The sequence below is a fragment of the Haemophilus pittmaniae genome (genome assembly GCF_900186995.1).
GTDB classification, from domain to species: domain Bacteria; phylum Pseudomonadota; class Gammaproteobacteria; order Enterobacterales; family Pasteurellaceae; genus Haemophilus_D; species Haemophilus_D pittmaniae.
Genome location: NZ_LT906463.1, coordinates 1,150,344 through 1,208,014 on the forward strand (window position 1 = coordinate 1,150,344; position 57,671 = coordinate 1,208,014).

At 41.6% G+C, this 57,671-nt stretch carries 56 protein-coding genes (2 of these 56 cut by a window edge); 43 read left to right on the forward strand and 13 right to left on the reverse strand.

Features of this window, described 5'->3' with window-relative positions; translation table 11 throughout:
• The 4 genes from CKV74_RS05750 to hda form a co-directional block, all read left to right on the forward strand.
• A protein-coding gene (locus tag CKV74_RS05750) for a PM0253 family protein (RefSeq protein ID WP_007243047.1) crosses the window boundary here: on the forward strand, positions 1 to 254 show its 3' portion. Its footprint begins 85 nt before the window's first position; 254 of the gene's 339 nt are visible here — the last part of the coding sequence; the start codon falls outside the window, past its left edge; the stop codon is at positions 252 to 254.
• A gap of 94 nt (positions 255 to 348) precedes the next feature.
• Positions 349 to 975, forward strand: a complete 627-nt coding sequence (gene upp, locus CKV74_RS05755; RefSeq protein WP_095176857.1) for a uracil phosphoribosyltransferase — start codon at positions 349 to 351, stop codon at positions 973 to 975.
• 102 nt (positions 976 to 1,077) lie between these two features.
• On the forward strand, positions 1,078 to 2,322 hold the full coding sequence (locus CKV74_RS05760; protein ID WP_007242859.1) for a nucleobase:cation symporter-2 family protein: 1,245 nt from the start codon (positions 1,078 to 1,080) through the stop codon (positions 2,320 to 2,322).
• A 70-nt stretch (positions 2,323 to 2,392) separates the two neighbouring features.
• Complete coding sequence (gene hda, locus CKV74_RS05765; RefSeq protein WP_302621406.1) at positions 2,393 to 3,082, forward strand: DnaA regulatory inactivator Hda; 690 nt, start codon at positions 2,393 to 2,395, stop codon at positions 3,080 to 3,082.
• Between the two features lie 75 nt (positions 3,083 to 3,157).
• Here hda and CKV74_RS05770 read toward each other — a convergent pair whose 3' ends face one another.
• Positions 3,158 to 3,850, reverse strand: coding sequence for a 7-cyano-7-deazaguanine/7-aminomethyl-7-deazaguanine transporter (locus CKV74_RS05770; protein WP_007242992.1), 693 nt, complete (start codon positions 3,848 to 3,850; stop codon positions 3,158 to 3,160).
• A 202-nt stretch (positions 3,851 to 4,052) separates the two neighbouring features.
• Here CKV74_RS05770 and CKV74_RS05775 point away from each other — a divergent pair, with 202 nt between their 5' ends.
• Together CKV74_RS05775 and gorA are read left to right on the forward strand one after the other, a co-directional pair.
• Complete coding sequence (locus CKV74_RS05775; RefSeq protein WP_007242909.1) at positions 4,053 to 6,047, forward strand: TonB-dependent receptor, heme/hemoglobin family; 1,995 nt, start codon at positions 4,053 to 4,055, stop codon at positions 6,045 to 6,047.
• A gap of 147 nt (positions 6,048 to 6,194) precedes the next feature.
• Complete coding sequence (gorA, locus tag CKV74_RS05780) at positions 6,195 to 7,565, forward strand: glutathione-disulfide reductase (protein WP_007243060.1); 1,371 nt, start codon at positions 6,195 to 6,197, stop codon at positions 7,563 to 7,565.
• A gap of 144 nt (positions 7,566 to 7,709) precedes the next feature.
• Here the strand turns inward: gorA and tesB are convergent, their stop codons facing one another.
• Genes tesB through pth form a run of 4 tightly spaced genes read right to left on the reverse strand, consistent with a single transcriptional unit; the run spans position 7,710 to position 10,922 of the window.
• Positions 7,710 to 8,570, reverse strand: a complete 861-nt coding sequence (gene tesB, locus CKV74_RS05785) for an acyl-CoA thioesterase II (RefSeq protein ID WP_007243041.1) — start codon at positions 8,568 to 8,570, stop codon at positions 7,710 to 7,712.
• A 57-nt stretch (positions 8,571 to 8,627) separates the two neighbouring features.
• On the reverse strand, positions 8,628 to 9,719 hold the full coding sequence (gene ychF / locus CKV74_RS05790; protein ID WP_007242919.1) for a redox-regulated ATPase YchF: 1,092 nt from the start codon (positions 9,717 to 9,719) through the stop codon (positions 8,628 to 8,630).
• Between the two features lie 21 nt (positions 9,720 to 9,740).
• Positions 9,741 to 10,328 (reverse strand): hypothetical protein, encoded by a 588-nt coding sequence (locus tag CKV74_RS05795; protein WP_095176858.1) that lies wholly within the window; start codon positions 10,326 to 10,328, stop codon positions 9,741 to 9,743.
• Between the two features lie 9 nt (positions 10,329 to 10,337).
• Complete coding sequence (gene pth / locus CKV74_RS05800) at positions 10,338 to 10,922, reverse strand: aminoacyl-tRNA hydrolase (RefSeq protein ID WP_039847875.1); 585 nt, start codon at positions 10,920 to 10,922, stop codon at positions 10,338 to 10,340.
• Positions 10,923 to 11,316: 394 nt separating this feature from the next.
• Here pth and CKV74_RS05805 point away from each other — a divergent pair, with 394 nt between their 5' ends.
• Both CKV74_RS05805 and ddc read left to right on the forward strand, forming a co-directional pair.
• A complete protein-coding gene (locus CKV74_RS05805; RefSeq protein WP_095176859.1) occupies positions 11,317 to 12,681 on the forward strand; it encodes a diaminobutyrate--2-oxoglutarate transaminase in 1,365 nt (454 codons plus the stop codon).
• A 98-nt stretch (positions 12,682 to 12,779) separates the two neighbouring features.
• Entirely contained in the window at positions 12,780 to 14,315 is a 1,536-nt protein-coding gene (ddc, locus tag CKV74_RS05810) for an L-2,4-diaminobutyrate decarboxylase (RefSeq protein ID WP_039847889.1), read from the forward strand.
• A gap of 45 nt (positions 14,316 to 14,360) precedes the next feature.
• Here the strand turns inward: ddc and CKV74_RS05815 are convergent, their stop codons facing one another.
• Entirely contained in the window at positions 14,361 to 14,777 is a 417-nt protein-coding gene (locus CKV74_RS05815; protein ID WP_007242978.1) for an EamA family transporter, read from the reverse strand.
• A 64-nt stretch (positions 14,778 to 14,841) separates the two neighbouring features.
• Here CKV74_RS05815 and CKV74_RS05820 point away from each other — a divergent pair, with 64 nt between their 5' ends.
• The 5 genes from CKV74_RS05820 (at position 14,842) to cpdA (ending at position 19,413) form a co-directional block, all read left to right on the forward strand.
• Complete coding sequence (locus CKV74_RS05820) at positions 14,842 to 15,147, forward strand: RnfH family protein (RefSeq protein WP_007243015.1); 306 nt, start codon at positions 14,842 to 14,844, stop codon at positions 15,145 to 15,147.
• A 117-nt stretch (positions 15,148 to 15,264) separates the two neighbouring features.
• Positions 15,265 to 16,464 (forward strand): ribosomal protein uL16 3-hydroxylase, encoded by a 1,200-nt coding sequence (locus tag CKV74_RS05825; RefSeq protein WP_007242812.1) that lies wholly within the window; start codon positions 15,265 to 15,267, stop codon positions 16,462 to 16,464.
• The gene (gene xseA / locus CKV74_RS05830) at positions 16,464 to 17,789 is read left to right on the forward strand and encodes an exodeoxyribonuclease VII large subunit (protein ID WP_007243021.1); all 1,326 of its coding nucleotides are present in this window, start codon (positions 16,464 to 16,466) and stop codon (positions 17,787 to 17,789) included. The genes CKV74_RS05825 and xseA overlap by 1 nt, the downstream gene beginning before the upstream one ends.
• Before the next feature lie 159 nt (positions 17,790 to 17,948).
• Positions 17,949 to 18,572, forward strand: a complete 624-nt coding sequence (gene nudF, locus CKV74_RS05835) for an ADP-ribose diphosphatase (RefSeq protein ID WP_039847876.1) — start codon at positions 17,949 to 17,951, stop codon at positions 18,570 to 18,572.
• A 13-nt stretch (positions 18,573 to 18,585) separates the two neighbouring features.
• Positions 18,586 to 19,413, forward strand: a complete 828-nt coding sequence (gene cpdA, locus CKV74_RS05840) for a 3',5'-cyclic-AMP phosphodiesterase (protein ID WP_007242833.1) — start codon at positions 18,586 to 18,588, stop codon at positions 19,411 to 19,413.
• Between the two features lie 45 nt (positions 19,414 to 19,458).
• Here the strand turns inward: cpdA and CKV74_RS05845 are convergent, their stop codons facing one another.
• The gene (locus CKV74_RS05845; protein ID WP_007243082.1) at positions 19,459 to 20,277 is read right to left on the reverse strand and encodes a DNA ligase; all 819 of its coding nucleotides are present in this window, start codon (positions 20,275 to 20,277) and stop codon (positions 19,459 to 19,461) included.
• 172 nt (positions 20,278 to 20,449) lie between these two features.
• On the opposite strand from CKV74_RS05845, the gene lpcA reads away from it, so the two are divergent.
• From lpcA to CKV74_RS05880, 7 genes are all read left to right on the forward strand, one after another.
• Positions 20,450 to 21,034, forward strand: a complete 585-nt coding sequence (gene lpcA / locus CKV74_RS05850) for a D-sedoheptulose 7-phosphate isomerase (protein WP_007242866.1) — start codon at positions 20,450 to 20,452, stop codon at positions 21,032 to 21,034.
• A 127-nt stretch (positions 21,035 to 21,161) separates the two neighbouring features.
• Positions 21,162 to 21,893, forward strand: a complete 732-nt coding sequence (gene artP, locus CKV74_RS05855) for an arginine ABC transporter ATP-binding protein ArtP (protein WP_007242880.1) — start codon at positions 21,162 to 21,164, stop codon at positions 21,891 to 21,893.
• 31 nt (positions 21,894 to 21,924) lie between these two features.
• Entirely contained in the window at positions 21,925 to 22,647 is a 723-nt protein-coding gene (locus CKV74_RS05860; protein ID WP_007242970.1) for a transporter substrate-binding domain-containing protein, read from the forward strand.
• 46 nt (positions 22,648 to 22,693) lie between these two features.
• On the forward strand, positions 22,694 to 23,413 hold the full coding sequence (locus CKV74_RS05865; protein WP_007243057.1) for a lysine/arginine/ornithine ABC transporter substrate-binding protein: 720 nt from the start codon (positions 22,694 to 22,696) through the stop codon (positions 23,411 to 23,413).
• Between the two features lie 3 nt (positions 23,414 to 23,416).
• Positions 23,417 to 24,088, forward strand: a complete 672-nt coding sequence (gene artQ, locus CKV74_RS05870; protein WP_039847877.1) for an arginine ABC transporter permease ArtQ — start codon at positions 23,417 to 23,419, stop codon at positions 24,086 to 24,088.
• Positions 24,088 to 24,771 carry an arginine ABC transporter permease ArtM gene (artM, locus tag CKV74_RS05875; protein WP_007243026.1) on the forward strand — a complete coding sequence of 228 codons (684 nt, stop codon included), beginning with the start codon at positions 24,088 to 24,090 and terminating at the stop codon, positions 24,769 to 24,771. The genes artQ and artM overlap by 1 nt, the downstream gene beginning before the upstream one ends.
• A 118-nt stretch (positions 24,772 to 24,889) precedes the next feature.
• Positions 24,890 to 25,600, forward strand: a complete 711-nt coding sequence (locus tag CKV74_RS05880; protein WP_095176860.1) for an SIR2 family NAD-dependent protein deacylase — start codon at positions 24,890 to 24,892, stop codon at positions 25,598 to 25,600.
• Between the two features lie 93 nt (positions 25,601 to 25,693).
• Here the strand turns inward: CKV74_RS05880 and CKV74_RS05885 are convergent, their stop codons facing one another.
• On the reverse strand, positions 25,694 to 25,927 hold the full coding sequence (locus tag CKV74_RS05885; protein ID WP_007242982.1) for a zinc ribbon domain-containing protein: 234 nt from the start codon (positions 25,925 to 25,927) through the stop codon (positions 25,694 to 25,696).
• Between the two features lie 188 nt (positions 25,928 to 26,115).
• Here CKV74_RS05885 and CKV74_RS05890 point away from each other — a divergent pair, with 188 nt between their 5' ends.
• The 19 genes from CKV74_RS05890 (at position 26,116) to CKV74_RS05980 (ending at position 49,076) form a co-directional block, all read left to right on the forward strand.
• Positions 26,116 to 27,714: a carbon starvation CstA family protein gene (locus tag CKV74_RS05890; RefSeq protein WP_095176861.1), complete on the forward strand. Its 1,599-nt coding sequence runs from the start codon at positions 26,116 to 26,118 to the stop codon at positions 27,712 to 27,714.
• Between the two features lie 200 nt (positions 27,715 to 27,914).
• Positions 27,915 to 28,373 carry a division/cell wall cluster transcriptional repressor MraZ gene (gene mraZ / locus CKV74_RS05895; protein WP_095176862.1) on the forward strand — a complete coding sequence of 153 codons (459 nt, stop codon included), beginning with the start codon at positions 27,915 to 27,917 and terminating at the stop codon, positions 28,371 to 28,373.
• 85 nt (positions 28,374 to 28,458) lie between these two features.
• Positions 28,459 to 29,412: a 16S rRNA (cytosine(1402)-N(4))-methyltransferase RsmH gene (gene rsmH, locus CKV74_RS05900; RefSeq protein WP_007242920.1), complete on the forward strand. Its 954-nt coding sequence runs from the start codon at positions 28,459 to 28,461 to the stop codon at positions 29,410 to 29,412.
• Positions 29,413 to 29,414: 2 nt separating this feature from the next.
• Complete coding sequence (ftsL, locus tag CKV74_RS05905; RefSeq protein WP_007242865.1) at positions 29,415 to 29,732, forward strand: cell division protein FtsL; 318 nt, start codon at positions 29,415 to 29,417, stop codon at positions 29,730 to 29,732.
• A gap of 12 nt (positions 29,733 to 29,744) precedes the next feature.
• Positions 29,745 to 31,565 (forward strand): penicillin-binding transpeptidase domain-containing protein, encoded by a 1,821-nt coding sequence (locus CKV74_RS05910; protein WP_095176863.1) that lies wholly within the window; start codon positions 29,745 to 29,747, stop codon positions 31,563 to 31,565.
• A gap of 29 nt (positions 31,566 to 31,594) precedes the next feature.
• A complete protein-coding gene (gene murE / locus CKV74_RS05915) occupies positions 31,595 to 33,082 on the forward strand; it encodes a UDP-N-acetylmuramoyl-L-alanyl-D-glutamate--2,6-diaminopimelate ligase (RefSeq protein WP_007242961.1) in 1,488 nt (495 codons plus the stop codon).
• Positions 33,075 to 34,448 (forward strand): UDP-N-acetylmuramoyl-tripeptide--D-alanyl-D-alanine ligase, encoded by a 1,374-nt coding sequence (gene murF, locus CKV74_RS05920; RefSeq protein ID WP_007243001.1) that lies wholly within the window; start codon positions 33,075 to 33,077, stop codon positions 34,446 to 34,448. The genes murE and murF overlap by 8 nt, the downstream gene beginning before the upstream one ends.
• Positions 34,442 to 35,524, forward strand: a complete 1,083-nt coding sequence (gene mraY, locus CKV74_RS05925; RefSeq protein WP_007242891.1) for a phospho-N-acetylmuramoyl-pentapeptide-transferase — start codon at positions 34,442 to 34,444, stop codon at positions 35,522 to 35,524. The genes murF and mraY overlap by 7 nt, the downstream gene beginning before the upstream one ends.
• 109 nt (positions 35,525 to 35,633) lie before the next feature.
• Positions 35,634 to 36,956 carry a UDP-N-acetylmuramoyl-L-alanine--D-glutamate ligase gene (murD, locus tag CKV74_RS05930; protein ID WP_007242879.1) on the forward strand — a complete coding sequence of 441 codons (1,323 nt, stop codon included), beginning with the start codon at positions 35,634 to 35,636 and terminating at the stop codon, positions 36,954 to 36,956.
• A 13-nt stretch (positions 36,957 to 36,969) separates the two neighbouring features.
• The gene (gene ftsW, locus CKV74_RS05935) at positions 36,970 to 38,154 is read left to right on the forward strand and encodes a putative lipid II flippase FtsW (RefSeq protein ID WP_039847891.1); all 1,185 of its coding nucleotides are present in this window, start codon (positions 36,970 to 36,972) and stop codon (positions 38,152 to 38,154) included.
• Positions 38,155 to 39,207: an undecaprenyldiphospho-muramoylpentapeptide beta-N-acetylglucosaminyltransferase gene (gene murG / locus CKV74_RS05940; RefSeq protein ID WP_007242988.1), complete on the forward strand. Its 1,053-nt coding sequence runs from the start codon at positions 38,155 to 38,157 to the stop codon at positions 39,205 to 39,207.
• 156 nt (positions 39,208 to 39,363) lie between these two features.
• Positions 39,364 to 40,791: a UDP-N-acetylmuramate--L-alanine ligase gene (gene murC / locus CKV74_RS05945; RefSeq protein WP_007242933.1), complete on the forward strand. Its 1,428-nt coding sequence runs from the start codon at positions 39,364 to 39,366 to the stop codon at positions 40,789 to 40,791.
• 17 nt (positions 40,792 to 40,808) lie between these two features.
• Positions 40,809 to 41,729, forward strand: a complete 921-nt coding sequence (locus CKV74_RS05950) for a D-alanine--D-alanine ligase (protein WP_007242849.1) — start codon at positions 40,809 to 40,811, stop codon at positions 41,727 to 41,729.
• Complete coding sequence (locus CKV74_RS05955; protein WP_007243065.1) at positions 41,729 to 42,508, forward strand: cell division protein FtsQ/DivIB; 780 nt, start codon at positions 41,729 to 41,731, stop codon at positions 42,506 to 42,508. Before CKV74_RS05950 ends, CKV74_RS05955 begins: the two co-directional genes overlap by 1 nt.
• A gap of 11 nt (positions 42,509 to 42,519) precedes the next feature.
• Positions 42,520 to 43,794: a cell division protein FtsA gene (gene ftsA, locus CKV74_RS05960; RefSeq protein WP_007242867.1), complete on the forward strand. Its 1,275-nt coding sequence runs from the start codon at positions 42,520 to 42,522 to the stop codon at positions 43,792 to 43,794.
• Between the two features lie 86 nt (positions 43,795 to 43,880).
• Positions 43,881 to 45,227, forward strand: a complete 1,347-nt coding sequence (gene ftsZ / locus CKV74_RS05965; RefSeq protein WP_007243061.1) for a cell division protein FtsZ — start codon at positions 43,881 to 43,883, stop codon at positions 45,225 to 45,227.
• A gap of 33 nt (positions 45,228 to 45,260) precedes the next feature.
• Positions 45,261 to 46,178, forward strand: coding sequence for a UDP-3-O-acyl-N-acetylglucosamine deacetylase (gene lpxC, locus CKV74_RS05970; RefSeq protein ID WP_095176864.1), 918 nt, complete (start codon positions 45,261 to 45,263; stop codon positions 46,176 to 46,178).
• An 87-nt stretch (positions 46,179 to 46,265) separates the two neighbouring features.
• Positions 46,266 to 47,909 (forward strand): bifunctional UDP-sugar hydrolase/5'-nucleotidase UshA, encoded by a 1,644-nt coding sequence (ushA, locus tag CKV74_RS05975; RefSeq protein WP_095176865.1) that lies wholly within the window; start codon positions 46,266 to 46,268, stop codon positions 47,907 to 47,909.
• 9 nt (positions 47,910 to 47,918) lie between these two features.
• Positions 47,919 to 49,076 (forward strand): chorismate mutase, encoded by a 1,158-nt coding sequence (locus CKV74_RS05980; RefSeq protein WP_007242821.1) that lies wholly within the window; start codon positions 47,919 to 47,921, stop codon positions 49,074 to 49,076.
• A 127-nt stretch (positions 49,077 to 49,203) separates the two neighbouring features.
• On the opposite strand, the gene cmoB is transcribed toward CKV74_RS05980, so the two are convergent.
• Positions 49,204 to 50,169, reverse strand: a complete 966-nt coding sequence (gene cmoB, locus CKV74_RS05985) for a tRNA 5-methoxyuridine(34)/uridine 5-oxyacetic acid(34) synthase CmoB (RefSeq protein ID WP_007243049.1) — start codon at positions 50,167 to 50,169, stop codon at positions 49,204 to 49,206.
• Positions 50,170 to 50,285: 116 nt separating this feature from the next.
• On the opposite strand from cmoB, the gene rng reads away from it, so the two are divergent.
• Positions 50,286 to 51,761 carry a ribonuclease G gene (gene rng, locus CKV74_RS05990; RefSeq protein ID WP_007243042.1) on the forward strand — a complete coding sequence of 492 codons (1,476 nt, stop codon included), beginning with the start codon at positions 50,286 to 50,288 and terminating at the stop codon, positions 51,759 to 51,761.
• A 111-nt stretch (positions 51,762 to 51,872) separates the two neighbouring features.
• Here rng and CKV74_RS05995 read toward each other — a convergent pair whose 3' ends face one another.
• The 3 genes from CKV74_RS05995 to CKV74_RS06005 all read right to left on the reverse strand — a co-directional run bounded on the left by CKV74_RS05995 (position 51,873) and on the right by CKV74_RS06005 (position 54,282).
• A complete protein-coding gene (locus CKV74_RS05995) occupies positions 51,873 to 53,252 on the reverse strand; it encodes a DegQ family serine endoprotease (protein WP_007242811.1) in 1,380 nt (459 codons plus the stop codon).
• 169 nt (positions 53,253 to 53,421) lie between these two features.
• On the reverse strand, positions 53,422 to 53,835 hold the full coding sequence (locus CKV74_RS06000) for a Z-ring associated ZapG family protein (RefSeq protein ID WP_007243011.1): 414 nt from the start codon (positions 53,833 to 53,835) through the stop codon (positions 53,422 to 53,424).
• A 96-nt stretch (positions 53,836 to 53,931) separates the two neighbouring features.
• Positions 53,932 to 54,282 (reverse strand): RidA family protein, encoded by a 351-nt coding sequence (locus tag CKV74_RS06005; protein WP_007242917.1) that lies wholly within the window; start codon positions 54,280 to 54,282, stop codon positions 53,932 to 53,934.
• A 103-nt stretch (positions 54,283 to 54,385) separates the two neighbouring features.
• On the opposite strand from CKV74_RS06005, the gene CKV74_RS06010 reads away from it, so the two are divergent.
• Positions 54,386 to 55,102, forward strand: coding sequence for a YwiC-like family protein (locus CKV74_RS06010; protein WP_095176866.1), 717 nt, complete (start codon positions 54,386 to 54,388; stop codon positions 55,100 to 55,102).
• A gap of 10 nt (positions 55,103 to 55,112) precedes the next feature.
• Complete coding sequence (locus CKV74_RS06015; protein ID WP_007242831.1) at positions 55,113 to 55,787, forward strand: tetratricopeptide repeat protein; 675 nt, start codon at positions 55,113 to 55,115, stop codon at positions 55,785 to 55,787.
• Between the two features lie 78 nt (positions 55,788 to 55,865).
• Here the strand turns inward: CKV74_RS06015 and cysS are convergent, their stop codons facing one another.
• Positions 55,866 to 57,245 (reverse strand): cysteine--tRNA ligase, encoded by a 1,380-nt coding sequence (gene cysS, locus CKV74_RS06020; protein ID WP_095176867.1) that lies wholly within the window; start codon positions 57,243 to 57,245, stop codon positions 55,866 to 55,868.
• A 95-nt stretch (positions 57,246 to 57,340) separates the two neighbouring features.
• Between cysS and CKV74_RS06025 the strand changes: the two genes are divergently transcribed.
• Positions 57,341 to 57,671 carry the 5' portion of a peptidylprolyl isomerase gene (locus CKV74_RS06025; protein WP_007243033.1) on the forward strand. 179 nt of this gene lie beyond the right edge of the window, so the window shows 331 of its 510 coding nt (coding positions 1-331); it begins with the start codon at positions 57,341 to 57,343; its stop codon lies beyond the right edge, outside the window.

Sequence of the window (57,671 nt, forward strand, 5' to 3'; positions counted from 1 at the left end):
TACCACTCACCCTTCCGCTAGAGCGTAGTGAAAAAGATATGGGCACCAATAATATTTATAATTTTATGGATCCTGAAGATGAGCTTTATCGCGAAGGCTTAGAAGAAGACGACTGGATTGTCGAAAATATTGATTGGCTTTCCGATGTATTTATTACCCATGATATTCCCTTAGAAGAAATGCTCTTTCGCGCCTTTTATCAAGCGGTAAATAAAGAAGACTGGCGCTGTGGCAGTTGTGGTGGTTGTATCTAATTGCCAATATTTATTTTTTTCTACTCTATATTTTTCATGCATTCTAGGCTAGAATTCGCCGATTTGTTTTTTGAACGGTAAAAAGGAGCAGAACATGAAATTAGTCGAAGTCAAACATCCCCTCGTTAAACATAAAATCGGCGTAATGCGTGAAGCCGATATCGACACGAAAAAATTCCGTGAGCTGGCAACCGAAGTCGGCAGTCTCCTCACCTACGAAGCGACTGCCGATTTGGAAACGGAAAAAGTGACCATTGAAGGCTGGAACGGCCCGGTTGAAGTGGACCGTATCAAAGGCAAAAAAGTGACCGTAGTACCAATTTTACGGGCCGGTCTCGGTATGATGGATGGTGTATTGGAGCATATTCCAAGCGCTCGTATCAGTGTTGTGGGGATTTATCGTAATGAAGAAACCTTAGAACCAGTGCCTTATTTCCAAAAACTAGCGAGTGATTTGGAAGAACGTTTGGCTATCGTGGTTGACCCAATGTTGGCCACCGGCGGTTCAATGATTTCTACCATTGATTTATTAAAAGCCAAAGGCTGCCAACATATCAAAGTATTGGTATTGGTTGCTGCGCCTGAAGGTATTAAGGCTCTGGAAAAAGCCCATCCGGATATCGAACTGTATTGCGCTGCAATCGATGATCATTTAAATGAACACGGCTACATCATTCCTGGTTTGGGGGATGCGGGCGATAAGATTTTCGGGACGAAATAATTTCCCTTAACCTAAGACGGCATTGATTGCCGTCTTTTTTCGGTGCGTGAAAACATTAACCGACCGCACTTTTAGTTAATTCAAACAGAGAGTTGAAACTTCATGACTACAAATCAACAAAACGCACCTGAAGTGCAAAGTGTCGGTAAGCAGGCTTTTGTCGGCTTACAAATGTTATTCGTGGCCTTTGGCGCCTTGGTTCTTGTGCCGTTAATTACCGGCTTGGATTCCAATACCGCCTTACTGACCGCCGGTATCGGCACCCTCTTATTCCAATTGTGTACCGGTAAACAGGTACCCATTTTCTTGGCATCTTCCTTTGCCTTTATTGCTCCAATTCAATATGGCGTACAAACCTGGGGGATTCCAACCACAATGGGGGGCTTGGCTTGCGCGGGTATCGTCTACTTAGGTTTGTCCACCTTAGTCAAATTGCGGGGTAGTGCGGCCTTAGAACGTCTATTCCCACCGGTAGTAGTTGGACCGGTGATCATTATTATCGGGATGGGCTTAGCGCCGGTCGCGGTAGATATGGCCTTGGGTAAAAATAGTGCCTACGCTTATAACGATGCGGTGCTGGTATCTATGGTTACTTTAATCACCACTTTATCGGTGGCAGTATTTGCTAAAGGCATGATGAAACTAATTCCAATTATGTTCGGGATTGCCGTTGGCTATATTCTTTGCCTATGCTTAGGGTTGATTAATTTCCAACCTCTCTATGATGCACCTTGGTTCGCCTTACCGAAATTAACCAAACCGGAATTTAATTTGGAAGCCATCCTCTATATGTTACCGATTGCCATTGCACCGGCGGTAGAGCACGTTGGCGGAATCATGGCGATTAGTTCGGTGACGGGTAAAGATTTCCTTAAAAAACCGGGATTACATCGCACCTTATTAGGGGATGGTGTGGCTACTGCGGCGGCATCCTTAGTTGGTGGTCCTCCAAACACCACCTATGCAGAGGTGACAGGGGCGGTTATGCTAACCCGTAACTTTAATCCGAACATTATGACTTGGGCGGCCGTTTGGGCGATTGCGATTTCTTTCTGCGGTAAAGTTGGTGCCTTTTTAAGTACTATTCCAACCATTGTGATGGGGGGGATTATGATGTTGGTATTCGGCTCAATTGCGGTAGTCGGGATGAGTACCTTAATTAAGGGCAAAGTAGATGTGACCGAACCACGCAATCTATGCATTATCTCCGTTGTAATGACCTTCGGAATCGGTAACATGTTCGTAAACGTTGGAGATGCGGTTTCACTTAAGGGCATTAGCCTATGTGCGATTGTTGCCATCGTATTGAACCTGATTTTGCCAAAAGCTAAAAATCAAGTAGAATAAGCGCCGCTTAAAGGAGAGGGTTAAATGCCGATTTAACCCTTTTTTATTTCACTCAGAGATGAAGTTTATTGTGCCTCAACAGCTTTCCCTGCCCATTCAACAAATTGACAGCGACACTTTGGCGAATTTTGATGGAGCCAATAATGCGCTATTGCTTAATTCCTTACAGCAAAAAGCATCAGACCAGCACTTTTTCTACTTGTGGGGCGCAGCCGGTACCGGAAAAACCCATTTATTACGTGGGCTCAGCAACGATTATTTAAATCAGGGGCTGTCTGCAATTTATGTGCCCTTGAGTAAATCGCGTTATTTTTCGCCGGCGGTATTGGATAATTTAGAAAACCAACAGCTGGTTTGTTTGGATGATGTACAGCAGGTAGTTGGGCAGAGTGATTGGGAAATTGCGCTCTTTGATCTATTTAACCGTATCAAAGCTAATCAGCAAACCCGTTTATTGGTAGCAGCCGATTGTTCGCCAAATGCCTTGCCGGTGCAATTGCCGGATTTAGCATCCAGACTGAAATGGGGCGAGGCTTACCAATTAATCCCGCTCAGCGATGCACAAAAACTGGCTTGGCTACAGCAAAATGCCCACCAACGCGGCATTGTATTGCCGGAAGAAACCGCCCATTTTCTATTTAATCGCCTGGATCGCGATATGGCCACACTCAAAGCGACACTCGAGCAACTTGATCAAGCCTCTTTGCAGGCCAAACGCAATCTCACCATTCCCTTCGTGAAGTCTATTTTGGCGCTTTAAACGCCCCTTCAAAATCAAGAGTTTTATCAAAAATCAACTGTAAGTTATTGATTTTATTGGTATTCACCTAAAAATCTATTTCCCGGCCAATTTTTGCAAACGCACCAGTAAAACATTCAATAAAACGCCATAAGCAGGCACGAATAGCAACATACCAATTAATAATTTAAACAAATAATCGACAAACCCCAATTGCATCCAATTTTCAGCCATAAAAGGATCGCTACTTTGATAGAAGGCAACGCCAAAGAACATAAGCGTATCGGCAGCTGAACCAAAAATCATCGAACAACTCGGTGCTACCCACCAAATTGCCAATTGGCGTAATTTATTGAATACCAACACATCCAGTAATTGACCGAATACATAAGCGCAGAAGCTGGCGAAGGCGATACGGAAAACGAATAGATTAAATTCCTCAAGTACGCCCAGCCCTTGATATTGTCCATTGGAAAAAATGACCGATATTACATAGCTAACGATTAATGCCGGCAACATCACCCAATGAATAATGCGGCGAGCACTGGTTGCCCCAAAAATCCGCACAGTTAAATCGGTAGCCAAGAAAATAAATGGAAAAGTTAAGGTGCCCCAGGTGCTATGAAAAGAGAAATCCTCAAGGGCACCAAAACGTTGTAGCGGCACATGGATTTCAAAGGGAATTTGCACAAAATAATTACTGGCTGCAATGATAAAAATGTGGAAAAAACAAAGAATAAACAGCGCATTACGCTTTTGTTGATGGGTAAAAATAAATGTTTTTTGCATAGTTTTAATCCTTTTTGAATGTGTAAAGACGGGGTGAGGGAACCCGTGAAAGCGCGCGATTTTACGCAAATAGCGATGAATTGCAATAAAAAATTTGTTTATGTGATGGAACTTATTGAAAAACGAAGAAATGCTTTACCTTGACAGATGACATAAAAAATAACGATAATAATTATCAGTTATTTTATGGTGAGGTGTTTATATGAAAAAAATGAAATTCACGTTGCTGCCGTTGGCGGCTTTTGTGGCCTTTAATGTACAGGCTACGGAGAGCAATGAACAGTTGGATACTATTGATGTGGTGAGTGATAACTATTCACCACAGGTATCAAATGTGGCAGCCAAAGGGGTTGTAAAGGTACGTCAGGCAACAAAAATGTCGGATGTATTACGCGGAGTACCTGGCGTGAATGTCAATGGTGGTCGGTCAGTCGTTGAACGCTACAATATTCGTGGTGTCAGCGAAGAATATTTAACTGTCGCAGTGGATGGTGCCCGTCAGGATGGTTATTCCTTCCACCATAGCGGTAACTACGGTATCGATCCGGAAATTTTGAAACGGGTGGATATTGATGTCGGGGCTAATTCCGTGGCAACCGGTGCCGGCTCCTTAGGTGGTTCGATTAAATTTGAAACCGTTGATGCGGCCGATATGCTAGAAGAAGGGCAAAACTTTGGCGGTAAAGTAAAATATGGTTGGGGCAGTAATGGTAATTCCCATCAAGCTACCGCCACATTGTACGGTCGTACCGGTGGTTGGGATTTATTGGGGTATTTTAACTATCGTCATCAAATTAATGGGACAGACGGCAATGGTTTGAAAAACCAAAATAAAGGTCATTTGCAAAATTACTTACTCAAAGCCAAATACAATATTAGCCCAGAACAATGGGTAAAAATTTCTGCCGAACGTTACCATAATACAGCCTTGAGCTGTTTCCGTGCTAATTTCGGTATGTGTTTGGGCGATGTGCCACAACCGGGACAACGAGGTTACACAGAGGCCTCCCATGGCAAGGCTTATACCGGTATTGAGCGCCGTACTTATACATTGGCTTATGGCTATAAACCGACCAATAATAAATTAGTTGATCTAAAGGCCAACGTATATAGCACAGAAAATGAAAGTTCTTCTATGGGTTCTCCAAAAACCAATGTGAAAACCGTTGGCGGTATGTTATCCAACCGCTCTTTATTTGATTTAGGGGCAACTTCCCATAATCTGTTGGCTGGTGTTGAATATTATAAAACCACCGCATTGCGTTATGGTGGTAGTGATACCAATCGCCGAACCCGCGTTGTGACCCAGCGTCCAGATTACGAGCAACGCGCCTATAGCACTTCCGTTTACTTAGAAGATGCGATCGCGTTAGGAAATTTCATTGTGACTCCGGGAGTACGTTTTGACCACTTCAAAGCGGATTACATTGATTTCAGTAAAACGTACCATCGCTTCTCAAAAGCCTTGGGCTTGAAATACTTCATCACCGATGATTTGTTGGTATTTGGTAATTACACCGAATTATTTAGAGGTCCGGGATTTGGTGAGCTTGCTTTAGTGGCTCCGGGGCGTTATACCGCCGGTTTAGAGGCAACTCGTGGGGATAATAAAGAAGCCGGTTTTAACTATGCAAAGGATAATCTGTTCCATAAGGATGATTCATTCTCCATTACGGCAAAATATTTCCATACCGATTATGACAATATCACTCAAAGCGTAACTAATCCGAATGGTGGCGGTAGTATTTATGCCAACTTAGGCAAGGTGGTGTTAAAAGGTGTGGAAGCGTCTGCAAAATATCGTATTGATAATTTGTCTGCCTCCATCACCTATGCCCGTGCGCGTAGTAAACAAAAAGACGATCATAATTACACCGCATTCCCGGATGCCGGAGATCGCTATACTTTTGGTTTGAATTATTACATTCCGTCTGCGCAAGTGGATTTAGGCTGGAATACCATGTTGGTACGTAAAGTCTATGAACACAAAGCAACCGGTGATACGCTGAAAGAAAGCTATGCGGTGAGCAATGCTTATGTTAGCTGGGCGCCACAACAGGTGAAAGGCCTTGAGCTCACATTTGGTATCGATAATATCTTTAATCGAGCTTATAAAGACCAAAGTACGCAATACTATGGTGCGGTGGATTATGATCCGGGCCGTAACTACAAATTATCCGTATCTTATAAATTCTAAGAGCGGTTTGGGCTTATGCAATGCGGTCGGCAATCAGTCGGCCGCATTTTTTATTCGGCAAAGTCAATCGCATTGATATATAGCAATTGTGATGGCTTTTCGGCAGAATAGCTGCTGATAATTTCATATCAAGTAAGGATCAATATTATGAGCAAACATTACGATTATATTGCCATTGGCGGCGGTAGCGGCGGTATCGCATCTATCAATCGTGCAGCCAGTTATGGCAAAAAATGTGCCATTGTCGAAGCTAAACATTTGGGCGGAACCTGCGCGAACGTTGGTTGTGTACCGAAAAAAGTGATGTTTTACGGGGCTCAAATCGCAGAAGCTATTCATCGCTATGCCCCTTCCTATGGCTTTGATGTGGATGTAAAAGGTTTTGATTTTGCCAAATTGATAGAAAGCCGCGAAGCATATATTGGCCGCATTCATCAATCCTATAACAATGTATTGACGAAAAATAATGTGGACGTATATGCGGGATTCGGTCGTTTTATCGATAAAAATACCATCGAAGTGAGCTATGAGGATGGTCGTAAGGAACAAATTACTGCGGATCATATTTTAATTGCCACCGGAGGCCGTCCAAGCCGTCCAGCCATTGAAGGTCAGGAATACGGTATTGATTCCAACGGTTTCTTCGCGTTGCGTGAATTACCAAAACGGGTTGCAATTAGCGGCGCAGGCTATATTGCTGTGGAATTGGCGGGCGTAGTAAATAGTTTAGGGGCGGAAACCCATTTAGTAGTACGTCGCCATGCCCCAATTCGTAATTTCGACCCAATGGTAGTGGATACCTTGGTGGAAGTGTTAGAACAGGATGGCATTCATTTGCATAAACATTCCACTATTCAAAAAGTGGTGAAGAATGCCGATGGTAGCCTAAATCTATATTTTGATGATGAACGTCAAATTACCGTAGACTGTCTGATTTGGGCAATTGGTCGTGAACCGGCAACCGATACTATCGGTTTGGATAATGTCGGGGTTGAAACCAATGCTCGTGGCTTTATCAAAACCGATAAATTCCAAAATACCAATGTTCCAGGCATTTATGCAGTGGGAGACATTATTGAGGGCGGTATTGAGCTGACTCCGGTAGCTGTCGCGGCAGGTCGTCGTTTATCGGAACGCTTGTTTAACGGCAAACCAAACGAACATTTGGATTATGATTTGGTACCTTCCGTGGTATTTAGTCATCCGCCAATTGGTACTGTGGGTTTAAGCGAGCCACAAGCTATCGAAAAATACGGTGAGAAAAATGTGAAAGTGTATAAATCCTCTTTCACAGCGATGTACACGGCGGTTACCGAACATCGTCAACCTTGTCGAATGAAATTGGTTTGTGTGGGTCCGCAGGAAAAAATTGTTGGTTTACATGGTATTGGCTTTGGTGTGGATGAAATGATCCAAGGCTTTGCTGTGGCAATCAAAATGGGCGCAACAAAAGCCGATTTTGATAATACCGTGGCGATTCACCCGACCGGTTCGGAAGAATTCGTTACCATGCGTTAATGGATGGAAAATTAAAAAAGCAGACGAAATGAAATGTCTGCTTTTTTATTGCCTATGTATAATTTAAACGCCCTAATGAACATCAGAGTTTTTCCAAAAATAGAATGTAAGCTATTGATTTTATTAGAGTTGATTTTAAAATGGCTATGGTGCAAAGCGAATTAGCCCTTCTTGCTGGGTGGTGGCAATTAGAGTGCCATCTTGGGCGAAAATCTGTCCGCGCGCTAGGCCGCGCCCACCGGAGGCATTGTTGCTTTGTAAGGCATGTAGATGCCAATTGTGCAAATTAAACGGACGGTGGAACCAAATGCTGTGATCAATGGTGGCCACTTTCATACCTTTTTGTAAAAAGCCTTTACCATGCGGATGAAGCGCGGTCAGAATACAGTGGAAATCGGAAAAATAGGCTAAAAGACATTGCTGTGTTGGTAAATCCAACGGTGCTTCGCCATTGGTTTTAAACCAAGCATATTGTTCCGGTGGCAAGATGCGGCCATCAAACGGATTGTTTAAATATTGGCTGTGAACCTCGAATGGACGTTCTTGAGCAAATTTTTCGCTAAGGCTATCCGGCAGAGTTTGTGCTACTTTTAACATCATCTCATGTTCATTGATAAATTGCTCCGGTCCGGCGACTTGTGGCATTGCGGATTGATGCTCAAATCCCTCTTCCGGCATTTGGAAGGAGGCTGTGACATGGCAAATGACGCTCTTATGTTGGATCGCCTTTACTCGCAATGCTGAGAAGCTACGTCCTTCCCGCAGGGTTTCCACATCATAGATAATCGGATAATGGCTGTCACCAGGCGCTAAAAAGTAGGCATGGCAGGAGTGTAGCACACGGTCTACCGGAGCAACCTGCATGGCGGCGGAAAGCGATTGTGCTACCACTTGCCCACCAAATACTTGGCGAAAACCTAAGTCTTCACTGGCACCACGAAATAGCAGATCATCAATTTTTTCCAGTTTTAACAGTTCGATGAGTTGATTTAATTTATCCGACATCGCTTTTTCCTTTTTATAAAACAAAAAGACCGCATCGAAATGCGGTCGGGAGAGATTTTAGACGTTGAATCGGAAGTGCATTACATCACCATCTTGGACGATGTAGTCTTTACCTTCCAAACGCCATTTACCGGCTTCTTTAGCACCATTTTCACCTTTGAATTGGATGAAGTCATCGTAAGCAATCACTTCTGCGCGGATGAAGCCTTTTTCAAAGTCTGTGTGGATTACAGCGGCAGCTTTAGGGGCGGTTGCGCCAACAGAAACTGTCCATGCACGCACTTCTTTCACGCCGGCAGTAAAGTAGGTTTGAAGATTTAATAACGCATAACCTGCGCGGATAACACGGTTTAAACCCGGTTCTTCAATGCCAAGATCCTGCAAGAATTCGATTTTTTCATCATCGTCAAGCTCAGCAATTTCTGCTTCAATCGCCGCACATACAGGCACCACAACGGAACCTTCTTTTTCTGCATATTCGCGCACTTTGTCTAAATATGGGTTATTTTCAAAGCCATCTTCATTCACGTTCGCGATATACATGGTCGGTTTTAAAGTTAGGAAGTTATAGCTTTTGATGGCTAATAATTCATCTTTATCCAATGCCACAGAACGGATCATACCTGCTTCGGAAAGTACCGGAAGGATTTTTTCCATCACCGAAAGCTCAAATTTTGCATCTTTATCGCCACCTTTAGCACGTTTTTGCAAACGTTGAATGGCGCGCTCACAGCTGTCTAGGTCGGCTAGGGCTAATTCGGTATTGATGGTTTCGATATCATTTAATGGATCGATTTTACCTGCAACATGCACGATGTCGTCATTTTCAAAGCAACGCACTACATGGCCGATAGCATCGGTTTCGCGGATATTAGCTAAGAATTTATTGCCCAAACCTTCGCCTTTACTGGCTCCCGCCACCAAACCTGCAATATCGACGAATTCCATGGTGGTAGGTAAGACGCGTTCCGGCTTAACGATTTCCGCTAAGGCATCTAAACGCGGATCCGGCATAGGCACCACACCGGTATTTGGTTCGATGGTACAGAATGGATAGTTAGCCGCTTCGATACCGGCTTTGGTTAAAGCATTAAAAAGAGTTGATTTGCCGACGTTGGGTAGGCCGACGATACCACATTTGAATCCCATTATGTTTTCCTATTTGTTTGATTAGTTGCATTTTTTATATGGTATGTCTTTACCGTATTTAGCTTGAATTCTAGAATCCTCATTTGAGGTTTCTGGAATTAATTCATAAATATACAATCTGCAATGATTATTTGTTTCACCATAGCGAAGTTCGTAATCTTTTCCTGCCTCTGGAGTGAATTCCCCTACAATTTGGCAACTTTCATAGTATCCAGGTCCATAGCCCGTCGTAAAGTGGTTACCGTTGATTACTACAGGAGTGTTTGCGGTAAGGATTTCTTCGCTAAAATAAATGACATCGTTATAACTAGAGCGATTTAGTCTTTCAATACTTGTAGCTGTGAGTGGAATCCCTATCGTTGTATTTTTCAATGTTTTTCTTGGCAATCCATTATAAAAACGATTGGCATATACCTTGTTATCTGAATAGTCTTGACAAGTTTTTCCTTTAAATATTTTTGTCCCTTTTTGTGCTGCTGAATTGTAAATTCGAATACGGGCATCTGTTTTAGGATCATAATCAACGCTGTTCTTGACTAGAACAGCTTTTGCAGAACAACCTGAGAGCACGATCATAGCAGAAATCAAAAAGAATAGATTTTTTTTCACTATATAATCCTAAATTTTAAATGAATTTAATCGATTAGTGGCTTTTACCATACCTTCTTTAAACAGCAATTCGATACAATCTGTCGCTTCGTCTAAAGCTTTGTCGAGCGCTTCTCTTTCTGCGGGAGCGGGTTTGTTAAGGACAAAACCGGAAACTAAATCACGGTGTCCAGGGTGGCCAATGCCAATGCGTACGCGATAGAAATTGTTACTGTTAGCAAGCTGTGCCACGATATCTTTTAAACCATTGTGACCGCCATGTCCGCCGCCTTGTTTGAGTTTGACGGTGCCGGGTGGTAAATCGAGTTCATCGTGCAAGACTAAAATCTCTTCAGGTTTAATGCGATAAAAATTAGCCAGCGCCCCAACGGCTTTACCGCTTAAATTCATAAAGGTGGTCGGCACTAAAAAACGCACTTCTTTACCGTTAATCAACGTTTTTCCCACATAGCCGAAGAATTTATTTTCTGCGTTGAGCGAAACATTAAAGCGACGAGCTAAACGCTCAATCAACCATTCACCTGCGTTGTGGCGGGTTTCCGCATATTTATCGCCAGGGTTTCCCAACCCCACGATGAGTTTAATTTCTGACATGTCGCGTAGATTTGTAAAAAAATGGAGGCGTATTGTAGCGAAAAAGGGCTAATTTCTCAATCATCGCAGTAAAGAACCCATATTTTGAGTTAGGTTGTACTTGATGAAACCCGACGAGTTAATAAAATTTATGCTATTTAAACGTTTGGCTTTCTTTTTTGTAAAAGAAATGTAAAATTCGGCAACGTTTTAAATATGACCCATATTTAAGATGTGTTTCCAACCTAGCCAACCTCTTTGGGCAATTAGGGTAAAAACAAAAAAGCTGAAACGCTTTTTTTAATAAGTAGCGAGTCAAATGCCCCATGGCGTCTGTTTTTTAGAAACAGAAAGTTTAGGCTTCCCGCAAGGCACCCGACTTATTTTTTTCACCTCTTTTAGAAGGTTTTAATCAATGACAATTACCACTCCTGTAAAAGCAATTCTTGCTTCCAATAAACACTTTTTAGATCGCCAAGATGCAATGGAATCAAACGTTCGTAGCTATCCGCGTAAATTACCGTTTGCTTATGAAAAAGCAGAAGGTTGCTGGGTTACTGACGTTGAAGGCAACAAATACCTTGATTTCTTAGCCGGTGCTGGCACTTTAGCATTAGGGCATAATCACCCTGTGTTAATGCAGGCGATTCGTGATGTGTTAGATAGCGGTTTGCCTTTACACACACTGGATTTAACCACCCCATTAAAAGATGCATTCACTGAAGAATTATTGTCGTTCTTCCCGAAAGATGAATACATTTTACAATTCACTGGCCCATCAGGCGCAGATGCAAATGAAGCGGCAATTAAATTAGCGAAAACTTATACTGGTCGTGGTAACGTGATCGCGTTCTCTGGCGGTTTCCATGGTATGACTCATGGTGCATTATCACTAACGGGTAACTTAAGTGCGAAAAGTGCTGTGCAAAACTTAATGCCAGGCGTGCAATTCTTACCTTATCCGCACGAATACCGTTGTCCATTTGGCATTGGTGGCGAAGCGGGTGCAAAAGCAGTTGAACATTACTTTGAACACTTTATTGAAGATGTTGAAAGCGGTGTGGTAAAACCAGCTGCGGTAATTTTAGAAGCAATTCAAGGCGAAGGTGGTGTTGTGCCAGCGCCAATTAGCTTCTTACAAAAAGTCCGTGAAGTAACCCAAAAACATGGCATTTTAATGATCGTAGATGAAGTACAAGCGGGATTCTGTCGTTCAGGTAAAATGTTTGCGTTTGAACATGCAGGCATTCAACCAGATATCGTTGTGATGTCAAAAGCGGTAGGCGGTAGCTTGCCATTAGCCGTGCTTGCAATCAAAAAAGAATTTGATGCTTGGCAACCAGCAGGCCATACCGGTACTTTCCGTGGTAACCAATTAGCAATGGCAACAGGTTATGCTTCACTAAAAATCATGCGTAATGAAAACTTAGCGCAAAATGCTAAAGAACGTGGCGAGTACTTAACCAATGCATTACGCGAATTAAGCAAAGAATATCCATGTATCGGTAACGTGCGTGGTAAAGGCTTAATGATGGGGATTGATATTGTTGATGAACGTCAAGCCAAAGATGCCACAGGCGCATACCCACAAGATGGCGAACTTGCGGTCGCTATCCAAAAAGCCTGCTTTAATAATAAATTATTGTTAGAGCGTGGCGGACGTGGCGGTAACGTTGTGCGTGTACTTTGTGCGGTAAACATCAATCAAGCAGAATGTGAAGAGTTTATTAAACGCTTTAAACAATCTGTTGTAGATGCATTAAAAGCCGTACGTGGTTAATCAAGATCGGTCAGATTTTGCAAATGTTTTGCGAAATTTGACTGCTTGTGTTCCCCCCCTCTTTGTCAAAGAGGGGAATTTTTTAGGAAAGAATGGCTATGTCAGATCTTAAACAACATAAACAATCCCTTTTTTGTCGCAATGAGCAGTCGATTAAAGACTATGAAAATGCGATGAATAAAGCCGTGCAAGCGGTTTCAAATTGGTTGAAAAACGACAAAATGTACACGGGTGGCTCAATCAAACAAATGCGTACTTTGATTGATGGATTCAAACCAAGCCAAGCTGGCGTAGGCGTAGAAAATGCGCTGGATCACCTCGTTGAAATTTTCTTAAATCCAAGTTTAAAAGTACATCACCCCCATTCATTGGCACATTTACATTGCCCAACGATGGTCACTAGCCAAATTGCAGAAGTGTTAATCAATGCCACAAACCAATCTATGGACTCTTGGGATCAAAGCCCGGCTGGTTCAATTATGGAAGAGCATTTGATTGATTGGTTACGCCAAAAAGTAGGCTATGGGCAAGGCACTTCTGGGGTGTTTACCTCGGGCGGTACGCAGTCTAACTTAATGGGCGTATTATTAGCACGCGATTGGGCGATTGCGAATCACTGGAAAAATGAAGATGGCTCAGAATGGTCGGCGCAACGCGATGGTATTCCAGTTGATGCGATGAAGAAAGTCAAAGTTATTTGTTCAGAGAATGCGCATTTTTCTGTGCAAAAAAATATGGCGATGATGGGAATGGGCTTCCAATCTGTGGTTACCGTGCCATCGAATGCCAATGCACAAATGGATGTCAATGCGCTTGAACAAACTTTGGCGCAATTAAAAGCAGAAGGTAAGATAGTTGCTTGTATCGTGGCGACGGCAGGTACCACCGATGCAGGTGCGATTGATGATCTAAAAGCGATTCGCAAACTGGCTGATAAATACCAAGCATGGTTACACGTTGATGCCGCTTGGGGCGGTGCGTTATTGCTTTCTCAAGAATTCCGTCATTTCTTAGATGGCATTGAGCTAACGGATTCGATTACACTTGATTTTCATAAGCACTTCTTCCAAACCATTTCTTGTGGGGCATTCTTGCTTAAAGATCAAGCGAACTATCGCTTTATCGACTACAAAGCAGATTACCTCAATTCAGAATATGATGAAGAGCACGGCGTACCAAACTTAGTGGCAAAATCTCTACAAACAACACGTCGTTTTGATGCCTTAAAATTATGGTTTACCGTGGAAGCATTAGGCGAAGAACTCTACGCTTCAATGATTGACCATGGTGTTAAATTGACTAAAGAAGTAGAAGGTTATATCAATGAAGCCGAAGAGTTAGAAATGCTCGTGCCAACGCAGTTCGCATCAGTGCTATTCCGAGTCGTGCCAAAAGGCTATCCAGCAGAATTTTTAGATGCCTTAAACCAAAATGTGGCGGATGAACTCTTTGCTCGTGGTGAAGCGAATATTGGTGTTACTAAAGTTGGCGATAAACAATCGCTGAAAATGACGACATTAAGCCCGATTGCTACGCTTGAAAACGTAAAAGCATTGTTGGCGCAAGTCTTAGCTGAAGCAAACCGCATTAAAGATGCGATTGCAAACGGCACCTACGTACCACCGATTGACTAGTTCTTTTATAGGAGGAAAAGGCCGATTTAAACGGTCTTTTCTTTTTTATAGTATAAGTATTAGAACTCCACTTAAGATTAATAAGCTTCCCATGATTAATTTCATACTTAAAGGTTCGCCTAATAAAACTACGCCTAAAATAATGGCAATGACCACACTGAGTTTATCAATGGGCGCAACCCAAGAGGCGGGTGCCATTTGTAACGCGCGATAATAGCAAAGCCAAGATAGACCCGTAGCAACACCAGAAAGAATTAAAAAGGTGAGTGGTTTTGCCGCTATATGTTGTGGCAATTGCCATTCATTGCGGGCGCTAATGATGCCGGCAGTCACGAAGAGAATCACAATAGTGCGGATAAAGGTAGCAAGGTTGCTATTAATGCCTTCCACACCTAGTTTGCCGAGAATGGCGGTGAGTCCAGCAAAAAATGCCGAGCCGGCGGCAAATACGAGCCAATTCATGGTTTTCTCCTTTTTCGGTTAAGGCGTGTATAATACGCCAAATTTTTTTGATGCTAAACCAATCATGAGCCAAATCCATATTCAAATTGCCTATGCGCTGCCGGATCGTTATTACTTAAAGTCCTTTCAGGTGGAAGAAGGCACAATGCTACAAACAGCGATTTTACAATCGGGTATTTTGAGTCAATTCAGCGAAATTGATTTACGCCAGAATAAAGTCGGCATTTATGCGCGCCCGGCCAAGTTGACCGATCCCTTGAAGGATGGCGATCGCGTTGAGATTTATCGACCACTACTGGCGGATCCGAAGGAAATTCGTCGTAAACGAGCTACCGAGCAAGCGAAAGCTGCGAAGGAAAAGTCCCTCTAAACGCCCCTATGAAAATCAAAGTTTTGCTAAAAACCGATGCTAAGTCATTGATTTTATTAGGGTTGCTTTAAAAATAAAAATTTATCCATTTTTTCATTTGTTATCAAGGAGTTAACCATGACTTCATATTGCCTGCCAAAAGATCTTACCCCCGAAGTGTTTCTACGCGACTATTGGCAGAAAAAGCCGTTAATTATTCGCAATGGTTTGCCGGAAATTGTCGGTCAATTTGAGCCGGACGACATTATCGAATTGGCGCAAGGTGAAGAGGTGACGGCCCGTTTAGTGAAAACCTTTTCAGAGGATAATTGGAAGGTATTTTTCAGCCCTTTATCGGCAGAGGATTTTGCGGATGTGCCGGAAAAATGGTCGGTATTGGTACAAAACCTAGAGCAATGGAGTACGGAATTGGGGCTGCTTTGGAATAAGTTTGGGTTTATTCCACAATGGCAGCGTGACGATATTATGGTGTCCTATGCACCTAAGGGAGGCTCGGTCGGTAAACATTATGATGAATATGATGTGTTCTTGGTGCAAGGTTATGGTCACCGTCGCTGGCAATTAGGCAAATGGTGTGATTCCTCCACGGAATTTAAACCGAATCAACCGATTCGTATTTTTGACGATATGGGGGAATTGGTCATCGATGAGGTGATGAATCCTGGCGATATTCTTTATATTCCGGCACGCATGGCGCATTACGGGGTGGCAGAAGATGATTGTTTAACCTTTTCTTTTGGCTTGCGTTATCCGAATTTAGCGGACATTTTCGAGCATGTGAATAAGGCATTTTGCCATCAGGATCCCGAGTTAAATTTAAGCGAATTCCAATTGCCGTTGCGCTTAACGCAAGCGGAGCAGAGCACGGGCAAATTGGCAGATGAAAATATTCAGGCGATGAAAAAACAATTTTTAGCGAAATTGGCCGAGTCAGAAGCCTTTGATAAGCTATTCAAGCAAGCGGTGGCCGGCACAGTCAGTTCACGCCGTTATGAAATGTTACTGTCCGATGAAATGTCTGATCCTGACGAAGTGCGGTCAATTTTAGAAGAGGAACAAGGTGTGTTAATGCAGGACAATAACTGCAAATTGCTTTACACCGAAAATCCGCTCCGCATTTATGCTAATGGCGAATGGTTGGATGAGGTAAATGTGATTGAAGCCGAAGTGCTAAAACGTCTTGCGGACGGTGAAGCGCTTGATTGGGCCTTCCTTGAAGAACTGGTGAATGATACGGAAGATCCTGAAAGCACGATGGAATTATTGCTCGATTCGATTTGTAACTGGTTAGATGACGGTTGGGTGTTGATTGAATAATGTCTGAAAACATTTACTCCGTTTCCCAATTAAACAGCGCAGCTCGGCAAATGCTGGAAGGGAATTTTTCACAGATTTGGCTCACCGGTGAAATTTCCAATTTCACTCAACCAGTGTCGGGACATTGGTATTTGACCTTAAAAGATGAGAATGCCCAAGTGCGTGGCGCGATGTTCCGTATGAAAAATTTGCGGGTGGGATTTCGTCCGCAAAATGGTATGCAGGTGTTAGTGCGGGCGAATGTCAGTCTGTATGAACCACGCGGCGATTATCAACTGATTATCGAATCCATGCACCCTGCGGGGGAAGGCTTGTTGCAACAGCAATTTGAAGCGCTAAAAATGAAATTGGCGGCAGAAGGGCTGTTTGCACAAAATTTGAAGAAAAGTTTACCGCACTTTGCTAAAGCAGTAGGTATTGTTACGTCTTCTACCGGAGCAGCATTACAGGATATTCTGCATATTTTAGCGCGCCGAGATCCAAGCTTAAAAGTTGTGATCTATCCAACCGCCGTTCAAGGGAAAGAGGCGACGGCTGAAATCGTGCAAATGATTGAGCTGGCAAATGCCCGCCAAGAGGTGGATGTATTAATCGTGGGGCGTGGCGGCGGTTCATTGGAAGACCTTTGGTGTTTTAATGAAGAAGATGTTGCCCGTGCTATTTTTCGTTCCAATTTGCCGATTGTTAGTGCGGTCGGACATGAAACTGACGTGACTATTGCGGATTTTGTAGCGGATCTGCGCGCGCCGACACCTTCGGCAGCAGCGGAGCTTGTTAGTCGTAATCAACAGGAATTGTTACAGCAGTTAGCATATAAGCAGCAACGCTTGGAAATGGCTTTAGATCGTATTTTTAGTCATCACCAACAGCGTTTGCAGCAGTTGCGTTTACGCCTGCAAAATCAACATCCGCAAAATCAGTTGGCAATACAAAATGCCAGAACCGAACAGCTTAATCATCGTTTAATACTTGCAATGCAGCGCCAACTGGAAAGTTCCCGGCAACAACTGACCGTGCTTGGTGCTCGTTTAACCCAAAGTCCGCTGCCTTATCGACTACAAAAACAATCACAATATTTAGCGCAGTTACAGGTGCGGTTAAATCTTGCAGGCAATCGTCAATTGACGGAGCGTCAAAACAGGTTAGCGGCATTATGTGGCAAATTAGATAGTTTAAGCCCATTAAAAGTATTGGCTCGCGGTTATTCTATTGCTGAGGATACACAAGGCCGGGCAATTGTAAGTAGCAAGCAGGTGGAAATAGGCGAAATCATTAAGACACGTTTGGCGGATGGCGAAATTATTAGTCGGGTGTGTGAACCTTAGATATGGTCGTTTGGTGAGAAAATCCATGATGCGTAATAAAGCATCATGGGTTTTATTTTTTTTGTGACCAAGTTCAAAATTTCAATAAAAAACGGGACTTTACGATTTTTTTGGGCCTCTTTAGCGGTATTATGCGACCGCAATATTGGGAGATTTATGATGTCTGAGATTCAACAGTTTAGTCAGCGTGATATTGAAATTTTGAATGAGGAGACCGTTTACAAAGGCTTTTTCACGCTTAAAAAAGTGCAGTTTAAACATAAACTTTTTGCCGGTGGCGAAAGTGGAGTCGTAACCCGCGAATTATTGGTGAAAGGTGCTGCATCCGCAGTGATTGCTTATGACCCGCAAGCGGATACAGTGGTATTGGTAGAACAGGTGCGTATCGGTGCTTATCAAGCCGATTCAGAACACTCACCTTGGTTACTAGAGCTTATTGCCGGGATGGTTGAAAAAGGTGAACAACCGGAAGAAGTGGCTTTACGAGAAAGCCAAGAGGAAGCAGGTGTAGAGGTTCGCAATTTAGCCCACTGCCTGAGTGTATGGGATAGTCCGGGGGGCGTATTGGAACGGATTCATTTGTTTGTAGGGCAGGTGGATAGTTCTCAGGCGAAAGGAATTCACGGACTGGCTGAAGAACATGAAGACATTCGTGTTCACGTAATAAAACGTGAGCAGGCGTATCAATGGATGTGCGAAGGGAAAATTGATAACAGCATTGCAGTGATGGGATTGCAATGGCTTCAATTGAATTATGCTCAATTACAGCAACAATGGCTGTAAGGGGGAGGTCTCTATGTTGAGTTCGTTTGTATATCAAACAGACAAGCCTGTGGTGAGACTGCTACAAATTACTGATCCGCATTTGTTCAAGGATACGAATAAAGATTTATTGGGGATAAATACTCAGGCAAGTTTTGCCCAGGTATTAACGGAGATTCAGGCAAGCGATTTTGATTATGAGTTGATTTTGGCTACCGGTGATTTAGTGCAGGATAGCTCCGATGAAGGCTACCGACTTTTTGTGGAAATGACATCCGGTTTAGATAAACCGCTGTTTTGGATTCCGGGGAATCATGATTTTCAACCTAAAATGGTGGAATTTTTAAATCATCACCCGATTAATCGACTTAAACATTTATTAATCGGTGATAATTGGCAAATTCTACTTTTAGATAGTCAAGTTTCCGGTGTGCCACATGGTGAATTAAGTCAGTATCAGTTAGATTGGATTGGGGCAAAGTTAGCGCAAAATCCAAGTCGTTTCTCATTGATTGTGTTACATCATCATCTATTGCCAACAAATTCAGCCTGGCTTGATCAGCATAACTTAAGAAACTCGCAGGATTTATTAGATGTGCTTTCACCCTTTAAAAATGTGAAAGCGATTATGTATGGACATATTCATCAAGCAGTAGATGATATGTGGTTTGATTATCGGGTGATGGCGACGCCATCGACCTGTATTCAGTTTAAACCGGATAGCAATCATTTCTCCCTAGATACATTGCAACCGGGTTGGCGGGAAATTGAACTGTATAATGACGGCCACATTGAAACGCGTGTGAAACGTATCCAAGATGCGGTGTTTTTACCAAATATGCGTGAAGATGGATATGAATAAGATTGGGAGATAAGGGGATTGATAAAATCCCCTTTCTTTTTTGCATTATTGAGCGCTTCGCCAGTATGTTGCAAAACGGGGTTTACCGTTAGCGGTTAAGCCTCGATATTTGTAGGTAATACGACTACCAATAGGCGGTGGATTGGTTCTTTCCTGAAGATTAAAGCCAGAACCAATTTTAAATGTTCCCCGTTGATTCTCACAGGTAATTGAGCCTAGTACATTGGCAAATTGCCCCCTTCCTGGATGATGGGCGATAACAGTACATTCTTCATCATAAGTGGGTTTGAGTTTTAGAATTTGTTGACTTCGCTTGCGTTCATAAGGTGCTTCCGGATTTCTCACAACGACACCTTCCCCACCTTTGTTTTCCACTTCTTTTAGAAATGCTTGTAGGTGGCTGTAATCTTTAATTGGAATTTGTTCAATGATTTCGATGTAAGGTGAGGGATTATCGGCTAAGTAATCCCGTAATTTTTGTAGTCTGTTTGGCAGATTACCGGGGGCATCGGGAACATCAAAAACCTGTAATTTAAGTTGTTCCCAGCCATCACCCTTAAAGGATTTAGTAATTGATGCAATTTTTTCAAATTGGTTTCGTCCACTCCATAGTTCTCCATCAATGGCAAAGGGAGGAAATTGTGCCGTAAAGTAGGCTGGTGGACTAAGGCGTTGGCCTTGTCGGCTGATTAACTCATCACCGGTCCAATATCCTCTTACACCATCAAGCTTTTCTGACATTAACCAGCCTTCTACATTTTGATTTTGATAGGTGCCAAGTAACATTAACTCCGGATTTTGAGCTTGAACAAAGGGGGATGAAAGTGCGATAAGGCCGCCAAGTAAAAATAATCTGATTTGCATAATGTTCTCCTTTTGATTGCTGTAAAGCATAGGAAAAAGGTTTGTATTTTGAGAATGAAATGACTTTTTTTGCCTAAGGGATCACAGATTTTATGAAATTAGTGAAGAAAACTGGATTATTAGAGTAGCCGACTATACAATGCGCCCGTTAAATTACCCAAAGGAGAAAACGATGTATTTCGATCAAATTAAGGCGGAGCTTGTTGAAGCGCATAAGCTTTTGGAAACATTTATCAATGATGATAACAATATCAAATTGATTGAGCAGGCCGCGTTATTAATTTCCGATAGTTTTAAAAATGGCGGAAAAGTACTTTCTTGTGGTAACGGTGGTTCCCATTGTGATGCGATGCACTTTGCTGAAGAGTTGACAGGGCGCTATCGTGAAAATCGTCCAGGCTATCCGGCGATTGCAATTTCTGATGTGAGTCATTTAAGCTGTGTGAGTAATGATTTCGGTTATGATTATGTATTCTCACGTTATATCGAGGCGGTTGGAAAACCAGGAGATGTTTTGTTTGGTTTGTCCACTTCAGGAAACTCTAAAAACGTATTAAATGCAATTGAAGCCGCAAAAGCAAAAGGCATGAAAGTAATTGCTATGACCGGTAAAGATGGCGGTAAAATGGCAGGTTTAGCAGATGTTGAAATTCGAGTGCCACATTTTCGTTATGCGGATCGTACTCAAGAGATCCATATTAAAGTGATTCATATTTTGATGATGTTGATTGAATTTGAGATGGCGAAATCTGCATAGATAGCACATTGATTTTACTTTTTAGAAAAAATCCCAATGAATTTGGGATTTTTTTATTTTCCCTATTGCATAAATAATCATTAAACATTAATATTTATTCAGTGTTTCTATTTGGGTAGTTTTTCTAATGGCAATTAGTGTAAAAAATTTAAATTTCTTCTATGGCAATAAGCAGGCATTGTTCGATATCAACTTGGATGCACAAGAAGGTGATACCGTCGTGTTATTGGGGCCGAGCGGTGCAGGTAAAAGTACTCTAATTCGAACTTTTAACTTATTAGAAGTCCCACAATCGGGTGAGTTGGCAATTGCTAATAATCACTTTGATTTATCTAATACTACGTCTAATCCAAAGGCTGTTCGTCAATTACGTCAGGATGTTGGAATGGTTTTCCAACAATATAATCTGTGGCCCCATTTAACGGTATTGGAAAATTTGATTGAAGCGCCTAAAAAAGTATTAGGTATTTCCGATGAGGACGCTAAAAAAGAAGCATTGGAATTATTGAAAAGGTTACGTTTAGAAGAACATGCGGAGCGTTTCCCACTGCATTTGTCTGGTGGACAACAACAACGGGTAGCGATTGCGCGAGCTTTAATGATGAAACCGCAAGTTTTGTTATTTGATGAACCGACCGCAGCGCTGGATCCGGAAATCACGGCTCAAGTTGTTGATATTATTCAAGAGTTGCAACAAACCGGAATTACTCAGGTTATTGTGACCCATGAAGTAAATGTGGCACAGAAAGTGGCAAATAAAGTGGTTTATATGGAACAAGGCAAAATTGTTGAAATGGGCGGATCGGAATGCTTTGAACATCCTCAAACCGAACAATTTAAACAATACCTTTCACATTAAATTAATTAAATAATATATAGGAAGGCACAACATGAAAAAATTATTATTAACCACGGTAATGATGGGGATAACTTTAGCGGCAAATGCTAAGGATATTATGTTTGCAACCGAGCCAAGCTACCCACCTTTTGAATTAACTAATGAAAAAAATGAATTAGTCGGTTTTGAAATTGATTTGGCCAATGCGATTTGCCAAAAAATTCAAGAGACTTGCCATTTTAAGAGTCAAAATTTTGATACGTTGATTCCGGGATTAAAACTTAAACATTTTGATGCAGCGATGTCCGCGATTGATATTACCGAAGCTCGAGCAAAACATGTGTTGTTTTCCGATTCTTATTACGATAGTTCGGCCAGTTATATTGCTTTAAAAGGAAAATATGATTTAGCTACGGCTAAAGTAATCGGTGTGCAAACCGGTACAACTTTTCAGCAATATACGGCTAATGAAACCAAACAATATGAATCAAAATCTTATATTAATTTAAATGATGCTTTGCTTGATTTGAAAAATGGTCGAGTTGATATCATTTTTGGTGATACTGCGGTATTAGCCTATTTGATAAAGGATGAGCCGAATATTCATTTTGTTGACGATAAAGTAACGAATAAAGAATATTTTGGCACTGGGTTAGGTATCGCATTTAATAAATCCTCAGGTGAGTTACGGGATAAGATCAACAAAGGTCTAGCTGAAGTAAAAGCTAGTGGGGAATACCAAAAAATTTACGATAAATGGATGACAATAAAGTAATCCTTTTATTTAACAATAACTTATAGACTGAATAAGGACAAATTTTATGAAAAAATTACTTTTAAGCGCGGTGTTGATGAGCTCCGCTTTTGCTGTGAATGCACAAGAAATCACTTTTGCGATGGAGCCGAGCTACCCTCCATTCGAAACAACCAATGAAAAGGGTGAAATTGTTGGTTTTGATGTGGATGTAGCGAATGCTATTTGTAAGGAAATTCAAGCGACCTGTCATTTCAAAAGCCAAGCTTTTGATGCATTGATTCCAAGTCTAAAATCTAAACGCTTCGATGCTGCAATTTCTGCTATTGATATTACTGAAGCTCGTGCAAAACAAGTAGCATTTTCTAATGCATATTATGATAGTTCTGCAAGTTATGTTGCGTTAAAAGGAAAAGCGGATTTAGCTTCAGCAAAAACGGTTGGTGTTCAAAACGGAACAACCTTCCAACAATATACTGCTGCAGAAACCAAACAATATAATGCGAAATCCTACGCAAGCCTGCAAGATGCGATTTTGGACTTAAAAAATGGTCGTATTGATATCATCTTTGGGGATACCGCGGTATTAGCCGATATGATTTCAAAAGAAGCGGAAATTCAGTTTGTAGGTGATAAAGTGACCAATAAGCAATATTTTGGTAATGGCTTAGGTATTGCTGTGAATAAATCAAGCAAAGAGTTGCTCGAAAGCTTGAATAAAGGTTTAGAAACCGTGAAAGCCAATGGCGAATACCAAAAAATCTACGATAAATGGATGACAAAATAATCTATGTTTTATGATTATCTTACATTAATTGGACATGCAGCCCTAATGACCTTAGGGCTTGCTATTTGCTCGTTAATTGTCGGTTTATTGCTCAGTATTATTTTTACCGCCTTAGAAGCGAATAAATATGTGTTTATTGCAAAACCAGCTTCTATTGCTATTGCTTTATTGCGTGGTTTACCGGAAATTTTAGTGGTTCTACTGATTTATTTTGGCTCAACCCAAATAGTAGAAATACTGACAGGCGAGTATATCGAATTCAGCGCTTTTGGTTGTGGTGTATTTGCATTATCTTTGATTTTTGCCTCTTATGCCTCGCAGACCTTGCGTGGAGCCATTCAGGCAATTCCAAAAGGCCAATGGGAATCCGGCGCAGCTTTAGGCCTAAGTCGCCCTTACACTTTCATTCACTTGATTATGCCACAAGTATGGAGACACGCTTTACCAGGATTGAGTAATCAATGGTTGGTGTTGTTAAAAGATACTGCATTGGTTTCATTAATTGGTGTGGATGATTTAATGCGCCAAGCGGGCTATATCAATACCAATACTCATGAGCCCTTTACTTGGTACGGCATTGTCGCATTGATTTATTTACTGATTACTTTAGTAAGCCAAGCTGGAATTCGTCAATTGGAAGTACGTTTTACTAAATTTGAACGGGGAGCCGAATAATGTTCCAAGAGTATTTAGAAGTGATTGCTCAGGGCATCCCGACAAGTTTATTACTAACAGTAGTAGCGCTTTTTATTGCGTTTTTCTTGGCATTAGCACTAACTTTCCTGCTTTCTATCGGCAATAAGTGGGTGAAAGGAGCTGTCAATTTATACCTTGTTTTATTTACGGGTACCCCACTTTTAGTACAATTTTTCTTAATTTATGCAGGACCAGGACAATTCAAATGGCTGGTGGATAGCCCATTTTGGGGTGTGTTCTCTAATGCTTGGTTCTGTGCTGCATTAGCTTTAGCATTGAATAGTGCAGCGTATTCAACCCAATTATTCCATGGCGCAGTAAAAGCGATCTCTAAAGGCCAGTGGGAAAGCTGCGCTGCGTTAGGTTTAAGCCGTATGCAAACCTTAAAAATTTTAATTCCTTATGCATTAAAACGCGCGCTACCTTCCTATACCAATGAGATTATCTTGGTATTTAAAGGTACGGCATTAGCTTCGACCATCACTATCATGGATATTATGGGATATGCCCGCCAACTTTATGGTACAGAATATGATGCCCTAACCATTTACGGCATTGCTGGTGGTATTTATTTGATTATTACCGGTATTGCTACACTGTTATTGCGTCAATTAGAAAACAAATTGTTGTCATTCGAACGTATCGACAGCGCAAAAGTATAAAACACCTTTAAACTTAGAAAAAAATCGGACAATTTAAAGATTGTCCGATTTTTTTATTCGAAATTGACTTCTTTTATATTTATCAGACCTATAATGCCAGAGTACTAAGGAGGAGCATATGAAGCCAATTTGTGTTGTTTTAACTGGGGCTGGTATCAGTGCTGAAAGTGGTATTCCTACTTTTAGAGCGGAAGATGGATTGTGGGCAGGACATAAAGTAGAAGAAGTTTGTACGCCTGAAGCCTTGCAAAAGAACCGTGCGAAAGTGCTAGATTTCTATAATCAACGCCGTAAAAATGCAGCAGCAGCTAAGCCAAATGCTGCCCATCTCGCTTTAGTTGAGTTAGAAAAAAACTATGATGTGAGAATCATCACGCAAAATGTAGATGATTTACATGAACGGGCGGGAAGCTCAAATGTTTTACATTTACATGGAGAATTGAATAAAGCCCGCAGTAGTTTTGATGAAAGCTATATCGTAGATTGTTTTGGCGATCAGAAATTGGAAGATAAAGATCCAAATGGGCATCCTATGCGTCCATATATTGTTTTTTTCGGTGAAATGGTGCCAATGTTAGAGCGTGCAGTGGATATCGTAGAACAAGCAGATGTGGTATTGGTAATTGGTACTTCTTTGCAAGTGTATCCTGCTAATGGCTTAGTTAATGAAGCCCCAAGAAAAGCTCCGATTTACTTGATCGATCCAAATCCCAATACAGGCTTTGTTCGTAAGCAAGTTATTGCAATCAGAGAAAAAGCGGGTGAGGGGGTGCCTAAAATAGTGGCCGAGCTGTTGGGAAAAATTCACGCTTATGGATATTCGCAATAAGATGAATGATTACATGCGTTTTTAATATATATCTAATAAAATCAATAGCTTAGTTTGTATTTTTGCAAAAACTTTGTATTTCTTAGGGGCGTTTTAGCGATTGACCCACCAGCCGGCAATGGCGATAACCAGGCTGAAGATTATCCCCCAAGTTAGATGGATCTTGACTGATTGACGGTTGATTTCGGCATTTTGGGCACGGCGCTGTTCCAGCTTTTGTTTGTAGGCTTCAAGGTTGGCTTCATCAAATAGAAAACCACAATGCGGACATTGTTTTGCTGTGGAGCTGATTTTTTTGCGGCACTCTGGGCAACGGATAAGCGACATAGGATCCTTAATTGATAAAAGTCGCCATTTTAAGTCAAAAAATAGAATTGGCAAATGTGATTAAGATCACAAAATAACTAAGTTGGATAAATTAAATTTTGGCTTTAAGAAAATTTAACATAGAATGCGCCTAGTTCGCTCGGCATACGGCTTGGCGGCGTTTTTTGTTATTTTTTGAGGAGCTTTTTATGCTGTGGTTTTTCTTTTGCGTCGCAATGCTATTGTTGGGCTATTTCGGCTATAGCAGAGTGATTGAAAAGATTTTCGTGGTTAATCCAAATCGCGTGACTCCGGCTTACACCATGAATGATGGTGTGGATTATATGCCGATGTCTAAAACCAAGATTTGGTTAATTCAGTTGTTAAATATCGCGGGAACCGGCCCTATTTTTGGTCCGATCATGGGTGCGCTTTATGGTCCGGTGGCGATGCTTTGGATTGTTATTGGCTGTATTTTTGCCGGTGCAGTACATGACTATTTCTGCGGAATGCTAAGTGTGCGTAATGGCGGTGCATCTATGCCTAACCTAGCAGGTAAATATTTAGGTCGTCCGGTTAAAGCATTTATTAACATCTTAGCGGTTGTACTTTTATTATTAGTGGGAGTGGTATTCGTTGCAAGTCCAGCTCAATTAATGGGTACGATTACAATGGATGTGTTCGGTGCCGCATCAGGTAGCATTTCTATTAGCAATGCAGAAGAAATCCATCAAGTAGCTGAAGCAGGTGGTATTACCGTTTGGGGTATGGATAAAGCGACTGTGATCAGTGTTTGGACTGGTATCATCTTCATTTACTATATTCTTGCGACATTACTTCCGGTTGATAAAATCATCGGTCGTATCTACCCATTCTTCGGTGCATTATTACTCTTTATGTCTGTAGGTATGGTATATGGTTTAGTAAGTGCAGATCTTAGCTCAGCAGATCCAATTTCTTTCTATCGTTCTGTGGACGGTATGTCTTTTGAGAAATTCTTCCAAAACTTTGAAACCCGTGCAGATTTACCATTATGGCCACTCTTGTTCTTAACAATCTCTTGTGGTGCATTATCTGGTTTTCATGCAACACAAAGCCCGTTAATGGCGCGTTGTACTGAAAACGAAAAAGAAGCTCGCTTCATTTTCTACGGTGCGATGATCGGTGAAGGTGTAATTGCATTAGTATGGTGTGCGGTTGGTTTAAGTTTCTATGATTCTTTACCAGATTTATTAGCGGCAATTAAAGCAGGTTCTCCTTCTAAAGTGGTTTATGACTCTTCTATCCACTTCTTAGGTCTTGTTGGTGGTATTTTTGCAGTGTTAGGTGTGGTTGTTCTTCCTATTACATCAGGCGATACAGCATTCCGTGCAGCACGCCTTGTTATTGCAGAATTTTTCCATTTAGAACAAAAAACCTTAGCTAAACGTTTAATTATTGCTGTGCCATTATTCGTGGTTGGTTATATCGTATCAAAAGTGGATTTCTCTATCTTATGGCGTTACTTCACTTGGGCGAACCAAACTACTGCAATGGTTATGTTATGGACTGCAGCAGCATACTTATATCGCTATAATAAATTCCACTGGGTATGTACTATCCCTGCAGCATTTATTAGCACTGTATGTTTTACCTACCTTGCATACAATAAAATCGGTTTTGGTTTAGACTATCAATTATCTGTATATATTGGCTTCGGTTTGACTGCTCTCTGCTTGGTTCTTTTCTTCACTTTATTGAAACCATTGGGTGATCGTGATGAAGAAGCCTATGTTGATAATACGAAACAATATGCGGATTCCAAATAATTCCTTGAAATAATTTAAAAACCGCTTAAGCCTAGGCTTGAGCGGTTTTTTTATGCCTAAAGAATTTAGCAATCTTTTTTGGTGAATAACTTGCAACTTTACTGTATAACCGATAAACTTTCGCCAAAGTGGTGAGAAGTGGTTTTTTGTGGTGAATTTTCCCCAAAACCAAATTAAATTTGTTTTCATTGGTAAGTAAAATGTTTCGTGGTGCGGCAGCAATTAATTTAGATGCTAAAGGGCGGGTAGCAATTCCTACGCGCTATCGCAGCGAAATTTTAGAAAAAAACCAAGGGCAAATGGTTTGTACAGTCGATATTCGTCAACCTTGTTTATTGCTTTATCCATTAGATGAATGGGAAAAAATTGAAGAAAAACTACTTTCTCTTTCTAACTTTGATCCTAATCAACGCCGTTTGCAACGTGTAATGTTGGGCTATGCCACAGAATGTGAGATGGATGCTCAAGGACGAATTTTATTAAGCGGTCCATTACGCAATCACGCAAAATTAGAAAAGGCATTGATGTTGGTAGGGCAACTAAATAAATTTGAAATTTGGAGCGAATCAGAATGGCTCGCACAAATTGATGAAGATATTGCAATTGGCGCCGGAAGCGATTTTGCGACATCAGAAGAATTAAAAATGCTGTCACTATAAAACGATATAAGAACAGCAGCACTAGCAGGATAGGCGGTGTATACCGCCCTATCTATTTAATAATTAACGATTTCATTTTTGAATTATGACTACGCCGACCTCTTTTTCAGCGCCTGAGCATATTACGGTTCTGCTTCATGAAGCAGTAGAAGGCTTGGCATTGAAGCAAGATGGTATTTATATTGATGGCACTTTTGGCCGAGGTGGCCATTCTCGTCTAATTTTATCCCAGTTATCTCCAGAAGGTCGTTTAATCGCGATTGACAGAGATCCTCGTGCAATTGCCGAAGCACAAAAAATCCAAGATTCCCGCTTTCAAATTGAACATAGTGCATTTTCTTTACTTCCTGAAATTTGTGAGAAATTAGATTTGGTCGGTAAAGTTGATGGGATTTTACTAGATCTTGGTGTCTCCTCCCCTCAGTTAGATGAAGCTGAACGTGGTTTTAGCTTTATGAAGGATGGTCCATTGGATATGCGAATGGATACCACTAAAGGTCTTTCTGCTTCACAATGGTTAGCTCAGGTTTCTGTGGAAGATTTGGCTTGGGTTTTAAAAACATTTGGTGAGGAACGCTTCGCTAAGCGGATTGCTACTGCCATTGTAGAGTTTAATAAAAATGCTACAGAATACTTAAGTCGGACATCACAACTTGCTGAGTTAATTGCTCAATCTGTTCCATTTAAAGATAAACATAAGCATCCTGCAACTCGTAGTTTTCAGGCTATCCGTATTTTTATTAATTCGGAATTAGATGAGCTCGAAAGCGTATTGAATTCTGCATTGAATGTACTGGCACCACAAGGCCGTTTATCGATTATTAGCTTTCATTCCTTAGAAGACAGAATGGTAAAACATTTTATGCGTAAGCAAAGTCGAGGAGTAGAATTACCGAAAGGCTTACCATTACGTGAAGATCAAATTGAACGTGGTCAGAAATTAAAAATTATTGGTAAAGCAATTAAGCCAACCGATGCTGAGGTTAATGCAAACCCACGTTCTCGCAGCGCCGTATTACGTATCGCTGAAAAGGTTTAAATATGGAAAATAGTGAACGTTATCCGTTACAGCACTTATTGGTTGAAGATATTTTTTCGGCAAATAAATTAATTGTTGTACTTTTGATACTTATTTTACTTTCTGCCTTTGGCACAATTTGGATGACTCATCAAACCCGTGGATTAATTTCAGAAAATGGGCAATTGGTAGTGCAGCATCAAGCCCTAGAAAATGAATATCGCAATTTGCAATTGCAAGAAGCGACTGAAAGCGATAATACGCGGGTTGAATCTATTGCAATTGGCACGTTGAATATGAAAAGAGTAGAACCAGAACAAGAAGTAGTTATTGTAGAGTAGGAATTTAAGGATATGGTCAGATTCAACTCATCCAAAAAATCGGCTAAATCAAAAAAGAATATTAGAAAACTACCGGCAACAGCCGCAGTTAAGCCGAATAAACCTAAACAAGTGTTTGAGAAATGTTTCTTACGCAGTCGTTATTTTGTGTCCGTTGGTTTCATTTTTCTTGGCCTTGTTGCCTTGGTAACTCGTGCGGCTTATGTACAGTCAATTGATGCGGATACACTTTCTGGTGAAGCTGATAAACGTTCATTGCGCAAAGATGAAGTGTTGTCTGTACGTGGTTCTATTTTAGATCGAAATGGTCAGTTGTTATCGGTGAGTGTACCGATGAGTGCAATCGTGGCAGATCCTAGAATGATTTACAAAGAACATTCATTGGATGATAAGGAACGAATTAAAGCACTCGCAGAAGTATTGGATATGCGTTACGACGACTTGGTGAAAAAAATTGAGAAAAATCCTAAATCAGGTTTTTTATATTTAGCCCGCCAAGTTGAAGCTGGTAAGGCGAATTATATTCGCGAATTAAAAATTAAAGGTATTTCTTTAGAAACTGAATCTCGTCGTTTTTATCCTCGTGTAGAAGAGACCGCACAGTTGGTTGGTTTTACTAATATTGACGGTAAAGGGATTGAGGGAGTTGAAGCTAGTTTTAATTCCATGTTAGTCGGAAAAGATGGTGCGCGCGTTGTTCGCAAAGATAAACGAGGTAATATCGTAGAACATGTTGCGGATCAGAAAAAATATGATGCTCAAGATGTGACATTAAGTATTGACGAAAAATTGCAATCAGTGGTTTATCGAGAAATTAAAAAAGCAGTAAGTGAAAATAAAGCTGAATCTGGTACAGCCGTTTTAGTTGATGTTCGTACCGGTGAAGTGTTGGCGATGGCTACTGCACCTTCTTATAACCCGAATAACCTTTCTAGCGTTAAGGATGAGCTAAAACGTAATCGAGCTATTACCGACACGTTCGAACCAGGTTCAACTGTTAAGCCGTTTGTGGTGTTGACTGCATTACAACGTGGGGCGGTCCGTCGCGATGAAATCATTAATACCGGGCCACTTAATCTAAGTGGAAAAGATATTACAGATGTAGCGCCGAGAGGACAGCAAACCATAGATGAGATTCTGATTAATTCAAGTAACCGTGGGGTAAGTCGCTTAGCTTTACGTATGCCTCCATCGGCTTTAATGGAAACCTATCAAAGCGCGGGGCTGGGTAAGCCGACAGATTTAGGTCTAATTGGTGAACAAGTTGGTCTTTTAAATGCGAATCGTAAGCGTTGGGCTGATATTGAGCGTGCGACAGTCGCTTATGGATATGGTATTACAACGACACCGTTACAAATTGCTCGTGCGTACGCTACATTAGGCAGTTATGGTATTTATCGTCCACTTTCAATTACGAAGGTAGATCCTCCAGTTATCGGCCAACGAGTATTTTCGGAAAAAGCTAGTAAAGAAGTGGTTGGTATTCTTGAAAAAGTCGCAATTAAAAATAAACGCGCTATGGTAGAGGGCTATCGTGTTGGTGTGAAAACCGGTACGGCAAGAAAAATAGAAAATGGCCACTATGTTAATAAATATGTTGCATTTACGGCTGGTTTAGCGCCTATTAGTGATCCTCGGTATGCCTTAGTTATTTTGATTAATGATCCCAAAGCTGGCCAATATTATGGAGGAGCAGTATCTGCCCCAGTATTCTCCAGTATTATGGGATATGCATTGCGAGCTAATGGCATTGCACCTGATGCAGAACCAACAGATAAATTAACAAAGCGAACAGTGCGTCTTAACGATCATAAGTTAGAGAAAACCAATTAATCATCGACACAAAGAGATTAAATAAGAAAATGAAAAAATTGAGTACATTGTTAGATATCAACCTTGCGGGAGATGTTGAAATTGCAGGGCTCACCCTTGATAGCCGGCAAGTAACGGAAGGTACTTTATTTATTGCCATTAAAGGCCATGTGGTTGATGGTAGAGAATTTATTTCAGCAGCAATTGAAAAAGGTGCCGTAGCAATTCTCGCTGAAGCAGGGCTTCCAACAGAGCATTTGCAGATTTATTTTGTGAATAATGTCCCTGTTATTCAATATTATAATTTAGGTTGTGATTTATCGAAAATTGCAGGCGATTTTTATGATGATCCTTCGAGTAAGTTGAGACTTGTCGGGATTACTGGTACTAATGGTAAAACGACCATTTCACAATTATTAGCGCAATGGGCCACTTTGTTGGGACATACTTCAGCGGTAATGGGAACGATTGGAAATGGTTTATTAGGACGGTTATCAGAGTCCAAAAATACAACGGGGTCAGCGGTAGAAATACAATCCCAACTGGCGCAGTTTGTTGCGCAAGATGCAGACTTTGCCGCTATTGAGGTATCTTCCCATGGATTATCTCAGCATCGGGTTGAAGCGCTTCATTTTGATGCTGCGATTTTCACCAATTTGAGCCGTGACCATTTGGACTATCATCATACGATGGAAGCATATGGAGAAGCCAAGAAACGTTTATTTACTGAATTAGATGTGGGATTGCGAGTACTTAATGTTGATGATTTTTGTGCAAAGGCATGGTTAAAGGATTTACCACCAGTTATTGAGGTGAGTGTTGATCCTCATTATCGGCCGATCTCCTCTCGATGGATTAAAGCCCTTTCAATCCATTTCACTGATAGAGGAACATCCATCGGTTTTTCTTCTAGTTGGGGAGATGGTATTTTCCATAGTGAATTAATCGGTGAATTTAATGTCTCTAATTTACTCTTAGCAGCAGCAACTTTACTTGGATTAGGGTATCCATTATCTGAATTAATTATAACAGCATCTCGGCTCAAAGGTGTTTGTGGAAGAATGGAAGTTATTAAGGAGAATGGATTCCCTACAGTATTAGTTGATTATGCCCATACACCGGATGCTCTAGAAAAAGCATTATTAGCGGCTCGAGAACATTGCAAAGGGCGTTTGTGGTGCGTCTTTGGTTGTGGCGGTGATCGTGATAGTGGTAAGCGCCCATTAATGGGCGGTATTGCTAATCGCTTGGCTGATTTTGTTATTGTTACTATGGATAACCCGCGAACCGAAGACCCTATAAAAATTGAAGCAGATATTTTAGCCGGGGTTGGCGATAGGAATACTGTAGCATTAATTACTAATCGCCAAGATGCAATTGAATTTGCAGTGGGTGGAGCTATTGAGGAGGATGTCATCTTAATCGCTGGTAAAGGCCACGAGGATTATCAAATTATTGGTAATGAGATGCATTATTTTTCTGATCAAGAAGTTGTTCGCCAATATATTAATCGAAAACGGGAACCTCAAAATGATTAAGGTAACAACAGCACTATTATCAGAAATTTTGAATGCTAAGTTGATTGGCGATGCTACGACGGTAGTTGATGCGATCAACACGGATAGCCGACAGTATCAACACAATAGCTTGTTCTTTGCCTTGAAAGGAGAGAATTTTGATGCTCATGATTATCTTGATAAAGCGATTAGCCAAGGTGCGATTGCATTAGTGGTAGAGCGAGCTGACTATTCTTTGAATGTTCCTCAGTTGCTTGTAGCTAACAGCCGCTTGGCTTTAGGTGATTTGGCGAAATGGTTACGGAATAAAATAAAACCACGGACAGTTGCTATGACAGGCTCTTCCGGTAAGACTACGGTAAAAGAGATGACAGCATCTATTTTACAACAAACGGCAGGGGGGGCGGATTCTGTATTATTTACCCAAGGTAATTTTAATAATGATATTGGTGTACCTCTTACCTTATTACGTTTAACGGAACAACATAAGTTTGCTGTTATTGAGCTTGGTGCAAATCATCAGGGGGAAATTGATTACACAACTCAAATTACCCAACCTAATGCAGCATTGGTTAATAATGTCGCACCAGCGCACCTAGAAGGATTTGGTTCAATTGAAGGTGTTGCTCGTGCTAAAGGTGAAATTTACCGTGGGTTAACCGAAAATGGCGTGGCTATTCTAAATCAGCAAAATCATTATTTAACACTTTGGCAAAATGATATTGGCTGCCATCCGGTGGTATTTTTTAATGGGGGTGATTATTGGGCTGAGAATGTTCAACGCACGTTGAGCGGAAGTTCATTTACGCTACACACGCCCCAAGGAAAAACAGAAATTAATTTACCCTATTTAGGTGCTCACAATGTGAGTAATGCACTTGCAGCAGCAGCATTGGCAATGAATGTTGGTGCATCTTTGGACGATGTAACATTAGGACTGATTCATCGTTCTGCGGTTAAAGGGCGTCTTTTCCCAATAACAGTAAGTGATCGGTTGCTATTGTTGGATGATACTTACAATGCTAACGTTGACTCATTATGTGCCGCAATTGATGTATTAAACACTTATTCAGCGTATCGTATTCTCCTTGTCGGAGATATGAAAGAATTAGGGGCAGAAAGCGGGGCTCGTCATGCTCAAGTAGGTGAATATGCTCAGCAAGCAGGATTAGATTTGGTGCTTTCATTTGGTAATGAGAGCCAATTAATTTCAACGGCTACCGGCGGAAAACATTTTGATGATAAGAATTCAATGATCTCATTTGTATCATCAATAATTCATCAACAGTTAGCCAATAATAACAATGTTGTAGTTCTAGGGAAGGGCTCTCGATCAATGCATATGGAAGATGTTATTTATTCATTGAAGGAAAGTTTTAAATGTTAGTTTGGTTGGCAGAACTTTTGGTTCGTTATGAGACGATGTTTAATGTTGTTTCATATATTACAGTACGGGCTATTTTAGCATTATTAACCGCACTGTTTATTTCTCTTTGGATTGGACCAAAGGTAATTAAGCGTTTACAGGTATTAAAATTTGGGCAAGAAGTCAGAAATGATGGTCCTGAAAGCCATTTTAGTAAACGTGGAACTCCAACCATGGGTGGCATTATGATCTTATTTTCCATCGGAGTCAGTACGCTGCTGTGGGCGAATTTAAGTAATCCTTATGTATGGATTTGTTTATTTGTTCTGTTCGGTTATGGGGCAATCGGTTTTGTAGATGATTATCGGAAGATCACCCGAAAAAATACCGATGGTTTGATTGCCCGTTGGAAATATTTTTGGATGTCGGTGGTTGCCCTTGTTGCCATTCTTTGGCTGTATTGGCTTGGCCATGATACCGATGCGACTCGCTTAGTTGTGCCTTTCTTCAAAGATATCATGCCGCAGCTTGGATTGTTCTATATTGTTCTTTCTTATTTTGTCATTGTTGGAACTGGTAATGCGGTTAATTTGACCGATGGTTTAGATGGTTTGGCTATTATGCCAACGGCCTTGGTCGCAGGCGCTTTTGCTTTAATTGCCTGGGCAACCGGAAACATCAATTTTGCCGATTATTTGCATATTCCTTATATTAAATATAGTTCAGAAGTCGTCGTTTTTTGTACAGCTATCGTAGGTGCAGGGTTAGGATTCCTATGGTTTAATACATATCCTGCTCAAGTCTTTATGGGCGATGTAGGTTCATTAGCTTTGGGCGGCGCGCTTGGTGTTGTTGCGATTTTAGTTCGTCAGGAATTCCTCTTGGTGATTATGGGAGGCGTCTTTGTAGTAGAGGCTCTATCTGTTATCTTGCAGGTTGGCTCTTATAAATTACGTAAACAGAGAATCTTTCGAATGGCACCGATCCATCACCATTTTGAATTAAAAGGGTGGCCGGAACCAAGAGTAATCATCCGTTTTTGGATTATTTCCTTGATGTTGGTATTAATGGGATTGGTAACCCTTAAATTACGTTAATCACAACATTTCTTTCGTATCCTGCCCTGAGGTAGGATGCATTCTATTTTTAGGTTTATGGTGGGCTAGTTTTGATGTTAACGGCCTGATCTTGAAAAGAAGACAGAAAATGACCGAACAAACAACTTTGTATTCAGGTAAAAATATTACGATTATCGGCCTCGGTAAGACGGGGCTTTCTTGTGTCGATTATTTACGTAGTCAAAATGCCCACTTACGAGTTATTGATACCCGTGAAAGTCCAGCAGGAAAAGAACAATTAGCATCGGATATCCCGCTACATTGTGGCAGTTTGAATCAACAATGGTTGCTTGAGAGCGATATTATTGTGATTAGTCCAGGGCTCGCGGTAAAGACACCTGAAATTCAAGCTGCAATTGCTGCTGGTGTAGAAGTTATTGGTGATATTGAGTTATTTTGTCGAGTGGCTGATAAACCGATTATTGCAATTACAGGCTCTAATGGTAAAAGTACCGTAACGAGTTTAGTTTATGAAATTGCCAAATCTGCAGGTTTAGCTGTTGGTATGGGGGGCAATATTGGTATTCCGGCGCTTTCCTTACTCAATCAATCATTCGATCTTTATGTTTTAGAGCTCTCTAGTTTCCAACTAGAAACGACCTATAGTTTAAAGGCTGCCGCTGCGACAGTATTAAATGTTACAGAAGACCACATGAATCGTTATGTGGATTTAGAAGATTATCGTCAAGCTAAGTTACGAGTCTATCAGAATGCGGTAAATATCGTGGTGAATAACGAAGATCCACTGACTAGACCGGATGCTATGGATACGTCCTCAAAAGTATATACTTTTGCCGAAAGCCAAGCCGATTATTGGTTGCGACATGGAGAGGATGATAGCTATCTAATGGCTGGCGACGAAGTGATTTTACCTTGTGGAGAAGTCAGTTTGGTTGGTCGTCACAACTATATGAATTGTTTGGCTGCGACAGCATTGAGCGAAGCCGTAGGTATCCCATTAGCTGCGGTGCGTCATACCTTACGTCACTTTAAAGGATTAGATCATCGTTTCCAACTAGCAGCCAATGTAAATGGTGTTCGTTGGATTAATGATTCTAAAGCAACCAATGTAGGCAGTACTGTGGCTGCTCTTAGTGGTTTACAGGTAAAAGGAACATTACATTTATTATTAGGTGGTGATGGTAAAGGTGCTGATTTTTCTGAGTTAGCCACACTTATCGAAAAACCGAATATTATTTGTTATTGTTTTGGCCGTGATGGTGCGCAGCTTGCCGCACTCTCTTCACATTCCCATCTTTTTGAAACAATGCAACAGGCCATAGAGTTTTTACGCCCGCATTTGGTTGTAGGCGATATGGTGTTGCTTTCTCCAGCTTGTGCTAGCTTGGATCAATTCCCGTCCTTTGAAAAGCGGGGAGAAGAATTTACCCGTTTGGCGAATTTAAAGTGATAGCGGGTTAATGATGGAATTTATTACACAGCTCAAGCAAAGTTATGACCGCTGGATGCGTATTACGCCACAGGGATTGCTCTATGACCGAGCGCTCTGGTGGCTTTTTGTCATTTTGTTAATGATCGGTTTGATTGCCGTCACTTCCGCTTCTATGCCTTACAGTTCGCGGCTTTACAATGACCCGTTCTACTTTGCCAAACGCGATGCGGTATATGTATTGCTATCTCTGGTTACCTGTTACATCACTTTACGTTTCCCTTCCGCTAAATGGGAGAAAATGCATGCGGCTATTTTCTGGATAGCGGTAATTATGCTTATTTTGGTGTTAGTGATAGGTACCTCTGTCAATGGAGCGAAACGTTGGATTTCTTTGGGGATTTTAAATTTCCAGCCGGCAGAATTTGCCAAGTTGGCCTTGACTTGTTTCTTGGCAAGCTATTTTACCCGCCGTTATGACGAAGTTCGTGGGCGTAAATTCAGTGCGATTAAACCGTTTATCGTGATGGGTGTGATGGGGATTTTCCTTTTAGTGCAGCCAGATATGGGCTCAACCGTTGTACTCTTTGTGATTACGTTTGGCATGCTATTTATCGTTGGTGCCCACTTCTTACAATTCTTATTTCTTATTGCCACCGGCGGTATTCTAGGCTTGTGGTTGGTCGTGTCCGCTTCTTATCGTTTAAAACGTTTTACCGGCTTTTTAGAACCTTTCAAGGATCCTTACGGAACCGGTTTCCAGTTGACCAACTCCTTGATGGCATTTGGTCGCGGTGAAATTAGTGGAGAAGGCTTAGGTAACTCTATCCAGAAGCTGGAATATCTACCGGAAGCCCATACCGACTTTATTATGGCGATCATTGGTGAGGAGTTTGGTTTTATCGGTATTGTGATTGTCGTAATTTTGCTTGGCTTATTAATTTTCCGAGCCTTGAAAATTGGTCGTGAATCGTTGATGTTAGAGCAGCGTTTTCGCGGTTTCTTTGCTCTAGGGATTAGTTTTTGGATTTTCTTCCAGGGCTTCGTAAACTTAGGCATGGCGTTAGGCATGTTACCCACCAAAGGTTTAACCTTCCCACTAGTGAGTTACGGTGGTTCTAGTATTATTATCATGTCAGCCACCGTTGGTATTTTGCTACGCATTGATCATGAAAATCGCCTTCAACGGGGCGGTCAGGCACGATTAAGGGATGATTAGATGACTAAAAAATTATTGGTTATGGCTGGCGGGACCGGCGGCCATGTTTTCCCTGCTTTGGCGGTTGCCGCAGAGCTACAAAAGCAAGGCTGGGAGATTTGTTGGCTGGGGACAAAGGATCGTATGGAAGCCCAATTGGTGCCTCAACATGGTATTCCAATTCGTTTTATTCAAATTTCCGGTTTGCGCGGTAAAGGAGTAAAAGCCTTGTTGCTCGCGCCTTTTGCTATTTTACGGGCAGTACTACAGGCCCGAGCGATTATTCGTGACTATCAGCCAAATGCAGTATTGGGAATGGGCGGTTATGTGTCCGGCCCGGGTGGCATTGCAGCCAAATTGTGTGGTGTGCCGGTGATTTTGCATGAGCAAAATGCCGTTGCGGGGCTGACTAATAAATGGTTGGCGAAAGTGGCTAAGCGTGTATTACAGGCTTTTCCCGGTGCATTTGCGGATGCGCAAGTCGTTGGGAATCCGGTACGTCAGTCACTATTTGAAATGGCTCCACCCGCGCAGCGTTTTGCTACGCGTCAAGGTAAATTACGTCTCTTGGTGGTCGGTGGTAGTCAAGGTGCGCGGGTGCTGAATCAAACCTTACCTAAAGTCGTTGCTGCGTTGGGGGATAAATTAGAAGTTCGTCATCAAGTTGGGAAAGGGGCTTTGCAGAGCGTACGCGAATGGTATGGTGAGAATGCCGACAAAGTACAGTTAAGTGAATTTATAAATGACATGGCTGAGGCTTATGCTTGGGCAGATTTAGTGATTTGTCGCTCAGGTGCACTTACCGTATGTGAATTGGCGGCAGTTGGCACTCCGGCGATTTTTGTGCCATTTCAGCATAAGGATCAGCAACAATACTTAAATGCTAAATATTTGGCTGATACGGGAGCCGCAATGATTGTCCCACAAAATGAATTAAGTCCTGAGCGTTTGATTGGTTTGCTGTCTGATTTAGATCGTGAAAAATTGGCAAAAATGGCTGAGAAAGCAAAAGCGAAGGCAGCTCCTCAGGCTGCGTCTGATGTTGCTAAAATCGTGATTGACTGCGCAAATTAGTTTTTAATCCAATCCTAATAAAATCAATGACTTAGATGTTATTTTTGAGAAAACTCCAAAAATCAAAGGGGCGTTTTTAAATTTAATAAAATCAAAGGGTTACGTTATTTAAAGCCGCCCGCTAGTATCGGGCATGATTAGCAAAGAAGGTTTAGCATGAAACATACTCCGGAAGAAATTCGTAAAATTATTCCCGAAATGCGCCGGGTGCAGCAGATCCATTTCATTGGCATTGGCGGCGCGGGCATGAGCGGAATCGCAGAAATTCTATTAAATGAAGGTTATCGTATTTCCGGCTCCGATATTGCCGATGGTCCTGTAACTCAACGCTTAGCACAAGCCGGAGCACAGATTTTTATTGGTCATGCTGCTGAAAATATTGCCGGATCCAGCGTGGTGGTGGTGTCCAGTGCGATTAAAGCGGATAACCCGGAACTCGTGGCAGCCCAAGAAAAGCGTATACCTGTTATTCAACGGGCTCAAATGCTGGCAGAAATTATGCGTTTTCGTCATGGTATCGCGGTGGCGGGTACCCATGGAAAAACGACCACAACAGCTATGATTTCAATGATTTACACTCAAGCGAAGTTAGACCCCACTTTTGTAAATGGTGGTTTGGTGAAATCAGCTGGTAAAAATGCTTACTTGGGGGCTAGTCGTTATTTGATTGCTGAAGCTGATGAAAGTGATGCATCATTCTTGCATTTGCAGCCAATGGTATCGGTGGTGACGAATATCGAACCGGATCATATGGATACCTATGAAGGCGATTTTGAGAAGATGAAATCGACCTATGTGAAGTTTTTGCATAATTTGCCGTTCTATGGTTTGGCGGTGATGTGTGCTGATGATCCTGTGTTGATGGAGCTAGTGCCACAAGTAGGTCGCCAAGTAATTACTTATGGTTTCAGTGAACATGCGGATTATCGAATTGAAGATTATGAGCAGACGGGCTTTCAAGGTCATTACACTGTACGTTGTCCAGATGGTGAGCGGATTAATGTGTTGCTCAATGTACCAGGCAAACATAATGCATTAAATGCAACGGCTGCATTAGCTGTAGCGAAGGAGGAAGGCGTGGAAAATGAAGCCATTCTAGCTGCGCTAGCTGATTTCCAAGGCGCCGGACGACGCTTTGACCAATTGGGTGAGTTTATTCGACCAAATGGTAAAGTTCGTTTAGTGGATGATTACGGCCATCATCCGACCGAAGTGGGCGTCACCATTCAGGCTGCGCGAGAAGGTTGGGGAGATAAACGAATTGTAATGATTTTCCAACCTCATCGTTATAGTCGTACCCGTGATTTATTTGATGATTTTGTGCAGGTTTTATCTGGTGTGGATGCTCTGATTATGTTGGATGTTTATGCTGCTGGTGAAGCCCCGATCGTGGGGGCAGATAGTAAAGCATTATGTCGTTCGATTCGTAATCTGGGCAAAGTGGATCCGATTTTAGTATCTGATGTTAGCCAACTAGGTGATGTGTTGGATCAAATTATTCAAGATGGTGATTTGATCCTTGCTCAAGGGGCTGGCAGCGTGAGCAAAATTTCGCGCGGTTTAGCGGAAAGTTGGCAACATTAATTGAATTAGGAAATAAAATGAACTTAAAAGAACAAAAAATTGCCGTATTGCTAGGCGGCAGCTCTGCTGAACGTGAAGTGTCTTTAAATTCTGGGAAAGCAGTACTGGATGCCTTGTTGAGTCAAGGGTATGACGCGTATCCGATTGATCCTCAAGAATATAATGTGGCGGACTTAAAAAAAGACGGATTTGAGCGAGTCTTTAATATTTTGCATGGGCGTGGTGGTGAAGACGGTACTATGCAAGGATTGTTGGAACAAATCGGCTTGCCTTATACTGGTTGTGGCGTTATGGCTTCTGCGCTGACCATGGATAAGATGCGTACTAAAATGCTATGGAAAGCGTTTGGTTTACCTGTTGCCGAAATGGAAATTGTGACAAAACAAAATTTTGTGGATTTGGATCCGGCAGCGGTTGTCGCTAAGTTAGGTTTACCTCTGATGGTAAAACCATCACTGGAAGGCTCTAGTGTTGGATTGACTAAAGTTAAACAGCTAGAACAATTAAAAAATGCGGTAGCATATGCTTTGAAATTTGATGAAACAGTGTTGATTGAAGAATGGCTCGCGGGTGAAGAATTAACAGTTCCTGTGTTGGGCGGAAAGGTTTTGCCAGCAGTAAAAATTGTGCCAGAAGGTGAATTTTATGACTACGATGCTAAATATATTTCCGATAATACCCAATATTTTTGTCCCGCTGGTTTGAGTGCCGAGCGTGAGCAGGAATTAGCCGATTTAGTTAAACGAGCCTACGATGTGGTAGGTTGCCGTGGTTGGAGTCGAATTGATGTGATGACTGATGCACAAGGACATTTCCGTTTAGTTGAAGTGAATACAAATCCTGGCATGACTAGTCATAGCTTGTTCCCAAAATCTGCTGCAACAGTCGGAATTTCTTTTGAACAGTTAGTGGTTAAAATCTTGGAGTTAAGTGCCTAATGAATGTCATTAAGCGAAAAAGTCCGCAGAGTACGTCCCTTGGGAAAAAGCATTATTTATCCCACTTACGCTATTTTCTGCAACTCCGCTTTTTGTTACCTGTTATTGTCATTATTCTCGCTGTGTTTGCTTATATTTATCGGCAAACTTGGTTGGATAGTTTAGATGAGAAACCAATCAGTGCTTATGCTTTGGTCGGGAAAAATGACTATACCGGTTATGCCGATATTCAGGATGTATTACTCAAAATGGGCAAATTGAAGGGATTTTGGGGGCAGGATGTTTCTGTAATTCAGGAGCAAATCGAAACATTACCGTGGGTGAAAGGCTCTGTAGTGAGAAAAATTTGGCCAAATCGTTTAAGTATTTGGGTTAACGAATACCAACCTGTTGCTGTTTGGAATAAAACCGAATTTGTAACAAAGGATGGCACAGTCTTTCAATTGCCAGCCGAGAAATTGAAAGAAAATAATCTTCCTCTATTAGGTGGACCAGATTACCAAAGTTTGAAAGTATTAGAAGCTTGGCAGCAAATTTATAATGATTTTAAAGCTAAAGGACTCACCGTAAAGGGAATCGTAATAGATGAGCGTGGTGCATGGCAAGTCACGCTTGATAATGATATAGTGTTGCGTCTTGGACGAGGTGAGTGGAAATCAAAGCTAGGCCGTTTTGTAACCATTTACCCGCAAATTGAAGTGCCAGAAGGCAAAAAAATTGATTATATTGATCTGCGCTATGAATCGGGTGCGGCTGTAGGGATGTCTGAAAATAATTAGGTGTGAGAATAATGGCGAAAGTGGTGGAATCTAAAACAATTGTAGGTCTTGAAGTCGGTACATCAAAAGTGGTTGCTGTGGTGGGCGAGGTGTTACCGGATGGTGTGGTAAATGTTCTCGGTGTAGGCAGTTGTCCATCGAAAGGGATTGATCGCGGTAGCATTACAGATTTAGATGCTGTCGTTAATTCAATTCAGCGAGCGATTGAATCTGCTGAATCAATGGCTGACTGTCAAATAATGAGTGTGACATTGGCGATTACTGGTGAACATATTCAGAGTTTGAACGAAAGCGGTTTTGTACCTATTGCTGAAGGTGAAGTTACACAAGAAGAAATTGATTCCGCGTTACATACCGCAAGTTCGATCAAGCTGCCTGAAGGGCTTTCGTTGTTACATGTTATTCCGCAAGAATACGCTGTCGATCGTCAGTTTAATATTAAAAACCCATTAGGTTTGCAAGGCGTTCGTTTAAAGGCTAATGTTCATTTAATCGCTTGCCATCAAGATTGGCAAAATAATTTGAAAAAAGCGGTGGAACGTTGTGGGTTACAAGTTGACAAAGTAGTATTCTCTGGTTTCGCTGCGACTCACTCGGTACTAACCGAGGATGAAAAAGATTTAGGGGTTTGCCTAATCGATTTTGGGGCCGGCACTATGAATGTCATGGTATACACCAACGGTTCATTGCGTTTTAGTAAGGTTATCCCTTATGCTGGTAATATTGTTACCAATGATATTGCTCATGCCTGTACCGTATCCCGTACCGAAGCAGAAAGAATTAAGGTTAATTATGCTAGTGCCTTATATCCAGCGCGTTTGCATGGAGATAAAAAGATTGAGGTTGCCAGTATCGGCGGAAGAGCACCGCGCTCGTTAACTAAAAGTGATTTATCTTTAATTACCTCCGCCCGCTATATGGAGCTGCTAGGCGTTGTAAAAGATGAGTTGGATCATTTAAAAGCCGAATTAGAAAACAAACATATCAAATTTGAATTGATTGCCGGTGTGGTTATTACTGGTGGTGGTGCTCAAATTGAAGATTTGAAAGACTGCGCCTCTGATGTTTTTGGTTGTCAGGTCCGTATAGGTAGTCCACTGAATATTACAGGATTGACTGATTATGTAAATCGCCCTCAGTATTCAACGGTTGTTGGTTTGTTGCAATATAACCACAGCAATAGTGATGATGAACTGATTGGCCGGGATGATGGTGAGGGTAACGTATTTAGTGCAATTTGGTCAGGAATTAAAAAAATTGCCAATAAAGTCCGCTCTGAATTTTGAGAATTTTTATTTTTAATCTACAATAGCAACAATTTTACTTTTGATAAAGTACCCGCAAAATTTAGCAATAACGGAGAACAACACAAATGTTATACCCAGAGTACGGTGATTTTGAAGAACAGTCTGGCGCCCTGATCAAAGTGGTTGGAGTCGGTGGTGGCGGCGGTAATGCTGTTAATCACATGGTTGCCAATATGATTAAAAATGATATTGGTGGCAATTTCTTAGGTGAAAGCTCTATCGATAATGATGAGCATGGCCGAATTATTTTCTATGCTGTTAATACTGATGCTCAAGCATTGCGTAAAAGTCAGGTGCAACAAACCGTACAAATTGGTGGGGCAACAACTAAAGGTCTTGGTGCGGGAGCAAACCCTAATGTAGGGCGCAAAGCTGCAGAAGATGATCAAGAAGAGATTCGTAAGATGCTTGAAGGTGCAGATATGGTATTTATTGCTGCCGGTATGGGTGGTGGTACTGGTACCGGAGCAGCACCAATTGTTGCTAAAGTTGCTAAAGAATTGGGTATTTTAACCGTAGCGGTCGTCACTAAACCTTTTGTGTTTGAAGGCCGTAAACGTATGCAATTTGCAGAGTTAGGAATTAAAGATCTCGCTCAATACGTTGATTCGATGATTATTATTCCAAACCAACAAATTCAAAAAGTTCTACCAAAAAATGCTAAATTAATTGATGCTTTTGCTGCTGCGAATGATGTGTTACGTAATTCTGTGATGGGGATTTCTGATATGATTACCTCTCCAGGGATGATTAATGTAGACTTTGCAGACGTACGTACTGTAATGTCCGAAATGGGACAAGCAATGATCGGCTTCGGTTCTGCTAAGAGTGCCCCTGGCGAAGGTCGTGCGGAAGAGGCTGCCCGTATTGCTGTTCGTAACGATTTATTAGAAAAAGTTGATTTAACCAATGCCAAAGGTATTTTGATCAATATTACCGGTGGTTTTGATTTAGCATTTGACGAATTTAATGTGATTGGTGAAACCGTTGGTAGTTTTGCTTCAGAAGAAGCAACTATCGTTGTTGGAACAACTTTAGTGCCAGATATGACAGATGAAATTCGTGTAACTATCGTGGCAACTGGATTAGGCGAGCTTACACCTAACGAAGAAATTCAAGTTGTGCCGCGTCAGCAGCCCATTCAACAAAATATAGCTCAGCAATCTATGCAACATGCCGTAGAACATCATGAGCAAGCTGCTATTCAGCCTCGTCCTCCGGTTGGAGGCTTGAGAAGTGCAGAAGATGCTGTACGTAATTTCCAACATGCGCAATCAGGTTATAGTCAACCAGAGCAACCAAGTAATAGTTATGGTAGTGGTTTAGAAAGACCTATTGGCGAGCGTTTGGAAGAATTAAAGAAAAATAGACATATTTTCAATCCGAGTACCTTTGGTCGGGATGAAAAATAATTAATACTTGTTGTGAAGCAATAAGGTCATCATATGATTAAACAAAGAACATTAAAACAAAGTATTAAAGTCACAGGTGTTGGTTTACACAGTGGAAAAAAAGTGACTTTAACACTGCGTCCTGCTATGCCAAATACAGGCGTGCTTTATTGCAGAACCGATCTTAATCCCCCGGTAACTTTTCCGGCGAATGCAGATTCTGTTCGAGACACGATGCTTTGTACGGCATTAGTCAATGAACAAGGCATTCGGGTTTCTACAGTAGAGCATTTGAATGCCGCATTAGCAGGTTTAGGTATTGATAACATTATTATTGAAGTTGATGCGCCAGAGATCCCAATTATGGATGGTAGTGCGAGTCCTTTCATTTATTTGTTATTAGATGCTGGAATTGAAGAACAAAATGCGGCTAAGAAATTCATTCGTATCAAGCAAAAAGTACGGGTTGAAGATGGCGATAAATGGGCAGAACTTTCGCCTTACAATGGTTTTAGACTAAATTTCACCATCGACTTTGATCATCCTGCGATTAGTAAAAAAGTGCGCAATTATGTAATGGATTTCTCTGCACAGGCCTTTGTGCACCAAATTAGTCGTGCCAGAACCTTTGGGTTTATGAAGGATATCGAATACCTTCAATCTCAAGGATTAGCTTTGGGTGGTAGTCTTGATAATGCAATCGTCCTTGATGATTACAGAATCCTAAATGAAGAAGGATTACGCTTTAAAGACGAATTGGTACGTCATAAAATGTTAGATGCCATTGGTGATCTTTATATGGCTGGCTATAACATTATTGGTGATTTTAAAGCTTATAAGTCCGGACATGGATTAAATAACAAATTGTTACGAGCAGTGTTGGCTAATCAAGAAGCTTGGGAATTTGTGACCTTCGAAGATAAGGCTGAAGTCCCACAAGGCTATGTCGCACCGACGCAGGTCTTAATTTAATCCTATTGCTGAAAAAGCTATACTTCGTCGGAAGTATAGCTTTTTTATTTTCTGTGTTATCAATACCTTAGTTTTGGAGGTTTTATTATGAAGAAATTATTTACCGTGCTCCCGCTTGCCTTAACGATTTCAACGGCAATGGCTTATCAACAGGATAAAACCTATCATTTCACCCTATTACATACCAATGATACCCATGGTCATTTCTGGCCAAATGCCAAAGGTGAATATGGTTTTGCTGCACAGAAAACCATTATTGATCGCGTACGTGCCGAAGTAGAAAAAAATGGCGGATCAGTAATTTTATTAAATGCCGGTGATTTTAATACCGGCGTGCCAGAGTCCGATATGTTAACGGCTGAACCGGATATTAAAGCTTTTAATTTAATGGGATATGAAGCAACCACTTTAGGTAACCATGAATTTGATAACCCGCTACAAGTTCTAGATATGCAGGAATCTTGGGCAAACTTCCCATTTTTGTCAGCTAATGTCATTAATGATAAAACCGGCAAACCTTTAGTAAAACCTTATACCGTATTGGATAAACAAGGACTAAAAATTGCCGTAGTTGGTTTGACTACGGAAGATACAGCAAAATTGGGTAATCCGGAATATTTAGCCAATAATGTTACTTTCAAAGACCCGACGGAAACAGCAAAAAATACTATTAAAGAATTAGATGAAACAGTTAAGCCAGATTTAAAATTTGCCTTAACCCACATGGGCTATTATTACGATGCTCAGCATGGATCTAATGCACCTGGCGATGTGTCGCTTGCGCGTAATTTACCAAAAGGTGCATTTAACGTGATTATTGGTGGTCATAGCCATGATCCAGTTTGTGTAGATGAAAAAGGCGTATGGATTAAAGATTACCAGCCAACCCAAGCCTGTAAACCTGACTTCCAAAACGGTAGCTGGATTATGCAGGCTTATGAGTGGGGCAAATATGTTGGCCGTGCTGATTTTGAATTTAAAAACGGTGAGTTGAAATTAGTCAACTATCGACTTATCCCGGTCAATTTAAAACATAAAGTTACCAATGCCGAGGGTAAAACTGAATATGTGTTATTTGGTGAAGAAATTCCGCAAGATCCGGAAATGCAAAAATTGCTCCAAACCTACCAGGATAAGGGAAGTGAGTTGCTAAACCAAAAAGTTGGTGAGTCTCATGGAAAATTGGAAGGGGATCGTACTATTATCCGCTTTGAACAAACTAATCTCGGCCATTTGATTGCCGAAGCGCAACGCCAAAAAGTTAAAGCCGATGTGGGGATTATGAATTCCGGTGGTGTGCGTGATTCACTTCCATCTGGTGACATTACCTATAAAGATGTGCTAAAAGTGCACCCTTTTGGTAACCAAGTGTCTTCCGTTGAATTAAATGGCCAAGAATTATTAGATTATTTAAATGTGGTTGCACTAAAAGAAGTGGATTCCGGTGCTTATGCTCAATATTCTGGCATTTCGATGGTGGTTGATCGTAAAGCCGGTAAAGTTGAAAACGTGAAAATTCAAGGAAAACCGTTGGATTTGAAGAAAATCTATCGTGTTTCCTTACCAAGTTATAATGCGGCGGGTGGTGATGGTTATCCTAAACTAACTAAGAACCCAACTTACGTGAATAGCGGTTTCATTGATGCCGATGTATTGAAAGAGTTTTTACAAAAAAATTCACCGATTGATGCCGCAAAATATGCACCAAATAATGCCGTGACTTTTAAATAGGAGAAATTGATGAGTTTGCCTTTGTCCGAAATTCGTCAGCAGATTACCCAAATTGATCGCAGTATTTTAAAGCTGCTTTCTGAACGCCATCGCTTAGCCTTTGATGTAGTGCGTTCAAAAGAAGTAACCCAAAAGGCATTGCGCGATTTACCTCGTGAACAAATCCTGTTGCAGGAATTGGTTCAATTCGCGGAAAGTGAAAATTACCAGTTGGAACCCCAATATATCATCGATATTTTTCAACGAATTATTGAAGATTCGGTGCTCACCCAACAGGTTTATTTGCAACAAAAACTGAATGAACAACGAGAGCAAAATCTGCATATTGCCTTCTTAGGCAAACGTGGTTCCTATTCCCATTTGGCCTCACGAAAATATGCTGCCCGTTATCAAAAACAGTTTGTTGAAATCGGTTGTGAAAGTTTTCAAGAGATTTTTGACAAAGTGCGTGATGGCGAAGCGGATTTTGGCATATTACCATTGGAGAATACCACTTCGGGAATGATCAATGAGGTATATGATTTGCTACAACACACAGAGCTTGCATTGGTTGGCGAGTTAGCCTATCCAATCAAACATTGTGTGTTGGTCGGCGAACAGGACGATTTAACTCAAATCGACACGCTATATAGTCATCCACAAGTGATTTCCCAATGCAGTCAATTTATTCAAGGGCTTGATAAAGTGCATATCGAATATTGTGAAAGCAGCTCACATGCTATGCAATTAGTGGCTCGTCTGAATAAACCGAATATTGCTGCATTGGGTAATGAGGACGGTGGCAAGCTATATGGTTTACGGGTATTACGCACGGATATTGCTAATCAGCCAAATAATATTACTCGGTTTATTGTGATTGCGAGAAAACCACGTGAAGTTTCGCCGCAGATTCCGAGTAAGACATTGCTCTTAATGACCACCGCACAACGAGCAGGGAGTTTGGTTGATGCGTTATTAGTGTTCAAAAAACACCATATCAATATGACCAAATTGGCATCACGCCCGATCTATGGTAAACCTTGGGAAGAAATGTTCTATTTGGAAATTGAGGCCAATATTCATCATCCTGATACTCAAGCGGCCTTGGAGGAATTGAAGCAATATAGCAATACCTTCAAGATTTTGGGCTGTTATCCAAGTGAAATCGTTAAACCGGCACAGGTTTAAGGCATTTTTCCTTTACTAAAACGCCCCCATGAAAATCAGAGTTTTGCCTAAAATAGGATGTAACTCATTGATTTTATTAAGGTTGCTATAAAAAGTTAAAAACGCGCTGATAAGCGCGTTTTTTTATTTATTTGTTAGCCAAAATGACAGCACGGCAAGGCGCGGGATAATCTTCGATAGTTTTACTGTGATCTTGTGGATCCAGAAAATCGATTAAACTCTCATTTTCCAGCCATTCGGTTTTACGCTGCTCGGCTGTGGTTGTGAGTGCCACATCAACACAACGCACGTTGCGGAAACCGACTTTTTGTAGCCAATGAATTAATGCTGACACTGAAGGAATGAAATAAACGTTTTTCATTTTGGCATAGCGCTCGCCAGGCACGAGAACAGTATTTTCATCACCATCCACAACCAGTGTTTCCAATACCAATTCACCCCCCGGCGCTAACTGACTTTTTAGTTGGGTTAAGTGGTCTAGTGGGGATTTGCGATGGTACAGTACGCCCATTGAAAAAACGGTATCAAACACGCCTAAAGGCTGCATTTGCTCAATTCCTAATGGAATTAAATTCGCACGCCGATCGTTATTTAACAGTTTGCGTACGGCTTCGAATTGGCATAAAAAGAGAGCGGTTGGATCGATCCCCACAACTATTTTTGCTCCGGCACCAACCATTCTCCACATATGGTAACCGCTACCACAACCAACATCGAGCACCGTACGGCCAGCCAATGGCGCTAAGTGGGGTAATACGCGATCCCATTTAAAATCAGAACGCCATTCGCAATCCACATGGATATCAAATAAATGGTAAGGCCCTTTACGCCAAGGCATCAGCTGTTTTAAATGATGCACAATGCGTTGCTTTTCGCCTTCACTCAAGGCCTGTTGGGAGGCACTTTGTACAGCCGTTTGCAAATTAATTTCATCGGCCTGCAAGGTCGGTAACTGTTCAATAACTTTCGCCCATTTGGCATATTCACCATGGGGCTGGCTTTGCCATTGTTTGAGCAATGCAGGCAGGGTTTCTAGCCAAGGCGCAAGCTCAGTGGCGGCAATTTGTTGGTAAAACGGACGAAAGTCAATCACGATAAGGCTCCTTAAAAGAATAGGGGCGGCATTTTAGCTGATTTACAACGATTATTCTATTTTCCTTTTCGCTGCCTTTTCACTAAAATGATGCCTTGGAAAATCTGAGGTCTACCATGGAAAGTGCTGAATTATTAATGAATGTAACACCCAACGAAACCCGTATTGCGTTGGTAGAAATGGGCGTATTAAAAGAAGTGCATATTGAGCGCCAGGCTAAACGTGGCATTGTGGGAAATATTTATAAAGGACGTGTAACCCGTGTATTGCCAGGCATGCAATCGGCGTTTGTGGATATTGGGCTAGAAAAGGCGGCCTTTTTGCACGCTGCGGATATTGTGTCGCACACCGAATGTGTGGATGAAAAAGAGCAAAAACATTTCCGCGCGAAAACTATTTCAGAATTAGTACGCGAGGGGCAGGATATTGTCGTGCAAGTGGTAAAGGATCCTTTAGGAACTAAGGGCGCACGATTGACAACGGATATTACATTGCCATCTCGCTATTTGGTATTTATGCCTGAAAATAGCCATGTTGGGGTTTCGCAACGTATTGAAAGCGAAGAAGAGCGGGCAAGGCTGAAAGCATTGGTTGAACCTTTTTGTGATGAGTTAGGCGGTTTTATTATTCGTACTGCGACAGAAGGGGCTAGCGAAGAAGAATTGCGACAAGATGCAGAGTTCTTAAAACGCTTGTGGCGTAAGGTATTGGAACGACGCGGAAAATATCCGACCCGTTCTAAAATTTATGGTGAGCCGGCATTACCACAGCGTATCTTGCGGGATTTTATCGGTACTAATTTGGAGCGAATTTGCATCGATTCCAAATTATGCTTTGCTGAAGTGAAAGAATTTACCGATGAATTTATGCCTGAATTATCGAAAAAATTAATGTTGTATAGCGGTAATCAACCGATTTTTGATGTTTATGGTGTGGAAAGTGCCATTCAAAATGCATTAGATAAACGGGTAGATTTAAAATCCGGCGGCTATTTGATCATTGAGCAAACGGAAGCCATGACCACTATCGATATCAATACCGGTGCCTTTGTCGGCCATCGTAATTTGGAAGAAACGATTTTTAACACCAATATCGAGGCCACCAAAGCGATTGCCCAACAGCTACAATTACGAAATTTAGGTGGGATCATCATTATCGATTTTATTGATATGCAAAGCGAAGAACATCGTACGCGTGTGTTGGAATCCCTCGAACAGGCGCTGTCTAAGGATCGCGTGAAAACCGGGGTGAATGGCTTTACCCAGTTAGGATTGGTAGAAATGACCCGCAAACGTACCCGCGAAAGTTTGGAGCATGTGCTATGTGGCGAATGTCCAACGTGCCATGGACGTGGTCGGGTGAAAACCGTGGAAACCATTTGTTATGAAATTATGCGGGAAATTATCCGCGTGCATCATCTTTTTGCCAGTGAGCAATTTGTGGTCTATGCCTCACCTGCGGTATCGGAATATTTGATCAATGAGGAATCCCATGGCTTGTTGCCGGAGGTGGAAATGTTTATTGGCAAACAGGTGAAAGTGAAGATGGAGCAGTATTACAATCAGGAACAATTTGATGTTGTGGTGATGTAACGCCCCCTCGAAATGCAACGTTTTTCCAAAAATGAATGCTAAGTCATTGATTTTATTGGGTATGATTTAAAAAAGAAAAAACGGTCATTGCTGACCGTTTTTTTGTATTGATTATTGTACCAACAAATAGAAGTTACTATTGCCACGCAGAATATTCAGCGCCACAGCAGAGGGTTTTTGCTCCAGAATTTTGCGTAAATCCTGAGTGTTTTCTACCGCTTGGCGATTCACACCAATAATCACATCACCGTCTTTCAAACCGCGTTGGGCAGCCATTGAACCTGATTTGACATTACTAATTTCCACGCCCTTAACGCCTTTTTTATCGTAGTTGGCGAGTTTGGCGCCGTCTAATGCCGGTAACTCGGCAGCATCACTCAATTGAGTGCCATCATCGGCTTGCAATTTAACGTTCACATTATTGGATTTACCATCGCGTAAGTAGGTAAGTTCAATCTCTTTACCTACACCGGCAGTGGCAATTTTTGCACGTAATTCGGCAAAGCTTCCAATTTTTTGGCCATTCATTGCGGTGATCACATCACCGGCTTTCAGACCGGCTTTTTCGGCCGCCGAATTCGCAATTACTTCGCTGATAAATGCACCTTGTTGAGCGTTGACATTAAAGGCTTTGGCTAAATCTGCATTGAGTTCGCCCCCCTTAATACCCAGCATACCGCGACGTACTTCACCGAATTCCAGAATTTGCTGCACGATATTATTGGCTTGATTACTTGGAATCGCAAAGGCGATACCGGCATTACCGCCGCTTGGTGATATAATGGCGGTATTGATACCGATTAATTCACCATTCAAGTTAATTAAAGCACCACCGGAATTGCCACGGTTTACCGCTGCATCAGTTTGAATGTAGTTTTCATAGGCGCCGTTATCGGAGCCGGTAGAACGACCGAGTGCAGATACAATACCGGAGGTAACGGTTTGTCCGATCCCGAATGGGTTACCAATCGCCACGGTAAAATCACCTACTCGTAATTTATCTGAGTCGGCCAATTTAACTTCGGTGAGGTTGGCCGGGTTTTCGATTTGAATTAAGGCAATATCCGATTGATCATCTTTGCCAACTAATTTAGCTTTGAATTCACGGCCATCTTGTAATTTTACGGTGATTTTGTCAGCTCCATCGACGACGTGATTATTGGTAAGCGCATAGCCTTTGGCTGCATTAATAATTACACCGGATCCCAGTCCGCGGAAATTACGTCCGCCACGTTGACCAAGATCACCGAATTGGTCGCCAAAGAAAAATTTGAATTCTTCCGGAATATCATCAGGCATCGCGCTACGGCTACTTTTAGCTTTCCCTTCAACGGAAATGGTGACAACCGCCGGTTGTACTTTTTCTAACATCGGTGCCAAGCTACCTTGCTGTACGATAGCGTCTGGAATTGTGGCCTGAGCACTAAAGGAACTGCCCAATACACTTAAACCGAGGGCAATACTGCTTAATACAAAATGTCTTTTTTTCATAAAATTCTCCAATAAGAAAATAACAATTCCGAGTAAAAATCGGCGCCTACTCAGACCACAAGATGGGGAAAATGTTCTGTAAAAACAAGGGAATTGATAAAAAGAATAAAAAAATGCGGTGGCTGTTGAAATCACTTTAGGCCGACCGCATTTTGTTTGAATTTTATGTTTAGGAATTTTGTTGTTCGGATTGACTTTTTAATAATCCGGAAGAACCTTCGGAATAATCTCGTGGCGCTTGTTCCGGATGAGATTCACCGACTGCTGTGACTAATTGTTGAGTAAATAGCCCTTTACGACTTTGTTCGCCAAGTAAGGTATTAGAGCTGTTGGCATAGTGGCGATAGAGTTTTTGATAATCGTTAATTAAGGTCTTAAACAATTCGGCACTTTCGGCAAAGTGTTTTTCTAATTGTGCTTGTTGGGTTTCTAATTGAGCATTGGCCATTTTTAGAGCGCTTTCTGTTTGCGCTTGTTTCTTAATTGAGCCTTTGGTGAAACGCAATAGCGCATAGCCTAAAATCAAACCGATAATCAGTCCGATAGCACCAGCAAGAAGAATTTCGGGGGTTAGTGTTTGCATGTTGTCCTCCTTATGTGATGAAGCGAGTCTAACAAAAAAGCCACGATGGATCTTTGCTTGGGATCACAAATTTTACAAAGTTGTTACTTTTGTTTTTTATAAGGCAGAAATAATGACGATTTCTACTTTCCAACGCGGATCGGCTAATTTCGCCTGTACGGTGGCTCGTGTTGGTGGATTTTGGTTATCAACCCAGTTATCCCAAGCACGGTTAAATTCAGCATAATCGGCCATATCGCTTAAGAAAACTTGGGCAGAAAGAATCTTGCTTTTATGACTACCGATTTCTGCCAGTAAATGGTCAATTAACGCCAATACTTCAGTAGTTTGTTCATAAGCACCCTGTTCAAGGGTATGTTCCGGTACTTGGCCGGCTAAGTAGGCTGTTTGGTTATGAATTGCCGCTTCGCAAAAACGTGGGCTGATGTGTAAACGTTTGATTGTCATAGGAACTCCTTCAATAGGGATGGCGCATTCTAAAATGCAGGCCATTTTTTGTAAATTTTTAAATTTGCACTAAAATACCTGACAAAAATATTGAGGTTCTCTGATGAAATTGCTCATTTCTAATCAACATGGCGCCATTGTAATGGCGTTGCTTCCTTTTCTTTATGGTATGTTGCTCGGTAATCCGGTAGCCGAACATGCCTGGTTATTAGCAGCTTGGAGCTTTTTGTATTTAATGACTTATCCCTTTTTAAGTCTGTTTAAGGGGAAAAATCTGACGGAATATCGTAAGTGGACAATGATTTATGGAACGCTTAGCGCATTGTTTGCTATTCCTGCGTTGTTCTATAACTGGCGGATAATTTATTTCGGATTAGCGATGTTGCCATTGGTCGCACTTGCCATATATTTCACAAAAAAACGAGATGAGCGCAATTTACTTAATGATTTCGCTGGGATTTTGATTTTCGCTTTGGCTGGAATGGCGGCTTATTATTTTTCAACGAATGTATGGGATGAAAAAATTTATTGGGTGGCTCTTTATCCTACATTGTTTTTTGTTGGCACCACACTTTATGTGAAATCTATGCTGCGTGAGCGCAAAAATCCTCGTTATCTGCGTGCTTCCATTATTTATCACGGATTCTGTGTATTACCTTTTTTGTTTTTAAATCTGAATTGGTTGGCATTGGCCTATGGCGTACCATTATTGCGTGCAGTTTTATTACCGCAAAAGAAACTTTCAGTAAAACAGGTCGGTCTAACCGAGTTCTTAATTTCGGCAATGTTCTTTGCTTTTTTATTAATCGCAACCCTATAGGGAGTTAATTATGCAATTGGCAAAATATTTTATCGCACTTTCCCTTTTCTTAAGCTCCCCCTTATGGGCAATGAAAACCATAGATTTAAGCGATAAAGCCCATTTAAGCGATGAGCAAAAAATAACCCTAGCGCAAGAGGCAGCGAATAAACAGGATTGGAAAGCGGTATTCAATATTTTGTATCCCTTAGCGCTAGAAGGCAATTTACAGGCGCAAAGTAACTTAGGTATGTTGTATAACCTAGGCCGCGGGACGGAACAGGATAAGGAAAAGGCTTATTGGTGGTTTAGCGAAGCAGCTGAAGGTGGCAGTATTAAAGCGATTAATAATTTAGCGGTAATGTATTATCGTGGCAGTTTTGTGAAGCAGGATGTTCCGCAGGCGATTAAGTTGTTTGAAACTACGGCAATTCGTGGCAAGGATCAGGATGCAATGTTGATGCTGGGGGATATTTATTATGCTCAAAAGGACTACGATAAATCCTTTGAATGGGTTAATAAAGCTGCAGCAGCCGGTAATTTAGAAGGTAAATTCCGCTTGGCTAGAATGTATGAAGAAGGCATTGGCACTTTGGCTAATCGCACGCTTGCCCGTCTGCTATATGCGGATATTTTACGGACAGAAAATGCTCCGGATGAATTAAAAGAAGCGGCGGCGGCCCGGTTAGCTCGATTGTCCCGTTAATGCAAGAGTAAAATTCAGTTATTAAAATAAAAAACGGCGGTCAAATGACCGCCGTTTTTCTCACTAATGATAATAGGATTATTGTTTACGCCAGGTTGTACCGTTAGCGCCGTCTTCCAACACAATCCCCATGGCGGTGAGTTCGTTACGGGCGGCATCGGCAGTTGCCCAGTCTTTGGCCGCTCGGGCTTCGTTACGCTGCTTGATGAGAGCTTCGATTTTAGCGACTTCATCATCGTCAGAGCCGGCTTGTAGGAATTTTTCCGGATCCTGTTGTAGCAAACCTAAAATCGCACCTAATTCACGCAAACGGGCGGCAAGGCCATTGGCTTTTTCAGCATCTTCAGTTTTCAATTTATTGATTTCACGAGCCATTTCAAAAAGGACAGAGAGAGCATTTGGCGTATTAAAATCATCATCCATTGCTTCGCGGAAGGCTTCTACAAAATTTTCACCACCAACAGCAACTGCTTGCGGGTCGGTACCCCGTAAAGCCGTGTACAAACGTTCCAATGCACCCTGTGCTAAATTTAGGTTTTCTTCGCTGTAATTGAGCTGGCTACGATAATGTGCGGTTAATAGGAAATAACGCACTGCTTCGGCATTGTAGTGGTTTAACACATCGCGAATGGTGAAGAAATTGCCGAGGGATTTCGACATCTTTTCCTTATCCACCATGATCATACCGGAATGGATCCAATAATTGACATATTGGCCGCCATGTGCACAGCAAGATTGAGCGATTTCATTTTCATGGTGTGGGAACATTAAATCAGAACCACCACCGTGAATATCAAAGTGTTCTCCCAATTGTTTGCAGTTCATGGCCGAGCATTCAATATGCCAACCCGGACGGCCTGCCCCCCAAGGGGATGGCCAGCTCGGCTCATTCTCTTTGGACATCTTCCACAGTACGAAATCCATTGGATTTTTTTTGATTTCATTGATTTCAATACGAGCGCCAGCTTGTAATTGATCAAGATCTTGACGGGATAATTTGCCGTATTCCTTAAAGCTTTCTACATCAAACATCACATCACCATTATCGGCAACATAGGCATGACCGCGGGCAATGAGTTTTTCCACAATCTCAATGATTTCAGGAATATGATGGGTGGCACGTGGTTCAAAGTCCGGACGCAACACATTCAATGCATCAAAATCCTTATACATTTCTTGCACCATGCGATCCACAAGTTGCTCGCAGGTTTCTTTATTTTCTAGGGCGCGTTTGATGATTTTATCGTCCACATCGGTGATGTTACGCACATAGGTGAGCTCGTAACCTAAAGAGCGTAAATAGCGGGCAATCACATCAAAACACACAAAGGTACGGCCGTGGCCGATATGACATAAATCGTAAACGGTAACACCGCACACATACATGCCGATCTTATTTGCATGAATCGGTTTAAAGATTTCTTTTTCGCGGCTGAGGGTATTAAAAATTTTTAACATCGTGGCTCTCTTAACATTAAAAATGCCGCACGCCAGGTGGCGCGTGTGCGGCCTTTATGGAATAATGGGTGCCTTTCAGTTCAAAGGAGCATTAAATGATCACATTACATACGAATTTCGGCGACATTAAAATTAAATTGGATTTTGATAAAGCGCCGAACACCGCTGAGAACTTTATGAACTACTGTAAAAGCGGGTTTTATAATAACACAATTTTCCATCGTGTTATTGACGGATTTATGATTCAGGGCGGTGGTATGGAAAGCGGAATGCGTGAAAAAGCCACCCAAGCACCGATCAAAAATGAAGCTAACAATCGTTTAAGCAACAAACGCGGTACTTTGGCCATGGCGCGTACTTCCGATCCACATTCGGCCACCGCACAATTCTTTATCAACTTGGTGGATAACAATTTCTTAGATTATC

Coding starts and splice junctions, on each gene's coding strand:
- upp (WP_095176857.1), top strand. CDS start 349: ATGAAATTAGTCGAAGTCAAACATCCCCTCGTTAAACATAAAATCGGC.
- CKV74_RS05760 (WP_007242859.1), top strand. CDS start 1,078: ATGACTACAAATCAACAAAACGCACCTGAAGTGCAAAGTGTCGGTAAG.
- CKV74_RS05770 (WP_007242992.1), bottom strand. CDS start 3,850: ATGCAAAAAACATTTATTTTTACCCATCAACAAAAGCGTAATGCGCTG.
- CKV74_RS05775 (WP_007242909.1), top strand. CDS start 4,053: ATGAAAAAAATGAAATTCACGTTGCTGCCGTTGGCGGCTTTTGTGGCC.
- gorA (WP_007243060.1), top strand. CDS start 6,195: ATGAGCAAACATTACGATTATATTGCCATTGGCGGCGGTAGCGGCGGT.
- tesB (WP_007243041.1), bottom strand. CDS start 8,570: ATGTCGGATAAATTAAATCAACTCATCGAACTGTTAAAACTGGAAAAA.
- ychF (WP_007242919.1), bottom strand. CDS start 9,719: ATGGGATTCAAATGTGGTATCGTCGGCCTACCCAACGTCGGCAAATCA.
- pth (WP_039847875.1), bottom strand. CDS start 10,922: ATGTCAGAAATTAAACTCATCGTGGGGTTGGGAAACCCTGGCGATAAA.
- CKV74_RS05805 (WP_095176859.1), top strand. CDS start 11,317: ATGACAATTACCACTCCTGTAAAAGCAATTCTTGCTTCCAATAAACAC.
- ddc (WP_039847889.1), top strand. CDS start 12,780: ATGTCAGATCTTAAACAACATAAACAATCCCTTTTTTGTCGCAATGAG.
- CKV74_RS05815 (WP_007242978.1), bottom strand. CDS start 14,777: ATGAATTGGCTCGTATTTGCCGCCGGCTCGGCATTTTTTGCTGGACTC.
- CKV74_RS05820 (WP_007243015.1), top strand. CDS start 14,842: ATGAGCCAAATCCATATTCAAATTGCCTATGCGCTGCCGGATCGTTAT.
- CKV74_RS05825 (WP_007242812.1), top strand. CDS start 15,265: ATGACTTCATATTGCCTGCCAAAAGATCTTACCCCCGAAGTGTTTCTA.
- xseA (WP_007243021.1), top strand. CDS start 16,464: ATGTCTGAAAACATTTACTCCGTTTCCCAATTAAACAGCGCAGCTCGG.
- nudF (WP_039847876.1), top strand. CDS start 17,949: ATGTCTGAGATTCAACAGTTTAGTCAGCGTGATATTGAAATTTTGAAT.
- cpdA (WP_007242833.1), top strand. CDS start 18,586: ATGTTGAGTTCGTTTGTATATCAAACAGACAAGCCTGTGGTGAGACTG.
- CKV74_RS05845 (WP_007243082.1), bottom strand. CDS start 20,277: ATGCAAATCAGATTATTTTTACTTGGCGGCCTTATCGCACTTTCATCC.
- lpcA (WP_007242866.1), top strand. CDS start 20,450: ATGTATTTCGATCAAATTAAGGCGGAGCTTGTTGAAGCGCATAAGCTT.
- artP (WP_007242880.1), top strand. CDS start 21,162: ATGGCAATTAGTGTAAAAAATTTAAATTTCTTCTATGGCAATAAGCAG.
- CKV74_RS05860 (WP_007242970.1), top strand. CDS start 21,925: ATGAAAAAATTATTATTAACCACGGTAATGATGGGGATAACTTTAGCG.
- CKV74_RS05865 (WP_007243057.1), top strand. CDS start 22,694: ATGAAAAAATTACTTTTAAGCGCGGTGTTGATGAGCTCCGCTTTTGCT.
- artQ (WP_039847877.1), top strand. CDS start 23,417: ATGTTTTATGATTATCTTACATTAATTGGACATGCAGCCCTAATGACC.
- artM (WP_007243026.1), top strand. CDS start 24,088: ATGTTCCAAGAGTATTTAGAAGTGATTGCTCAGGGCATCCCGACAAGT.
- CKV74_RS05880 (WP_095176860.1), top strand. CDS start 24,890: ATGAAGCCAATTTGTGTTGTTTTAACTGGGGCTGGTATCAGTGCTGAA.
- CKV74_RS05885 (WP_007242982.1), bottom strand. CDS start 25,927: ATGTCGCTTATCCGTTGCCCAGAGTGCCGCAAAAAAATCAGCTCCACA.
- CKV74_RS05890 (WP_095176861.1), top strand. CDS start 26,116: ATGCTGTGGTTTTTCTTTTGCGTCGCAATGCTATTGTTGGGCTATTTC.
- mraZ (WP_095176862.1), top strand. CDS start 27,915: ATGTTTCGTGGTGCGGCAGCAATTAATTTAGATGCTAAAGGGCGGGTA.
- rsmH (WP_007242920.1), top strand. CDS start 28,459: ATGACTACGCCGACCTCTTTTTCAGCGCCTGAGCATATTACGGTTCTG.
- ftsL (WP_007242865.1), top strand. CDS start 29,415: ATGGAAAATAGTGAACGTTATCCGTTACAGCACTTATTGGTTGAAGAT.
- CKV74_RS05910 (WP_095176863.1), top strand. CDS start 29,745: ATGGTCAGATTCAACTCATCCAAAAAATCGGCTAAATCAAAAAAGAAT.
- murE (WP_007242961.1), top strand. CDS start 31,595: ATGAAAAAATTGAGTACATTGTTAGATATCAACCTTGCGGGAGATGTT.
- murF (WP_007243001.1), top strand. CDS start 33,075: ATGATTAAGGTAACAACAGCACTATTATCAGAAATTTTGAATGCTAAG.
- mraY (WP_007242891.1), top strand. CDS start 34,442: ATGTTAGTTTGGTTGGCAGAACTTTTGGTTCGTTATGAGACGATGTTT.
- murD (WP_007242879.1), top strand. CDS start 35,634: ATGACCGAACAAACAACTTTGTATTCAGGTAAAAATATTACGATTATC.
- ftsW (WP_039847891.1), top strand. CDS start 36,970: ATGGAATTTATTACACAGCTCAAGCAAAGTTATGACCGCTGGATGCGT.
- murG (WP_007242988.1), top strand. CDS start 38,155: ATGACTAAAAAATTATTGGTTATGGCTGGCGGGACCGGCGGCCATGTT.
- murC (WP_007242933.1), top strand. CDS start 39,364: ATGAAACATACTCCGGAAGAAATTCGTAAAATTATTCCCGAAATGCGC.
- CKV74_RS05950 (WP_007242849.1), top strand. CDS start 40,809: ATGAACTTAAAAGAACAAAAAATTGCCGTATTGCTAGGCGGCAGCTCT.
- CKV74_RS05955 (WP_007243065.1), top strand. CDS start 41,729: ATGAATGTCATTAAGCGAAAAAGTCCGCAGAGTACGTCCCTTGGGAAA.
- ftsA (WP_007242867.1), top strand. CDS start 42,520: ATGGCGAAAGTGGTGGAATCTAAAACAATTGTAGGTCTTGAAGTCGGT.
- ftsZ (WP_007243061.1), top strand. CDS start 43,881: ATGTTATACCCAGAGTACGGTGATTTTGAAGAACAGTCTGGCGCCCTG.
- lpxC (WP_095176864.1), top strand. CDS start 45,261: ATGATTAAACAAAGAACATTAAAACAAAGTATTAAAGTCACAGGTGTT.
- ushA (WP_095176865.1), top strand. CDS start 46,266: ATGAAGAAATTATTTACCGTGCTCCCGCTTGCCTTAACGATTTCAACG.
- CKV74_RS05980 (WP_007242821.1), top strand. CDS start 47,919: ATGAGTTTGCCTTTGTCCGAAATTCGTCAGCAGATTACCCAAATTGAT.
- rng (WP_007243042.1), top strand. CDS start 50,286: ATGGAAAGTGCTGAATTATTAATGAATGTAACACCCAACGAAACCCGT.
- CKV74_RS05995 (WP_007242811.1), bottom strand. CDS start 53,252: ATGAAAAAAAGACATTTTGTATTAAGCAGTATTGCCCTCGGTTTAAGT.
- CKV74_RS06000 (WP_007243011.1), bottom strand. CDS start 53,835: ATGCAAACACTAACCCCCGAAATTCTTCTTGCTGGTGCTATCGGACTG.
- CKV74_RS06005 (WP_007242917.1), bottom strand. CDS start 54,282: ATGACAATCAAACGTTTACACATCAGCCCACGTTTTTGCGAAGCGGCA.
- CKV74_RS06010 (WP_095176866.1), top strand. CDS start 54,386: ATGAAATTGCTCATTTCTAATCAACATGGCGCCATTGTAATGGCGTTG.
- CKV74_RS06015 (WP_007242831.1), top strand. CDS start 55,113: ATGCAATTGGCAAAATATTTTATCGCACTTTCCCTTTTCTTAAGCTCC.
- cysS (WP_095176867.1), bottom strand. CDS start 57,245: ATGTTAAAAATTTTTAATACCCTCAGCCGCGAAAAAGAAATCTTTAAA.